Raw genomic sequence first — 42,683 nt, forward strand, 5'->3', positions numbered from 1 at the left:
TACTTGAAAGAAAGCTTACCAGAATATATGGTTCCATCTTACTTTGTAAAACTAGATAAAATGCCGACAACATCGAATGGAAAGCTTGATAGAAGATCACTTCCAGAACCAAATTTAGATGTAACCTTAACTGAATATGAAGCGCCAAGAAATAAAGTTGAAGAGACTTTAGCAAAAATATGGAGTGAAATATTAGGTATAGAACGAATAGGAATAAATGATAGCTTTTTTGAAATTGGTGGACATTCCTTAAAAGCGGTACAAGTTGTTAGTTTGATACAAAAAGAGTTTGGAATTAAGATATCTTTGAAGGATATATATAATTCATCCAATATTTCATCCTTGTCCAAAGCAATAAGGATTAGCAAAAATTATGTTGCTATATATAATGAGATAGTACCTTTACCTAAACAAGAAAGTTATGATCTTTCTTATGCTCAAAAGAGGTTATGGATTCTTAATCAGTTGCAACCTAATAGTCCAGCGTATAATATGTCAGAATGCTTTACATTATTTGAAGAAGTGAATGCTAATGTTATACAAAATATATTTAATATTCTTATACAAAGGCATGACGCATTTAGGACACGATTTAAAGATAAGGATGGAGTAGTAGTTCAGATCATTGATGAAAATGCTAACTTTAATATTGATAAGGAAGACTTATCAATATTAGGCCAAGAAGAAAAAAATAAGGAAAGAAAAAGAATATATGACGAAATTGCTACTAAAATATTTAATCTGGAAGAAGGGCCACTTATTCATATAAAATTAGTTAAATTAGCATATAGTGAATATGATTTGATTTATTGTATGCATCATATTATTTCTGATGGCTGGTCTTTAGAAGTATTGAAGAAGGAATTTCTCTTATTGTATGAAGCACATAAACAAGGAAGAGAGTATGAATTAGAACCTTTAAAAATACAATATAAAGACTTTGCATCATGGCAAAATAAATTAATTGAAAATAAAGAAATGGCACAACCTGCTAAGGCATTTTGGCAAAAACAGCTAAGAGGAGAAGTTCCAATTTTAAAATTACCAGTAGATTATATAGCTAGTAGCCTTAATAATAGAGAAAGTAGAGGATATAGAATTGTTCTAGCTAAAGATAAAAAAGATAAATTAAAAGAATTAGCTCAAGAAAATGGTGTAAGTTTTTTTGTAGTGATGATAACAACCTTTAAATTCTTTTTATCTGATTTAACAAAGCAAAGAGATATATTAATTGGAACTGCAACATTTGGGAGAGAACATGCAGACTTACAAAATGTGATTGGGTATTTTATAAATACCACAATTCTTAGAAATGAAATTAATGCGGAAGAAAGCTTTACTGATTTATTACAAAGAATAAATAAAAACACATTATTTGCATTAGAATATCAAAGCTATCCATTAGAGTTAATTGTAGATGAATTAAAAATTAAGTATCCAAAGATATCTGCGTTTTTTAATATGTTGAATATGGGAGAAAGCACCAGAGAATATATTAATGACTTTAACTGTTATCATATTGATAAGGTACAAGATATTAAGTTTGAGTTAGTATGGTATGTTACTGAATATGCTAATGGAATAGAAATTATGTGTGATTATCTTTTAGGATTATTTGAACCTTTAACAATTGAGTATATGATGAAAAGATATATGTTGCTTTTGGATAAGGTGTTAACAGATCATAATAAGTTACTTAAAGAATATGTTGTAGATAAGAAAAAAAGAAAACTTTAAAATAGTATTTAATTATCCCATAAAATATAAATATTAATTTTATGGGATAATTACTATTTATTACATTTTAAATTCAGAAGTATGGAAGGGATGTAAATATATGATAATTCAAAAATTTGAGCAGGAAGTGGAGAAAAATCCTAATCGTATAGCTATCAAAACTTTGGAAAATGGAATTACTTATAAAGTGCTAAACAATTATGCAAATGTATTGGCTAAGGAAATAATTGGTAATTATAATACGATTAATCCTAGGGAAAAGAAAAAGATTGCTGCCCTTTTGTTTGAGCATGACAAAGACATGATTATTGGCACCATAGGTGCATTAAAAGCACAGACTATATATGTGCCATTAGATCCAAGTTATCCAACAAGACGGTTAATTTATATGCTTGAAAATTCTGAAGCAGATTTTATTGTAACAAATGATAAAAATTTAGAACTGGCTATATGCCTAATCGAGGAATCAGAGGTAGATATACGAATTATTAATGTGGATCAAATTGATATAGAATGTTCTACAGAAAATATTAATCGAAAAGTTTCTATTGATGATATTGCATATATTTTATATACATCAGGTTCAACTGGAAATCCAAAAGGGATTTTTCAAACTCATAGAAATGTATTGCATTTTATACAATGTTATAAAAATACATTATCCATAACTAATGAAGATAGGATGACCTTGTTTTCTGCATTTAGTCATGATGCTTCAATTATGGACATATACGGAGCATTATTAAATGGAGCTACACTGTATCCATTAAATATAAAATCCCAAGTAGGAATTGATAAGATTGCGAATTGGTTAGAAGAGGAGAAAATTACAATTTGGCACTCAGTTCCGACGGTATATAGATATTTTATTAATGCACTAACAGGAACTGAAAAATTTAGTACGTTACGCTTCATTGTTTTAGGTGGAGAAAATGTAATATTACATGATGTGGAGATGTTCCAAAGAATATTTGCTAACGCTAAGTTAGTAAATTTATATGGGCAGACGGAGTCTTCTTTTAACTCAGCGCAAATATATTCTGTAGATTCAAAAGTTAAGAAAGTAATGTTAGGAGAAGCAGTACAGGAAACTGAAATTTTAGTGGTAAATGAGAATAGGGAAGAAGTATTTCCATTGGAAGTTGGAGAAATTGTTATTTTAAGTGATTATGTTGCTCTTGGTTATTGGAAAGATGAAGAAAAAAGTAGAGAAGTTTTTCAATATAGTTCAGAGGTAGGTCGAACTTATTGGACTGGAGATTTAGGCAAATTACTAGCGGATGGGAGTATTGAGTTTGTAGGACGTAAGGGTTCACAAGTAAAAATAAGGGGTTATAGAATAGAAGTTGAAGAGATAGAAAATAATTTATTGGAGAATGAATTTGTGAAGGAAACAGTAGTTTTAGGTAGAAAGGATACGGATGGATATGACTATCTGTGTGCATATATAGTTTCTGATAAAAAACTAACTACAAGCTACCTAGGCGAATACCTTTCTGAAAGAGTACCTGATTATATGATACCATCATTCTTTGTGCAATTAGATAAAATACCAGTGACACCAAATGGAAAGGTAGATAGAAAGGCATTATCAGAGCTAGATAGAAGCATAGCAACAGTGTCAGAATATGAAGCGCCAAGAAATGAAATAGAAGAAAAACTATCAACTATATGGAAGGAGGTGTTAAAGGTGGATAGGGTTGGAATAAATGATAATTTCTTTGAGTTAGGAGGGCATTCACTAAAAGCTATAAGCATTGCAGAAAAAACATATAAACAATTGGATATAAAAATACCAATAACACAAATACTTAATAAAGAAACAATAAAAGAAATAACAATGGATATATTAGACAACGAATTTATCGAGTATCTTGAGAAAATTACAAGGTTGAATGATGAGAAAGATAAGAAAGTGTTTGCTTTTCCACCTATTATTGGATATGGTGTTACTTTTAAAGGATTAGCAAATATAATAAATTCTCATTCAGTATATGCATTTAATTTTATAGAGAGTGAAAATCGGATTAAAGAATATGTAGATCTAATAATAGATGTTCAAAAAGAAGGACCATATATTTTAATGGGTTATTCAGCAGGTGGAAAATTAGCATTTGAAGTTGCAAAAGAATTAGAGAATCAAGGGTATGAAGTATCAGATATAATATTAATTGATTCTGGCGTGAAAGAAATGAGTACTATCGGTTCAAATGATAATTCCGAAATTATAGAAAATGTAGAAAGATTTATGTCGCTAGAAGCACCATTAATGTGGGAATATATTAATGAATCAGTTAAAAGAAAGACGTATAATTATTCACTATATTTTAATAAACTTATTAACGAAGGTAAAGTGAATGCTAATATTTATCAAGTCTCATGCTCGAATGAAGATGTAGATGATGAATTAATAAGATTGAAAAAAAAGTGGAAAGATTTAACCACAAAATATTTTGTAATGTATGAGGGTAATGGTAAACATGGAAATATGTTAGAAGGAGATTACTGTGAAAAAAATGCACAAATAATAAAAGAAATATTAATTTCTTTGGAATAGCTAAGCATTTCAGTAGTTTTTTACGAACCATTTCTATAACTCTGAAAATAAATTTAAGGGTACATTTAAATTAAGTCCTATTGTAAAAAATAGAGAATGAATCTCTTGAACTGTTTCTAAAGAGGTAAACCATGTTTTTAAAGAATCTGTAGTTATATTTACCTACAACATCAATAGCAATTATTTCGCTATCAGACAATATATAAATAAAGATATTAAATGAAAAAGAGAATATGAAAAAATTGTAATTGAATCAAGAGTGGAAGATATTACAGAAGAAAAATTGTTCAGGATAAGACAAGCAACTAATACAGAATTTGATATTGCAGTAGGATTCGAATCTGCTAATCCACTTATAAGAAATCTATGCATAAATAAAAGTTTTGAAAATAGTGTATTTGAAGCAAATTGCAATATATGGAAAAAATACAATATTAATATAATTCCATTGATGATGTTAAAGCCACCTTTCTTAACTGAATATGAAGCAATTGAGGATTATATAAAAAGTTTGGAATATTTAGAGCAGTTTAATTTTAAAAGAATTGATATGGAATTACCAACAGTTGAAAATGTACTATTATGCATGACTTATGGACATGCAACATGTACAATCCTGCAAAACTTTGGTCTGTCATTAAGATACTTGAAGAAAGATATAAGATAGGATTAAAAACTTCTATATACATAAGCCCACCAAATTATTCTGTTTCGGCAGAGGCGAAGGCAGAGAATTGCTCAAAATGTGATGACACTATTTACAAGGCGTTTGAAGAGTATAACATGCATGGAGATGTTTCTATATTCAAGATGATTGAGTGTTCATGCAAAAAAGAGTGGAAAGGTTTACTAGAAAATCAAAATAAAGAAGAAAAATTGGATGAACTAGTAAAAAGTATTTTAGAGCAATTGATAAATAGGACCCAAAAAATAATTAGTATATAAAGAGAAATGTTTGTCTGTGAACTCAAGTTCGTAGCAAGATAGATGAGAATCACTATAGTAGCAATTTAAATTATTTACAATAAGATTCAAAATATCATATTATTCATGATAAATCTACCATTAAAATGTATATAAATTATTCCATAAATATTATTTTATTCTAGCATACATTCAATTTAAGTAAAGAAAATTAATCCATGGTTAAGATTGAATGCTAAGGTTAATAATTACAGAACAAATAAAAAGCAGTCTAAGATAATCTTACTAATTAAAATAAAGGGGACATCTTAGACTACGATTAAAAATACTAATAAAGTTTTAGCACAAAACCTTCAAAATTTATAAGATACTCTTTAAATTATTTAATTTCTGACATTTTATGAATAATGTTAAAAAGCTAATTTCAATTGAGTATTGCTAAGAATTAAAAATTAACAGTTTAATCTTAGAAAGTTCGTGTTTAAATTTTGAAAGATTTTTTACTTGTGGTTATTTTTGGAATGGTGATACTTTTATCTTTACGATACCATTTTTAAAGTTTTTTATATTTAAAATAATAAAGTCATATCCAACTTTTAATGTAACTACAATTTATACTTACTTTTAATTGAAATTATTTACATTACAAATTAGTTTCTGATTAGTCTCTGAATTAATTTATAGCTATCATAGAAAAGGTTAATTCAAGTTGTCCAATATTTTAATTAAAATTGTGGTGTATTTTTAGATTAACATATACAATAAGAAAGTAACCTAAAAAGTTTAGACTTAAAATTTAGAAGGAGGATTTTAAATGAAAAAAGAAATTATTAACTTAAATAGTGTAGAAAATATGAAAAACTATAATTTAGATGGCAAAAGAAAAGTATGTATTGACATAAATGAAGAAGCATGGAATGATGAAAATTATTATGCTTGGGTATAGAGATTTGGAAAGCCTAGTGAAGCAATTAAAAAAAGCATTAAGGATCCAATATCAACTCTCTCCATACTTTATAGTAAAATGGGAGATGTAAAGGGGAAAAAATTATGAATTTAATGGGTTCTAATGGGCATAAGACTGTAGCATTAGCTTTATTAGGAGCAGATGTAACTGTAGTTGATTTTTCAGAATCAAATAGACATTATGCTATGGAATTGGCAGAAGCGGGCGGAGTGACAATAAAATACATTGTATCAGATGTGCTTAAACTGTCTAAAGAGCAGCTCATAAATGATTATGATATTATATTTGCAGAAATGGGTATATTGCACTATTTTATGGATTTAAAACCTTTTATACATATAATTTATAAACTTCTGGATGAGAAAGGATTATTTATAATTAAGGATTTTCATCCAATTTCGACTAAATTAATTACATCAAGAGGTTCAACTGCTAAAGTTCGTAAGCATAAGGTTACAGGAGACTATTTTGATACTACATTAGAAGAAAAAAATGTATCTTACTCAAAATATTTAGTGGGTTATGAAGAGTCTAAAAAAGTACTACTCCGCAAATGGAATCTTGGAGAAATAATTACTGCTGTTGCTAAAGAAAAGCTAGTTATTAAGAGCTTAGATGAAGAACCAAACTTGTCTTCTGATGTTTATGATAAAGGTATTCCCAAGACATTTACATTGGTAGCAGAAAAAAATGTTAATATATAAAAGGATAGATTTAAGAGTTAGTATAATCAGAGTGTGTGAAATTATTTCTGTAAATAGCTTTCTATGATAATTATTTTGAAGGCATGGAGGTCATGATATGACTACCATGCCTTAATTTTAATATAATAGTAAATAAATTACATGCCAAGCACACCCTCTTAATACGGGCGTACTTTTTCATATTAGCCGTAAACTTTAAGGAAGTCTTCCTTCATACATTATGGATAGTTCTCCATAAACTTTACCCCAATCTCTAAGTGGTAAATTCCACTTTTGTGGTTTCAAAAGTTGCTAAGTACAACGCTTTAAGCAAAGAAGTATCACTTGAAATACATTTCGCTGACGATTTAACCTACGATAAGTACTATTAAGGCTTTCTAATAGCATTAGTTGTATATATAACATTACGTACATCAGCAGAAAACCTAAATATAGGGCTTATAACATCCCAATTAGCTGACCAGCTTTTCATTGCATTAGGATAGTGTTCTTGCTCTTCAGCTGGTGCATGATATATAGTTTTTAGATCTGTAGCAAATTCTTTTTTATCTTTATTAGCAACATACTTTAGAGTATTACGGACTTGATGCACTACAAAGCGTCGATATTCAGTGTTAGGAAAAGCTACATTAATAGACTCCTTAATTCCAGAAAGTCCATCAGCACAAAGAATTAGGATATCTTTTACACTTCTGTTTTTCAACTCATTTAGTACACTAAGTCAGTATTTGCTCCTTTCATTTTGTCCTATTTGAATACTAATAACTTATTTTTTACATTCTTTATTTATTCCAACAATAACATAAGCAGCCAGTTTTTTAATAACATGATTATCCCTTATAGAAAAGTGTACAGCATCAATATAAACTATTGGATAAACTTGAGAAAGTGGTCGTTGCTTCCAATCTTCAATCTCTGGAAGTGCTTATCGGTAATATCAGAAATCATTCCTTCACTAGCTTCAAAACCGTATATGTATTCTATTTAATCTGAAATTTGACGAGTTATAAGACCTTTGGCGTACATTCCAATTATTTTATCTTCAATATTAGAGATATCTTTTTATCTCTTTTTAACAACATTTGGTTCAAAAGAACAATTACGATCTTGTAGTACATCAATTTCCATTTCACCATATTTGCTACGAATAAACTTTTGTTTCTTCCCATTTCTTGCATTTGAGCTATCTGTACAATCGTATGGTGCATAACCTAGATGATTGTACATTTCAGTTGCAAGTATACTCTCAATAGTACCTCCAAGTAGGTCCTTCAAGGCCTCTGAATATCTTCAGCAGATTGGATGTCATACTCTCTAATTAAATCTTCAATAATATTCTTTTTCCCTTCACTTAATCTTTCTTTTCTTTTATCCATAAAAAACAGCCTACCATGATATTTTAATTTTATCATAGAAAGTTGCTATTATTTGTAATTTACAGAGTTTTTTTCATAGGCTCATTTTTTATAAGTAATGCTATAAAAAGCGCAAAATGGATCTCAACTTTTTGCTTAGATTCATCGCTAAAAAAGCAAGAGAAATAACACTTTCTGAAATTTATTTAAGTTTAGCAGCTATTTTATTTAAATCATAAGCTATTTTGCCCTCGCCAAATTTACCATTAACAATGCTTCTATCACAAATATCAATGTATTCTTAATTTTTATCAACGGTTTCGTCCTTTTTAGGACGACCCAAAGCAGGGCCACTTATTTTTATGTTATTTTCCTTATGATAATCCAAATTACCACTAGTTATGCATATCTTGTTCACAAGAACTCTAAGTAAAATAGGGGTAATATTGACATACTATTTTCTTAAAAAACCTACCTTGGTAGTATCAAAAGATTTTATTTTAAAACCTTTATATTTTAATATCTCATTTTTAATATCTCATTTTTAATATCAACAATTTCAATAGGTACATTTAGTTGTGCGGCAATGAAACTATAGGTACATTCCCCCCAAACTAAACACATTACAATTTCATCAGAGATACTTTCATTAATAACTATAAATCTTGATTGATAGAAGTAGTGCTTTTGAAATTACCTAAATCATGATATACAATTTCAATATTCATCATTTCAGCAATTTCAAATGGATTCCTAGTGTGGTATGCTTTAATTAACCTATTACATTCCTCATAAGCGCATATCTTTCCTTTATGGAGTATTAGATATTTCAGTTTTAGGGTTTGAGTTCTTTTTACCATATTTCTTTCTAACTTTGTTTTTTTTGGAATTAAAATAAAATTATTACATTCGTTAGGAAAAACATCTTTATCTTCTTCAGAATTATTATTGAAGTTTTATGATAAGGTATTTTGTGGTGTTAATATAATATTGTAAGCACAGAAAGCTAAATATAAATAAAAGAAGGATATGTTTAAAAAGGATAAGAGGATAAAAATAATGTGCAGAAAAATTCCCAAATATAATAGTAGGGTTTTATAATGTAAGAAAGAGTCTAACAGAATGAAGTAGCGAATATGCTCTATCAAAATCAACAATATTAGCTTAGATAAAGAAAGATAAACTAATTAACTGTAGGCAAAAATATACCTGCAACATGCAATGTTACGGGTAAGGTGACAATTAATATTCTCTATGAACTATATAAAATAGCATTATTTAAAGATAAATATTCTACAAACTAAATATAGGGAATATTTTGTCTAATCATCTCTATACCATAGATGCTTAAAAAAATTATAGTTTCTATAAAAAACATTATAGAATTAAACTTAAATTATAAAAAACAAATGAAATATAATTAAATAAATACTATTTTTAGAAAAATATCAGTAGATAATTATAAAATAAGTAGAATTGATGCATAAAGTTACAAAATAATCCATCAAAAAGGTATATAATAATAAACATGAAGTTTAAAGTATATGTATTAAATTATATTTTCATTGAGGAATGAATAGAAATGAATATTAAAAAGATACAAGATGTGTTTATTGATAGAGGTGGAATTGAGGTAGGAGAATTTTATATGAAGAAATTTGTAATGGTTAGTGGGGTTGATCCAAACACAAATTTAGATTTTATTGATGAGGAAATAATCAGGATCACAAGTAAATCCAATCCTAAAATACTTTTTATACCGACGGCTAGTGGTGATGATATAAATTATTGCAATAGATATAAAAGTATATATGAAGAAAAATTTAAATGCAGTTTGGATGTTCTTTATTTATTTACACAATCTCCTAAAGAACAGGAAATAAGAAATAAGATTTTTACATCTGATATTGTTTATATTGGAGGTGGGTCTACTGTACGATTAATGGAATGTTTTAATAAATTTAATATGAAAGATATTTTAACAGAGGCAATTGGGAAAGGAGTTGTTTTAGCTGGTATAAGTGCTGGTTCTATATGCTTAGGTAAGTATTATTTTTATGAAGAAGAGTCTAAAAATTTTGAAGCAGATGGATTTGAAGGCTTTGTAAAAGTTGATTGTTTAGGTTTTTTAAAATTACTTATATTTCCTCATAATAATCTTGAAGACTATAGTGAGATGATTAATGCTATGGTAAGGAAACATAAGATATTAGGAATAGCATTAGATAATAACTGCGCCCTTGAAATTGTAGATGATACCTATAGGATAATTACAAGTAAAGAAGGGGCAAAAGCATATGCTTTTTATCTAAAAGAAGGTGAGTTAGTTAAGAAAATTATTGAAAAAAAGCATGAGTTCAATGATATAAAACAATTAATGAATCTTAACTAAAATATTAATGCAATTTGTAGTATTACTTATGAGGATATATCTGAAGATTTAAAGAAAAAATATTATATAAGCTAAAATAAAGATATTAATGTTAAAAAGTTGAGATAAAAGTATTTTGTTGATAAAAAAACTATAGGGATTGATTTTGAGGAAATACATAAGGTAGGTTATGCAATACAATCGAATAACTTTTACATTTAAAAAATAAATAATTTATATTACGTTAAATTGTTGGAATTTTTCGAAAGATATTAGAAAACTCATTGTAATTTATTTAATAAGTTATAGAATAAGGTATTAATGTAAAAATATGTTTAACCATTTATAAAGAAAAATTGCTTCAAGCCTTATGGAGCGAAATTACTGAAAAAGATATTCCTCACATTGAAAAATATTGCTGAAGAATTATTCAAATGGAGGGTTTAACAAAATGTTAATATCAAAAAAAATAGAAGAAGAACCTATACAGAATAAATATGAACGTATAATAGAACGTTATAGTTCAAGTATGAAAAGTGACATAATTTCATTCCATTACCAGAATCCAAGAGTTATTGATGGGTTAATTGAATGGCTTGAAGAAAGTCCTGAAAGTGCATTAATTCTAAGAGAAGACAATATAATAAAGGCAATTGCTATATACGAACAAGGGGATTGTGCAGAAAGAGATATGTGGATATTTGTCGGAGAACAATATAGAAATCATGGTATAGGTTCAGAACTATTGTTTGCAGTTCTTGAAGAAATGAAATTTGCAGGAACACAAACAGTACTATGCGATTTTGTGAGGAATGATATAATACACAATTTTTTATCCCAAAATGGGTTTAAACATTATTATGATTCTGTTTATATGGCTAGTGAAACAATTTTAAGTAAAGAAGAATTTACTGGTGTTCGTCATTATGAGGATAAGGACTATATTGAAACCTTTGAACTTGCTTCAAGAGCGTTTCATAATATGGGGTTATCAGTTGGTCTAAATTCAAAGCGTGATGAACCAACTGATAAATCACGAAAGCAGTATTTAGATAATAGCAGTGATTTATTCATATTAGAGAGTGATGGTAAAATTGTTGCTAGCTTGCTTTTAAATGAGAATTCCATTGAGCGTGTTGCAGTTAAGGTAGATTGTCAGAGGCGTGGCTATGGTCGGAAAATGATTAAATTTGCATTAAGTGAACTATATAGGCGAGGATATTCTAAATGCTTTCTTTGGTGCTTAGTAGGCAATCCTGCTGAGTATCTATATAAAATAGAAGGTTTTGTAGTAGAAGATTATTATGAGATTATGAATATGTCACTAAGTAATTGTAATTAGTATATATGCGATAGAGTTTATAAAATAATAATGATATATTGACTACATTAAAAAAGAGGGGTGAATATAAAGTGGTAATGATGGAAACAGAAAGACTTATTATTAGAAGGTTTAACATAGATGATTGGAAAGAGTTATATGAATACCTTTCTCAAGAATCAGTAGTCAAATATGAACCTTATAACAGTTATAATGAAGATGAATGTAAAGAAGAGGCAGAGCATCGTTCACAATCAGAAGCTTTTTGGGCTGTTTGCTTGAAAGAAAATAACAAATTGATAGGAAATATTTATTTTCAACAACAAGAACCTAAGGAATTTCTTACATGGGAAATTGGTTATGTTTTTAATCCTAAATATTATGGTAAGGGTTATGCTACAGAAAGTTGTAAGGCTATTTTTAAATATGGGTTTGAAGAAATGGGTGCCCACCGCATTATAGCTAAGTGTAATCCAGAAAACAGTGCTTCATGGAAGTTATTAGAGCGATTAGAAATGAGAAAAGAAGGCCATTATAAAAAGCCAGCATTTTTCAAAAAAAATATAGATGGAAATCCATTATGGCATGATGCGTATATATATGCTATGTTATCAGAGGAATGGAGTACATCAAACAAATGATTAAAAGTTATAGTCCGTGTGTTTTAAGATAAGATTCTTGTTTAGAAATTAAAATAATGTATCTTTGTGTAAAATAATATTACAGGCTATACTTTAGCTATGAGTATAAAAAGCTTATCATTATTATCTTTGATGAAGCAACTTCCTCATTAGATAGTGAGAGCGAGAATGGGATTGTGAGGGTTATTCAAGAAGTGTCGAAACATAAAACTATTATTTCAATTTCACATAGGTTTTCAACAATTGCTGGATTAGAGAACATGATAGTATTGCAAGATGGTCATATTGTTACACAAGGGGGTATGGAAGAGTTAATGAGGCAAAGTGATTTATTAGTTTCTATATTCCACAATCAAGAAGAAATTGGGCAGTTTAACTAGATAGCAGTATTTTAAGGTTTATTTCAAATACTGCAATCAATGCTATAATGCATCACAGAGAAATCTATAATTTAATATAAATTTATAAACAAATGCAAAAAACAAAGACTTAAAAAGTTAATTATAGGGGGGAACTATGGAATTTAATAAATCTAAAATATTGGGAATAGTAAGAAAACAATTGGCAATAGATATGAATTGCAACTCAGAGGATTTTGGTAAAGATGGCATAGTATTTTGTGAAACAAAATCAAATGAAGGAAGAAGAATGTTTGATAGACAATCTCCATTTCTTGAAATTGCAACTATGGGTAAAGGTATAGTTGTTTCAGCAGATAATGATATTTTAGCAAAAGTAAAACCATTATTAGAAAATAGAACAAGAGAAGATATATTTGCAATACCATTTATATTCGGACATTCTCTTTATTATATTCCTGATTGCAATAGAATAAAAAAATTACCTTTGCCAGATGGCTTTGATCTTTATATAAAAAAAGGAGAAGAGATACATCAATTATATAAAATTTCAGGTTTTGAAAATGCAATTCAATATGACATAAATCATCCTCGTCCAGATGTAATTGCAATATATGCAATGTACGGTAATAAGATTGCAGCAATGGCAGGAGCATCCGCTGATAGTAATTTAATGTGGCAAATAGGGATTGATGTATTACCTAAGTTCAGAAATAATGGACTTGCTACAAGGTTAGTAAGTAATCTTGCAATAATGATTATGGAACGAGGGATTGTGCCTTATTATGGAACTGCTTCATCAAATATAGCATCACAATCTGTTGCATATAGAAGTGGATTTATTCCAGCGTGGATGTGTTCATATAAAAATACCTTTGATGGAACGGCACCTTATGAGAAGGACATAAAAATCATTTTTTAATACTGTTATAGCTATTATTTTTTAGTGCTAAATATGCTCTTAACGTTATTATAAAAGATAAAAAATATTAGAGAATTAAAGAATAAAAATAAGTTAGTGTAAGAGCCAAAAGGCTATTATTAACATATAGGATGAGAGGGTGTTATTATGAGTAAAAATGTACCTAATTATATAAAGTTATATAAAGGTGGTGAACTTAAAAATAGAGTTGAGTTACTTAAAAAGAAACTAAGGAATTGTACGTTGTGCAATCATAGGTGCAATGTAAATAGGATCGCAAATAAAAGAGGATTCTGTGGGGCAGGCGAAAATATGATAATAACATGCTATGGACCTCATTTTGGTGAAGAAAAAGGGTTAGTAGGTACCGGCGGATCTGGTACTATTTTCTTTAGCTATTGTACAATGAGGTGTGTATTTTGTCAAAATTATGATTTAAGCCAGTATCCTCAAGGTAATGAAGAGAGTCCACAGAGACTTAGTGATATTATGATAGAATTGCAAGAAAAGGGATGTCATAATATAAATCTTGTATCTCCAACACATTTTGTTCCGCAAATTATTGAAGGAATATATTTAGCAATTGGGAAGGGACTTTCTATACCAATAGTTTATAACACAGGAAGTTATGACGATTACGAAACAATAAAACTATTAGATGGAGTTATAGATATATATGTGCCTGATATCAAATTTTTTGATAATGATAAAGGATTAAAATATACCAAATGTGAGGGATATTTCAATAACGCTAAAAAAGTAATAAAAGAGATGTATAGACAAGTTGGAGATTTAGAAGTTAATAGAGAAGGTATCGCTGTTAAAGGAATACTTTTAAGACATTTAATTATGCCAAATAATATAGAAGATTCAAAAGAGGTATTGAAGTTTATAGTAAATGAATTATCTCATAACACTGTTGTTGATATAATGGGATTATACAAACCGATGTATAAAGCTAATGAATATCATGAAATTTCAAAGGAATTGAACTCGTCAGAATTCGAAGATGTAGTTCAATATGCTAAGGATATAGGATTGACTAAGCTTATTCTTTCTAAGTAACTTTAGTTCTGCAAAATAAAAAGCTAAATTGGTAACATTGGCAAGAAATGATATGATATACTGATGGCTTCCGTGATATATAAGAGTTACTACACAATTAAACACACGTGAGGTTATCAGTATGCAAATGAAAATATTAATTATATTGTGTACATTAATAATGAAATTTACAATTACTTAGATGATGTAAGTTTTGGTATGAGTAGACATTAAATATATTAATAAATTATAGTAAAAATTGCGCACTTAGATATTATAATGCATTGCAGAGAAAGAAGGAATTTTAATGATTTATAAAGTTGATGGCAATTTAAGAGAGAAATTATATCCTATTTTTAAAAACATGAAAGATACTATGATTCTTTCATATCTTCAAGGACATATGGGGGCTGCTTGGGTTGATGATATTGAAAATCCTACAGTTGCACAAATATTAGTTGGAGTTTTTGTATTCTATGCTGGAGATCCAAATGCAAAAGCTGCTGAAGAATTACTATTGAATATTCCAGAAAATATTTTAGCTATTGTAAATACAGATGAATGGAAAAATCGCATAGAAATTGTTCATAAAGGACGTATAGAAAAATTTCAGAGATATGCATTTAAGAAGAATTACGAGTATCTGAAACGTGATATGATGGAGAGTTTTTTATCGAAATTACCAGAAGATTATGAACTAAAAAGAATAGATAAATCTATAGCTCTTGAAAACTCTTTTCAAAATCTTTCAGAAGATTTCACAAGTCAGTATGAATCCATAGAGGATTATATCAATAAAGGTGTAGGGTATTGTATTTTACATAATGGACAAGTTGTCTGTGGAGCATCATCATATAGTGTTTACAATGATGGAATTGAGATTGAGGTTGATACTCATCCAGATTATAGAAGAAAGGGATTAGCTACTATAGCGTCTGCAGCATTAATCTTAGATTGCATTGATAAAGGAAAGTATCCTAATTGGGATGCAGCTAATCTTGATTCTGTTAGTTTAGCAGAAAAGTTAGGTTATATTTTAGAAAAATCATATGATACATACTATATAAGTTATGAAAGATAGATTGAGAATTAAAAAAGAGCATGGAGTGGCTAAGAGATATTAAAGGTGAAAGAGAAAAATTTAATGTCAGCAAGAGTTATAGAAGTTCATAAAGAACGGTATAAGATTATAAGAAATTTTGAAGGAATTTTTACACACTAAACGGAATGGAATAGGGAACTATCATGGAATAATCAAAAAATATATAAACTTTTTGGCTCATTAGCATTCATTTTAAATAAGAGCATAATTTAGCCAATAAAATAATAAATTGAAGGAAGGTAAAGGCAAATATGACTAGAGTTATTATTTCGGATCTTGATGGGACATTGTTAAGAAGTGACAAAACAATTTCAGATTATTCTATTAATGTTTTAAAAAAGTGCAAAAATGAAGGCAATCAGCTTATATTTGCTACTGCAAGACCTCCAAGAGATATATATAAGTATATCCCACATGAGTTAAAGAATGATATCATTATTTGCTATAATGGTGCTCTTGTAATTAAAGGTAAGGATACTTTATATAAAATGGAAATGCCTAAAAAAACTATCTTAGAGATTATGGATGCGGCAAAAAAGTATAATCTCGATAATATTTGCATTGAAATAAATGATAAACTTTATTCGAATTTTGATGTCTCAGATTATTTTGGTAAAGCACCCTGTGAAATTTTAGATTTAAGAGAGCTAGATTTCACAGTAGCCTTTAAAGTTATTATTTGTACTAAGGAATCAATAGAACCAGAGTTACTTAAAAACTTACCTAAAGAGTGTAGAGGTGTAATTACAGATAAGGGGACATTGTGCCAGATAATGCATTCAGAGGTTTCAAAATGGAATAGTATTAAATATGTTATTAATCATCTAAACTGTAAAATGTCGGACGTAATTGCATTTGGAGATGATTATAATGATTTGGAAATGATAAAAAATTGTGGAACAGGTGTTGCAATGAAAAATGCGATTGATGAACTAAAGTCTGTTGCAAAATTTGTAACAAAAAGTAACGATGAAGATGGGGTTGTTGTGTTTTTAGAAAATAATAAATTTATTTATACAAATTAATTTTAAAAATTAAAATAAACTGATTATACACTTTAATCTTTATAAAATGTTTTTAAGAGGATAGAGCTAGTTATTCTCATACTGTTATTAAAAAAACGCAATAAAAATGAGTCGGATCAATACATTTAAAGTCATAGTTAATGATAAGAAAATAAGTTTGAATATTCCCTCTATTATAATGGTAGATAATATTGAAGTTAATGAATATTATTTTATGTTGCCATTATATAAAATAAGAATAGTATTTAAATTCAGAAAAAGATATATGATTTTAATGCAACAGCTAGCTACTATCCTAAGAAAACAGTATATGATCCATTTGAAGAGCAATGTTATCCCATAGATATAATAAAAAATATCTATTCAATTTACTTTATGATATAAATTGAAATTTTATAAAATAAGAGAATATTAAAGAAAATATTAATTTATTGATGTAGGAGGATCTATATGAATAATGTAATAAATGTTTTTGAGCAAGAGTTTAAGAATACAAGATGGGGAGGAACTTTAAATAATGTGGTTGAATCTTTACAAAACAATAGAACTGAAAATATAAAAATAAGTAAATTTGATAAAGCTTTTAGTAAAAATAGAGATATGAAGTTGGTTGAATATGATGATGAACTAGGAAGTTTTAAATTAAATATTAAATACTATTTTGATAAAGAATTTGATACATTTTACTACTCTAGAGAACATGATTTACAAAAATTGCATAAATCCTTAATTGATAAAATAAGAGATAATACAGAGCTGAGCGATGAAGAAATCACACAAAAATATGAAGAACTTATTAATAAAGATGATTTTAAATCTGAAGAGATTGAAATTAGTAAAGCAAAAGAAAATAGACAAATAATAAAATTTGGAGATTATAGATTAACTTTAGGATTATATTTTTTTTGTAAAGAAGATAGAAATAGTATAGAAACAATATTAAAATCATTTTATGGTGAGTCAGAAATCATTGATGGGCATAGCGTTTGGAAAAATTGTGGTATTAGAATGGAGTTGGCACCTAATATTTTAACTTATGTTCCGATAGTAGAAATGTTAAAAGAAAATATTGAAAAAGATAAACAATAATATTATATCTGCTATGATGTAAGCACCGAAGTGTGTTTCAAAGGAGCTGTTTCAAGCTGATATGAGAGCTGGACTTACAAGATTAAGTGAAAATAAAAACATATTGATATTTGATATACACCACATTATTTGTGATGGAGTATCAGTAAATATTTTAATTAAAGGGTTTAGCAAATTATATGAAGGCAAAATCTTAGAGGATATTCGAGTTCAATGTAAAGATTTTGCAATATGGCAGAGTAAGTTATATAAATCTGACTTAATGAAAAAGTAAGAAAGATATTGGTTGGATACTTTTTCTAAAAATATTACTTTACTTGAACCTTTCTTTGATTATGAGAGAGAGCCTACTTTGAATTTTGAAGAGCAGCTAATAATAGTTAAATATAATGTAAAAAATTTTCTTTGAAAAATGGGTATAACCAAAAAAATGGATTCTTTATATAGCGTTTAAGCGAAACGAAAGGAATGATTACAAAAATGAAAGTAGGAAGAGTAATAAGAGTTTTAGAAGATACAGAAAGAAAGGAAACATTAATACAATGTAATGAGAATAGAAAGGTAATTATAAGTTTTTATTATCCTATTGATGAAAATTGGAAAGAAGATAGACAAGCACTTTATATGGAATTATATAGACCTAGAGAAGATGAATTTATTAATAGATTTAAAGAAATAGTACCTTTAGAAAATGATAGAGAAAAGATAAAATTTCTTAAAAAAATAAAGACTAATATATATAATGATGCTCCTATAAGTAAAAAACAAGTTGCATATCCAATAATTATACAATCAACCGGACTTGGAGCTCCAAGAGATTATATGACTTTTAACATTGAAAAATTAGTAAGTGAGGGATATGTGGTATTTACAATAAGCCATACTTATGATAGCATGCTTACAACTTTGCCAAATGGCGAAATGTTTGAACCTCCAAAGAAAGAATTGACTCAAGACGAGAAGAAAGAACTTATCGATATTAGAAAAGATGACATTTTATTTGTATTAAATAAATTAGAGCAATTAAATAATGAAGATGATGTTATAAAAAACAAACTTGATTTGCAACGAATTGGAGTAGTAGGACATTCATTAGGAGGAGCAGCTGCTTTTAAAGCTTCACAATGTGATTCTAGAATTAAGACTATAGTGCTTTTTGACGCTTCTTTACAATTTTTCGATTTAAGCCGAAACATAGAAGAAAAACAAACATTAAACATACCTGTTTTAAATTTGAGAAGAGGTACTTTTGATTATGAAACATCTATGAAGAGAACTATTGACTATTTGAAGGATAAAGCTGATGGTGAAAAATTCAAAAAAGAAGTTATTATTTATGACAAGGTATTAAGAGACTCAAATGATGAACAAAAGAACCTGTTTAATTATATAAATGGTTATAAGTCTTTTATAAAACTTAATACTTCTAATCATATGATTTTTACTGATTATCCGATAATAATTGGACAGAAAATGGAAAGTGAAACTTTATCAGTAGAAAAGGCCCATGAGGTAATAAATGATGTAACAATAAGATTTCTTGATGAGTTTCTATGCGGCAATCAGGAAAAATATAGCTGTTTCATTAAAAATAATGACTGTATAACATTAATTGATGAATATGGTCATCTTAAGTTGTAATAGGTAACGAGGTCTAAAAAGAACAAGGAAGTCAGTATGAAAGTATGTATATGGCTCAAGCACAGTATTATATTTAGATTGTAACTAAATATAAATAATCAATCATAATTATATGAAATAAATATTAATAATCCGAGAAATATTTAGTAAAAATAATTAGGGGGATAATGCAAAAATGATAAAATTATATAAAGGGGATACTGTAGGATTAATTTCATGCTGCGATGGAATAAGTAATCAAAATAAAGAACATATAGAAAAAATCGAAGAAATATTAAATAATATGGGATTAAAAGTTAAATATGCAAAAACAATTTATAAGACAAAAGGACCTTTTGCAGGAACAGGAAAAGAAAGAGCAAATGAGTTAATGAAATTGTTTGAAGATCAAAATATTAAAGCTATTTTTGATGTTTCAGGTGGAGCTTCTGCTAATCAAATATTGGGGTACCTTGATTATGAAATTATTAAAAAGAATAATAAGCCTTATTTTGGAATGAGTGGTTTATCAGTCATATTAAACGCATTGTATAAATGTGCGGATATAAAAACCTATCACTATACAATAGCAAATTTAATTGAAGAATGTTCAAAGGAGCAAATAAGAATGTTTAAAGAAACATTTTTAAATGGAAAAGATGATATTTATAAAATCAATTTAGAATGGATTCAAGGAAGTAAAATGAGTGGTGCAGTTATAGGCGGAAATATGAAAGCACTTTCAAAAATAGTAGGAACAAAATATATGCCAGATTTTCAAGATAAAATATTGCTGCTAGAAAGTTTAGGTGGAGCACCTAATTTAATAGGATCAATATTATTTCAATTAGATCATGTAGGAGCATTTGATAAGATTAAGGGAATCATTTTGGGAGAGTTTACTGAAATGCAAGAAGAAAATCATGTGCCAGATATTATGGAGCTGATTCGAGAGGTTTTAGGGGATAGAAATATTCCAATTGTTAAAACAGATGATATTGGACATAGTCCAAGTTCTAAGTGCGTAGTTATAGGTGAGACTATTTATTTAAAACAGTGCTAAACGTATTTGCTTTATATCATTTATAAATATTACAATCAATGATAGTTTGGAGGAGCAAAAGTTTATAAGTCTTAAATATATTAGTTGTTTTGATTAGGCAATGGTAGCAGGTGAAAAAGAAATCTGTTTTTTAAATTTTAATATTAATGGAGGTAATTTGAATGAATAATATGGATATTAATGAACATAACATGCATTCATATTGTTTTTTATTTTACAAAGGCGAAATTATATTTAAAGAACATAAAGATTATCCTAAGTTTCTATTAATTAGTGAAGTTGAGAAATTCGGAATTGACAGCTCTGAAATGATATATATAGGTACAGTAGATGGTAATGATTACTATGTTGCAAATATATCTACTAAAGATGAGATTCAAGGTTACCTCTCAAAGGATATTGGGGAAATATACGGGGAAGTTGCTGAAAATATATTTTTACTTGTTATCCGTGGCTTAGAGCTAATAAATTGGTTAAATGAAAACAAATATTGTAGTTGTTGCGGTAAAAAAGTGCAGATAGAGCCTAAAAAAACTTATATGGAATGTTTAAATTGCGGATATATTATTTACCCACGTATAACTCCAGCTATAATAGTTGCTGTATTAAAAGATGATAAAATTCTTTTAGCACGTTCTCCTTATTTTACACCTAATATGTACAGCCTTATATCTGGACATGTTGAACCAGGAGAATTTGTCGAGACAACTGTTAAAAGAGAAGTTAAAGAAGAGGTTGGAATTGACATAAAGAACATTAAATATTTTGGTAGTCATCCATGGCCCTTTCCGTATAAACTTATGATTGGGTTCATAGCGGAGTATTCATCTGGAGAAATAAAAATAGATAATGATGAAATAGAAGCAGCTGATTGGTTTTCATTAGATGATTTACCAAATATACCAGAATATAAGTTGAGTTTTGCAAGAACTATAATTGATTACGTACTTGAACATCGAAAAAATCATAATAATAATTTAATTGAATAACACTAGAGTTTTGGCTTTTTATTTTCTATATAGTGTAGTCAACTTAGATTTAAGATTTAATCTTAAAGTTGTAATGACTTTGTCTAAAATAAGAACTCTAAAAGGATGTTTATTTAGAACAACTCCAAAGGCTTTGATGGTGGAGTTTTAACCATGATTCTTCATTATGCATTCTTAATTTTTAATTCATTGTAAAAATCTTATTATGGAATTTAAAATCATACATAAGTTAAATTTTCATTGTGAAACCCTATAATAGAACTCTCACTACTAAAACATCAAGTAGCCAACATAAGTGTAAGTGGCAAATAATTAATCACGTTGATAATTATTTGTCACTTATTTTTTATGAACAAAATTAATTCACCTAATCTACTATAGTATGAATATATAAGCAAAACAGATTGTGGGAGAAATAAAGACATTTAAAAATGCTATTTTAATTTTAAAGTTTTATTATGATTTTTACTTGTAAAATGTAACAAATATGTAATTATTAAATATCTTAATATTAGAGTAATCTAGGAGGTTTTAAGATGAGTTATGAGCCCTATACCTGTATAGATTGCGGAAGTGAATTTTGTCCTTGTCACTTAGCGGAATCAGGTAACTGCATTCTATGTTCACACCTAGATGGCAAAGATTTTTGTGATTGTTGCAATTGGAATGGTGTTTGTATATATCAAGAATTCGTTACTAATAACTTTAAAAGCAAACCAGGAAGAAAATATCAAAACTGCAAAGTTGTAGATAAACATAAAATTGAAGAGAAAATATTAATTTTAAAAATAAAAGCCAGTGATAAACTAGTTAGTGAGCTTGTAAATCCAGGAAGCTTTGTTTTTATTAGAACAACGAATTGCGATGAAAATTTTGATGCTCCTATTTGTGTAATGGACAGCAATACTTCAGAAAATATACTAACTTTAGCTATTGAACTTAAAGGAGTTAAAACTAAAGCATTAGATAAATTAAAAATTGATGAAGACGTATTAATTAAAGGACCTTTTTGGAATGGAATATTAGGATTAAAAGAAATACTTGAAGCGAAAAATAAAACCTGCTTATTAGTAGTGAGGGGAATTGGTCAAGCGCCTTTATTGCCAGTTTTAGAAAGATTGAAATATAACAATAATAAGCTCATTGTATTAATTGATAAAAACCCTTTTGAAGATATTTTTATCAAAGAAAAACTTTTTAAATATGCTGATGAGGTTATAGAATGTACCACTATAATTTTTGGTGGATTATTAAGTGGAACTTGTAAAAATAAGCTAGAATATATCTTAGAAACTAATGATATATCATTAGTACATTGTGATGGTGCAGATATATTGAATTATCAAGTTATGAAAATAATAGAAGGTCATGATAAAAATATTAAATTCTCTTGTTGCAATAACGAAAAGATGTGCTGTGGCGAAGGAGTTTGTGGAGCGTGTACAATTATGAATAATGATGAAAAATTAAGAAGGCTTTGCAAGATGCAGACTGAGCCAAAGTATATTTTAGAAGGGAGGAGGATATTTTGAAAATTGTAGTAATCGGTGGTGGATGGTCTGGTTGCGCCGCAGCTATATCAGCTAAAAAAGCTGGTGCAGATGTTACATTAATTGAAAAAACAGACTTATTATTAGGACTAGGAAATGTAGGCGGAATAATGAGAAATAATGGGAGATATACTGCTGCTGAAGAACTTATAGCATTAGGAGCAGGAGATTTAATTCATATTACTGATAGTAACTCAAGACATAAAAATATAGATTTTCCAGGTCACGAACATGCCTGGCTTTACGATGTTAATAAAATAGAACCAGAAGTTAGAAAGCATTTACTAAACTTAGGAATTGAAATTAAACTTGTAACTAGAGCAGTGGATGTAGAGAGGGAAGAAAATAAATTAAAAGGAATATATATTTCTGATGGAAGTTTTATTGAAGGCGACGCTTTTGTAGAAACTACAGGATCAACTGGCCCTATGGGAAATTGCTTAAGGTATGGTAATGGATGTTCAATGTGTATATTAAGATGTCCTGCCTTTGGACCAAGAATAAGCATTAGTTATAGAGCGGGAATAGAGGACATAAAAGGAGAAAGAGGCGAGGATGTTTATGGAGCTTTTAGTGGATCTTGCAAATTAGCTAAGGAAACTCTTTCTAAAGAAATAGTAGAGGAATTAGATAAAAACGGTGTGGTAGTATTAACTGTTCCTAAAGAGGATATAAATTTAGATAAATTAAGCCAAAAGGTATGCCAGCAATATGCACTTAAAGAATTTGCAGAGAATATTATTTTATTAGATACAGGCCATGCTAAACTTATGACCTCTTATTATCCATTGGAAAAACTTAGAAAAATTAAAGGATTAGAATCAGCGAAATTTTTAGATCCTTATGCTGGAGGAAAAGGAAATTCTATTAGATATCTTTCTGTAGCACCTAGAACAGATGATTTAAAGGTTATGGGATTAGATAATTTATTCTGTGGAGGAGAAAAAAGTGGATTGTTTGTAGGTCATACAGAAGCTATATCTACAGGATCTATTGCAGGACATAATGCAGTTCGAAATTGTTTAGGAATACCATTATTAATCCTACCAAGAAATTTAGCTATTGGAGATATTATAGCGTATGCTAATGAAAAGGTACAAAGTAAAGAAGGCAGGAGAAATAGATATACCTTTGCAGGAGCAGGATACTTTAATAGAATGAAAGAGAAAGGATTATATTCAACGGATAATGAGGAGATCCATAATAGAGTTAAGAAAGTAAACTTAGATAATATATTTAATGAAAAATTAATATAAAATATTGAAGGTTGGAGCAGATGTTCCAATCTTTTTTATTAAATATAAATAGTTATCTTTTAAAATAAAAGTATATAGAATTGAAAAAAATAACCCTTTTAGATAGAGCTTTAATTGGGTAGTTTAAAACATTCATTTCAGAAAGATAACATAAAGGCGATTACAAATTACATCGAACAGTGATTTTATGATTAGATTGAAGACAAAAGGCTTGTGAAAAGTTTAAATTTTTCATAAGCCTTTTGATATTTTTAATAGAATAAATTTCTTTATTACCTTTTGCAGATTAATATTTATTTTTGTAAGCTTGATTTAATATATATTTAAAGCCAAAATCTTTGTAGTCCTTCCAAAATTGACTACGATTTTCAGGGAGTGATGAAGGCTCGTTTAGTCGTTTTTGTTCATTGAGTGCTTCTTCCTTCGGACGTTCTTCTACTATTAAATCTTGTTTAAAATGTTCTAAAAGAGCTTCACCTTTAGATGAGTTAACTAAAATTAGCGAAACTCCAAGAGGGTCAAACCATTCAGAGCTATATTTTTCTATTCCCCAATAATCAGCTATAGTTAGGTCAGAGACTCGATGAATGTCTGTAAACCTACACTGATAGCAGGAAAGCCGCGTTATGGTGCCTGTTTTAAAGAACAAATGGTAAAAGCGGTCGTCCTCATGTACTTCTGAACTTCTATCTGTGGTGTAAAGGAACCCCTTATTACTGTTTTCACGTCTCCATGCATATTTCTTTGAGCGGAACTGTACACCGGTGATTCTTCCTCCACTTTCCTGTTCAAGTAAGCTCTTATAGTCTTTCCAGATTTTCGGACTTGGTATGCTGTGGCAGATTACATCACATAGATATAGCTTTTCTGACAGTGGTGAATTACCTATAAATCCGCGCAATCCTGCAACCTGGCATGGTGTTCCTGTGAAAAGAACTACTCGCCCATTTTTTAGGTCTTCTTTTACTTTAGCATAGGTATCTCTCATATTACTTTGCACATATTTAGAAATTCTCATTTGATTGCGCTGCTCAGGTGTTTCTGCTCTCTGATGAAGGACAGAAAAGTTCTGATCGTAATCAGCTCCGTAGACTACACCATCCATATGTAGAATAGCATCAGATATAGCGGTAAATGCACCGCCAGATGTGGATTGTCTTAAAATATCTGGCGACTTATGACGAGTTGCATAAAAGCGTGGAATGATGCTATGCTTATAATTCCCTTCATGCTTAAACGGGCAGATTGCAATACATATTCCACAATCTATACAACGTGATTGGTCAATTTCAGGATATAAAAAACCTTCTTCATCGGATTTCATGGTTATAGCATGTTTGGCACATATATTGTAGCAAGCACTGCATCCACAACAGTCCTCTTTCTTTAGATAAACAGATTTTATAATTATACACTCCCTTCATAATGTAGCAGATGATTAAAAAAATTATAATCAATTGCGATAAAATTTATAACAATATTTTATTTTAAGCTTTCTGTATATATTTTTAAGATATCCTCTTTGGAAACCTTGTCAGGATGATTTTTAAGTTTAGCAGCATTACTAACCATTGCATTGCTGTAATTTGATATTTCCTCATCAGAAATATTTATCATTGGCATTCCTAAAGCTTCAATTAAAAACTCACCTAATTCATTTAAATTATTAACTTTAAGTAAAGATATTATTTTATTAACCTTTGTCTTATCATTACAGAAATTTAAATAAGACTTTAATAACATTCCATTTGCTTTGCCATGGGGAACATTTTTAAAGTATGTTAATGCATATCCCATGCCATGAGGAAGAGAAGTACCTGATTGGGAAATTACCATTCCAGCAATACTTGAAGCAATCAATAATTTTTCTCGAATTTCAAAGGTAATTTCATTTTCTCTTAAGGGTTGAATACATTGTCCAAATAATTCTAATCCTTTCTCTGCTAATACATCACTAAAGATATTAGCGTTAGCAGATAGATAACCTTCAATTAAATGTGAAAGCGCATCTATTCCTGTATTCATAGTAACTTCTTTAGGAGTATTCATAAGATAAGTTGCATCTAAAAAAGCAACTGTTGGAAATACTCTTTGAGATATACCTTTTTTTGTTTGAAGTTCATGATCTGTAATGATAGCATAAGGTGTAGTTTCCGTACCAGTACCAGCAGTAGTAGGTACTGCTATAATTGGAATGGAATTTAATAATGGTGAGATAGATAAATCCTTTAAATTTGAGTCAATGTTTTTAATAAGTACTCCAGCCGCTTTTGCTGCGTCTATTGGAGAGCCACCGCCTACACCAATTATAAAATCTACTTTTTCATCTTTTCCTAAGGTTGCAATTTTTTCTACAGTTTCTAGAGAAGGGTTTTCTTCAACTTCATTAAATATAACATAAGGTATATTTAAATCCTTTAGTGATGTTTCCACATCCTCTAAAGAACCATTTTTTCTTGATGAATTTCTACCAGTAACAATTAATGCTTTTGTACCAATGCTTATTAATAAATTTTTATGATTGTTTATAGCATTTTTTCCTACAACAATCTTTGTCGGCATGTGAAATATTGGATTATTCATAATAATACCCCCTAAATAAAAGACTTTACATAAATATATCATTATTAGGAATTTTCTACAATAACGGTTAAATTACAAAAATATGTTTATAGTGTGTATCATCAATCTTAGGAAAATGGATATTTAGTATGTTCACAAGATTTGATTGGAATTTTGTGAAAAACTAATTGATAACAATACTATTAGTAAAAATTATAGCTGTGTTTAATAGAAAATATTTAATTTATTTTCCACCAGTTATTTTTAGATCTTTCACATAAATTTTTGCAAGATGATAATGCTAGTTTTAGGAGGTGAAGATATGGCTAAGAAAAATAGAAAAGAAGATAATAAATTAAAGTCCCAAATGACCTCTATGATTCAAGAAAGTGAAGATAGCAGAACTTCTAAAACAGGATTTAAGGAAATGATGCCTAACTCAAAACAAATACTAAAAAAATAAGATTTAAAGAGCTAGGTATCTAGCTCTTTAAATCTTATTAGCAAAAAAACTACATAAATACTGCTATGTTCAATGGTTTGATTTGATAAATCACCACGCACACTCGTGACTTCAGTAATGAGTGTGCGTGGTGCAATATACTTGGATAATTGCAAACAATTTGTTAGTATAAATATATAGAAAGTGAGGTGTTAATAATGGAGACAATAGAAAAAGGGTTTAAATATAGAATATATCCTAATAAAACTCAAATAAATCAAATAGAATTAAGTTTTAAAGCTAAAAGATATGTTTGGAACTATTTTTTAAATATTAATAAACATAGATTAAACCATCATAAAAGCATATTAAACTATACAAAAATGTCAAGATTGTTAACACTACTTAAAAAGAAAGAAATATGGCTTAAACAATGTGAAAAATCAGTGTTACAAAATACGCTAAAAGTACAATATGAAACCTTTTTAAAGTTCTTTAAAAAAGAATGTGGATTTCCAAAGTTTAAATCATATAAAAATAATTATCAATCTATTAAAATGAATTTTACGAATAATAACATTGGAATATTAGAAAAGGAAATTCAACATACATCTACAGGTAAATATAAGAAACAAAATTGTAAAATTAAATTGCCTAAATTAAAGCAAGTAAAAATAGCATATTCAAGACAATATCAAGGTAGAATATTGTCATCCATTTTATCAAGGGATACAGATGGAAAATATTATATTAGTTTATGTTGTATAGATATTCAACAAGAAAATATAGATAAAACAGGATTATCAATTGGGGTAGATTTAGGTGTAAAAGAATTTGCAATGACAAGTGATAGTGAGCCTATTTTAAATCCTAAATATTATAGGAAATATGAAGATGAAATGATTAAATCTCAAAGAAAACTCAGTAAACGTAAAAAAGGTGGCAGTAATAGAAATAAACAAAGATTGAAAGTAAATAAATATCATAAAAAGATATATAATTGCAGATTAGATTTTCTTCAAAAACTAACTACAAAACTAATAAATCAATATGATATTATTTGTTTAGAAGATTTAAATACAAGTGGAATGTTGAAAAATCATAAGTTAGCTAAGAGCATAGCAGATGCAAGTTTCTTTGAATTTAATAGAGAATTAGAATATAAAGCTAAATGGTATAGTAAAACAATATCTAAAATAGATAGATTTTATCCTAGTAGTCAATTATGCAGTAGATGTGGGAATCAAAGTAATCGAACTAAAGATTTAGGAGTTAGAACTTATATATGTGAAAAATGTGGCTTAGAAATAGATAGAGATTATAATGCTAGTATAAATATATTAAATGAAGGATTAAGATTATTAAATATAAATAGTATTTAAAATAAATAACCATAGGAACTATGGGGTTAGCTTGGTAAATTTACTTACAATAGTAGGTATTACCCAAGAATCACGTGACTTTAGTCATGTGAGGTTCAATTATGAAGTTATTAATTGATTTTTATAACTTTAAATATTATAATTCAAATGATGATTATTGAATTTGACTAATTAGAATATAATAGGAAGTGGTAATTTGCAAGAAAGATTACAAAAATATATGGCATCCTGCGGAGTGGCATCAAGAAGAAAATGCGAGGAAATAATATTAGCAGGAAAAGTAAAAGTTAATGGTATAGTAATTACAGAATTAGGATTTAAAATTAATCCTGAACTAGATATAGTACTATTTAATGATAAAACAATTAAACCAGAGGAGAGGAAGGTCTACATAGCACTTCATAAGCCAGAAGGATATGTATCTACTGTAAGTGATGAAAGAGGTAGAAAGACAATAATTGATTTAATAGATGTTAAAGAAAGAATATATCCTATTGGGAGATTAGATTATGATACCTCAGGGCTAATATTATTAACTAATGATGGAGATGTTTATAATAATGTAATACATCCTAGGGAAGTTATTAATAAGGTTTATATAGCAACTGTAAAAGGTATACCTACTAAGGAAGAGGTAGAAAAGCTATGCAGTGGTGTGGACATTGGAGGATATATAACTGCTCCATCAAAATGTACTATAATTAAAAAAAATACTGGTGATAAAAATAATATAACATCTGATTTAAAAATAATTATTCATGAAGGTAAAAACAGGCAAGTAAGAAAAATGTGTGATGCAATAAATCACAAAGTTATAAAGCTTAAGAGATTATCAGTAGGGAAAATTCAATTAGGGAATTTGCCAAAAGGTAAATATAGATTTTTAAATGAGGATGAAATAAAATACTTAAAAGGTGGGAAATAAGTTATTGTTTAAATATGTAAGTGACGTAAGCAGTCTATCTCAATATATTATAAAAAACTATTCAAGTGATAATAATGTAGCAATTGATGGCACATTAGGGAATGGACATGATACTGATTTTTTAAGTAGTTTTTTTAACAAGGTTTATAGCTTTGATGTACAAGATATAGCTATAGAAAAATATTCTGAAAAGAAAAAGGAAAATGTAATTTTAATTAAAGATTGTCATAGCAAACTAAAAGAATATGTAAAAGAAAATGTAGATGTAGTAATGTATAATTTAGGTTTTTTACCTGGCGGAGATAAGAGTATAACTACTGAAGTAAGTACAACTTTAACTAGTATAAAATCTTCTATAGAAATATTAAAGCCAGGAGGAATAATAACAATAGCAGTTTACATTGGACATGAAGAAGGAGAAAAAGAAAAGAATGAAATATTAAAATATGTTTCTAATTTACCAAAAGATAAATATGGAGTAATGCTTCATAAAGTTCTAAATAGAAGCGAAAAAGCTCCTCAATTAATTGTAATAGAAAAGAAATAATTAAATTTGTAAAAAGATTTTATTATAAATAATAATAAGTAACTTTACATAATATAATGATAGATAGTAAATTTAAATAATTATGAGATATAAAAGTTCAATTAATACAAAGAGTAACTATTTTAATACATATAACATTTTAGATATAATATTAATATATACATGCAAAGAAGTGGACATCTTAGTATAACAGCTTAAAAATAATGCATTAATTTAAAAGCGTATAAAAAATATTTTTTATATGAAATTAAAAAGAAATGAAGCTAATATTTCAAAATACAAAAAAATGAAATATTTATTGATAAATGGTTCACAAAATGTTAAAATGAAACAGTAAAAAAGTTAAAAGTGAAGTAAATAAAAAAGCATACAGTTAATAATTTCTTCATTTTATGAAGGGGTGGTTTAATAATGGATAATAATAACCAAGATCTTATGAGAATGATACAAACAAAATTTCCAAGACTAAGTAAAGGACAAAAGCTTATTGCAGAGTATATATTAAAACATTATGATAAAGCAGCCTTTATGACTGCTGCTAAACTTGGAACTAGTGTGGGTGTAAGTGAATCTACAGTAGTTAGATTTGCTAATCAATTAGGCTATAGTGGTTACCCAGAGCTTCAAAAGGCACTACAAGAACTTATTAAAAATAAACTTACAACAGTTCAAAGAATAGAACTTTCAAATGATTTTATAAGTCATAATAATGCATTAAAAGGTGTTTTAAAATCTGATATTGAAAATATACGAGTTACATTAGAAAAAATCAATCATTCAGCTTTTGATGAAGCCGTTAATAATATTTTTAAAGCTAAGAACATATATATTATTGGATTAAGAAGTTCTACTGCCCTTGCAGACTTTTTAGGATTTTATCTAAATTTAATATTAGATAACGTTAAAATTGTGTCTTATGGTATGAGTGACATTTTTGAACAAATGTTAAATTTATCTGAAGAAGATTGTGTAATTGGTATAGGTTTTCCTAGATACGCTATGCGTACTATAGAAGCGCTAACTTTTGCAAAATCTAGAAAGGCAGCAGTAATTGCAATAACAGATAGTGTATTATCTCCACTAGCAACTAGAGCGGATTATACTTTAGTAGCAGAAAGCAATATGGCTTCTTTTGTTGATTCATTAGTAGCACCTTTAAGTGTTATCAATGCACTTATAATAGCAGTTGGTTTAAGAGAAAAGGAAAAAATCTCTAAAACTTTTAATGATCTTGAGGATATTTGGGAAGAATATCAAGTTTATTCGTATAAAAAGGAAGAAAAATAAAAAAAAATTATTGATTTCTGAAACAACATGTCTTATGATGATAATTAGTAGGACATGTAATCGTTTTAGAAATTAATAATTTTTTGTCACTTAATTTTTAAAACATAGTTGCCTTCATAAATGTTAAAAGATTTTTAATAATTAAGAAGGAAAAATTGCATTTATAACGAATTATAACAATATAAATGAAGGATTTAATATTAATTTTTTAATATTAAAATATATAACTTTAATCTAATATAATTATTTCATTATTAGGGGGTAATAGCATGGATACTAAAGCTTATATTGAGCAAGTATTAGAAAATGTTAAAAAAAGAAATAGTAGTGAGCCAGAATTTATTCAAGCAGTTGAAGAGGTTTTACACTCTTTAGGACCGGTTTTAGAAAATCATCCAGAATATATAAAGGCTAACCTTTTAGAAAGATTCTGTGAACCGGAAAGACAAATCATGTTTAAAGTACCTTGGACAGATGATAATGGAGATGTACATGTTAATAGGGGATTCAGAGTACAGTTTAACGGAGTTATAGGACCATACAAAGGTGGTTTAAGATTCCATCCTTCAGTTTATTTAGGAATAATAAAATTCTTAGGATTTGAGCAAATATTAAAGAATTCATTAACTGGACTTCCAATAGGTGGAGGTAAAGGTGGTGCTGACTTTGATCCAAGAGGAAGATCAGATGCTGAAATCAGAAGATTCTGTGAAAGTTATATGACTGAGCTTTATAGACATATAGGACCAGATGTTGACGTTCCAGCCTGTGATATTGGTGTTGGTGCAAGAGAAGTTGGATATATGTATGGACATTATAGAAGAATAAGAGGAGCTTTTGAAAATGGAGTTTTCACTGGAAAAGGATTATCCTTTGGAGGAAGCTTATTTAGACCAGAAGCTACAGGTTTTGGTGTAGCATATTTCTGCCAAGAGATTCTTAAACATGAAGGAACAGATTTTAAAGGTAAAACAGTAGCTTTATCAGGATTTGGTCAAGTTTCATGGGGAGCATGTAAAAAAATTGCTGAATTAGGTGGAAAAGTAGTTACAATTTCAGGACCAGATGGATATATTTACGATCCTAATGGAATTACAACTGAAGAAAAAATTAGTTACTTATTAGAGATGAGAGGTTCAGGTAGAGACAAAGTTCAAGATTATGCAGATAAATTTGGCGTAGAGTTTTTCCCAGGACAAAAACCATGGGGAGTTAAAGTTGATATTATAATGCCATGTGCTACTCAAAATGATATACATTTAGAACATGCTAAACAAATAGTTGCTAATGGAATAAAATTTGTTTGTGAAGGCGCTAATATGCCATGTACAAACGAAGCAGTACAATACTTCTTAGATAATGGATTAATTGTAGGACCAGCTAAGGCTGCCAATGCAGGTGGAGTTGCTACTTCAGCTCTTGAAATGTCACAAAACAGTATGAGATTATCATGGACAGGAGAAGAAGTTGATGCTAAACTTCGTCAAATCATGACTAATATCCATAATAATGCAATGAAAGCTGCTGAAACTTATGGATTTGGTTATAACTTAGTTGCAGGAGCTAATATTGCAGGATTTATAAAAGTTGCTGAAGCAATGCATGCACAAGGAATTTACTAATTTTAAAATATATATGAAGAGAATTCTCTAGGGAATTCTCTTTCTTTACGATTAGAACTATTATTCTAATTTAAAAGATTCGTTGATTATTTTTGAACATGCTTAAATAAAAAGGCTACAATTGTGCATCATATATTGTAATTTGTAAATTAATAAATCGTGACTAGCTGTCACGATTTTCTTCTAGTTAATTGATATATACTAGATATTGAAGTATAATTTATAAGTCTAAGTAGGAATTTTGTAGAAATTTTAGGTGGTGAAGTGATGTCAAAAGTTGTAGTAATTGGCGGAGGTCCTGCTGGTATGATGGCGGCAATATCCGCAGCTGAAAATCATAGTGTAGTATTATTAGAAAAGAATGAAAAGCTAGGTAAAAAGCTATTTATAACTGGTAAAGGACGATGTAATGTGACCAATGCTAAGGAGATAGGGGAGTTTTTAAATTATATCCCTACTAATCCTTATTTTTTATATAGTTCGTTATATACTTTTACTAACGAAGATACAATGAACTTTTTTCAGTGTAGAGGAACAAAGCTAAAAGTTGAGAGAGGAGATAGAGTATTTCCGGGTTCTGATAAATCTTCTGATATAATAAAAACTTTAGAAGGTGAATTAAAAGAGAAGAATGTAAATATTATGAAGGATAGTGATGTAAAAGAATTTATTCTTCAAGATAACAACATAAAAGAAGTAGTACTTAAAAATGGTAAGAAGATTACCGGTGATTATTTTATAATGTGTACAGGTGGCGTTTCTTATCCTCAAACAGGCTCAGATGGAGAAGGATTAAAACTTTGCAAAGGAATTGGTCATAAAATTGTTGAATTGAAGCCATCCTTAGTACCTGTAGAAATAGAAGAGGAATTTGTTAAAGAGCTCCAAGGATTGTCATTAAAAAATGTGGAGTTAACTCTTAAGAATAGTAAAAATAAAATTCTTTTTAAAGAATTAGGAGAAATGCTATTTACTCATTTTGGAATATCTGGTCCATTGGTTTTAAGTGCTAGTAGTAGTATAAAGAATAATGAAAAATATAAAATAATAATAAATTTAAAGCCAGCTTTGAGCGAAGATGAGCTAGATAAGAGGGTACAAAGAGATTTTAGCCAATATTTAAATAAAGATTTTAAAAATGCTTTAGATGATTTATTTCCTAAAAAGCTTATACCTATAATAGTTAGATATAGTGGCATAGATGAAAATAAAAAGGTTAATGCTATAACCAAAGAGGAACGTAAGAGACTTGTTTATTTAATGCAAAATTTAGAACTAACAGTTAAAAGTTTAAGACCAGTGTCTGAAGCGATAGTAACTTCCGGAGGAATAGATACTAAAGAAATAGATCCTTCAACTATGAAATCAAAAATAATTTCAAATTTAAGTTTTGCTGGAGAAATTATTGATGTTGATGCCTATACTGGAGGATATAATGTGCAAATTGCATTATCTACTGGATATTTAGCAGGACAAAAGATAGGTGATTAATTATGTTATCAATAAGAGGTGCAACTACAATAGAAAAGAATGATGCCTTAGAAATAAAAGAAAAGGCTATTGAATTAATGAATAAGATTTTAGAAATAAATTCATTAAATACAAATAATATAAAAGCGCTACTTTTTTCTTGTACTAATGATATAACAAAAGCTTATCCAGGTGCATATATAAGAGAACATTTTAATTTAAATAAGGTTAGTATTATGCATTTTAACGAGATGGAAGTGGAAAATTCATTAAAGCTTTGTATAAGATTAACTATTTTATGTGATGAAGAAGAGAGAGATGTTAACTTTGTTTATCTTCATAAGGCAGCATCACTTCGAAGTGACATCAGCATTAAATAATTAGCGTTTTTAGATTAGAAAGGAAGATTGAGAATGAGAATGTCTGTTGCTATAGATGGTCCTGCAGGAGCAGGAAAAAGTACCATAGCAAAAATAGTGGGTAAAAACTTTAACTTAATGTACATAAATACTGGAGCAATGTATAGAGCTGTTACCTACGTAGCGATGAAAGAAAAAATCTCTTATGAAGACACAGATAGGTTAATAAGTCTTTTAGACAACTTAGAAATGCATTTTGAGGGAGACAACTTGATATTAAATGGAATAGATATTACATCAGAACTAACAATGCCTATTATTAGTAATAATGTATCAAATTATGCAGCATTATCTTTAGTAAGGCAAAAGCTAGTAAAAATGCAACAAGCGATAGCTAAAAAATATGATGTTATTATGGATGGTAGAGATATTGGTACAGTAGTACTTAAAGATTCAAAATTTAAATTTTATTTAACTGCTAGTGCTGAAACAAGAGCTATGCGTAGATATAATGAGCTAATAGAAAAGGATATAGAAGTAAACTATGATAATATACTTGAAGATATAATAAAAAGAGACTATATTGATTCTAATAGAGAAGTTGACCCTTTAACTAAAGCTAAGGATGCAATTGAAGTAGATTCTTCAAATTTGTCAATAGAAGAAGTGGTTGAAGTGATATGTAATCATATAAAAAATAAAATTTCTAATTGTGTTAGTTAAATTTTCTTTAATATGATAAAATAATACTAAAGTTAATAAATAGGTGGTGAAGCAAATGAAGGAAATATTGTTAGCAGATAAAGCTGGATTTTGTTTTGGTGTGAAAAGAGCAGTAGACACGGCTTTTAATAAGAAAAAAGAATATACTGATAACATATATACACTAGGGCCATTAATTCACAATAATGATGTAGTAGAGCTATTGAAAGAAAATAACATATACTCTATAAGTAATGATGATATAAATAAATTAGATGAAGATAATGTGGTAATAATAAGATCACATGGGATTTCAAAAGATATCCTAAATACTTTAAAAAACAAAAAATTAAATATTGTAGATGCTACTTGTCCTTATGTTAATAATATTCAAATGAAGGTAAATAACTATTATAAATTAGGATATAGTATTTTAATTGTCGGAGATGAAAATCATCCTGAAGTAATCGGAATAAATGGATGGTGTAATAATAGTGCTATAATATCTAAAGATGGCGAAAATTTAGAAAATCTCCCAAGAAAAATTTGTGTGGTTTCACAGACTACTGAAAAACAAAGTAATTGGCATAAGGTTCTTAATAAAGTAACAGAGCAGAGTAAAGAAATAGTAGCTTTTAATACTATTTGTAGTGCTACTGAGGTAAGACAAAAATCTGCAGAGGATATTTCTAAAAAAGTAGATGCTATGGTAGTTATAGGTGGGTATAATAGTTCTAATACTACTAAACTTTATGAAATATGTAAGAAAAATTGTAATAGAACTATTCATGTGGAAAATGCTAATCAAATACCAACGGATTTTATTGAAGATGCAGAAATAAAAAAAATAGGTGTGACAGCTGGAGCATCAACACCAGATTGGATAATTAAGGAGGCTATATTAAAAATGAAAGGTGAGAGCACAATGATTAATAGTGAAATGCAAGAATACGAAAAGTATATGGATGATGGTATTGAATTAAGAGTGGGAAAGGTTATTAAAGGAGAAATATTTAAAATTTCCGATAAAGAAGCTTATTTAACTATAGGGGCAAAAAATGAAGCATATTTACCAATCAATGAAGTTACTAAAGATGAAAATGCCAAACTAACTGACATTTTAAAAGTTGGTGATATGGTTGAAGGTAAAATAATAAGTGTTAGAAATCAAGATGGATATATAGTTATTTCTAGAGTTGAAATTGAGAGAGAAGAGTTATATAAAGAGTTAAGAAGAGTTTTTGAAAATAAAGAAACTATTGAAGTTAAGGTCATAGAAGAAGTAAAAGGAGGCATTATTTCTACATATAAAGGAATAAAGGTATTTATACCTGCATCCCATATATCTTTAGAAAGAATTAAGGATTTAAAAACTTTAATTGGAGAAACTTTAGAGGTTAAAATCATTGAATTTGAAAAACAAAAAATTGGAATGAAGATTGTTGCTTCAAGAAGAGAAATTCTTCAAGTAGAAAAAGAGAAAAAGGAAAAAGAAACTTGGGAGAAACTTGAAAAAGATCAAATAGTAGAAGGTATTGTAAGAAGAATATCAAGCTTTGGTGCCTTTGTTGAAATTGATGGGGTAGATGGATTACTTCATATATCAGAGATGTGTTGGAATAAGCTCGTAAGTCCTAAGGAAATAGTGAAAATAGGACAAACAATTAAAGTGTATATTATAGATATAGATAAAGAGAATAAAAAACTTTCTTTAAGTCTAAAGAAATTAACAGAGGACCCATGGATAAATGTGAAAAATAAATATCCTGTAGGAAATATTGTCCTTGGAAAAGTAGTTAGATTTGCTAAGTTTGGTGCTTTTATAGAGCTAGAGCCTGGAGTTGATGGTCTAGTTCATATTTCACAAATTAGTACTAATAAAATAGATACGCCAAAAGACGTATTAAAAATTGGAGAAAATATAAAAGCAGAAATAATGGAAGTAGATGAAGAAAATAAAAGAATATCATTAAGTATAAAAGCAGTAGAACAAATTTAATAATTGCTACTTATAATTAATAAGTTGATTTATAGAAAGCCATCACATGATGGCTTTTTTGATGTATAATAGATTTATAAATAATTTACTTATTAAATTTTAATTATTTAAAATTTGGAATAATAGAAAAGATTATAAAGTAAAATATAGTAATCTAGTAGTTAGTGTTAAGAGAGGGTATATGTATAAATGTAAAAACCTAAGTTGTTTTAATATTAATAAATTTAAAAAATTAAGCAGAGGAAACCTGTGTTTTGAATTTACAAAAGAAGATTTTTTTAAAGGTTATAATAGTTTAAATCCTATTAATAAACTTCTATATAATAAAAATGTTAAATTATTAAAGTATAATAGAGAATATATAGGATATATGTGGTTTACAAGAATATGTAAAAATTTTTATAAGATTAATAGTATGACAATAAATTGTAGTAATGATGAAATAATATTATATAGAAAGTTTTTTGAATCTTTTAAGAAGGGGAGTTTATTTGAAGCAGATGGAGGCTTTAATAAATTATTAATTGATATAGGGTTTAAAGAGATAAATAAATTATTTGAAATGAAAGCTATATTAGAAGAAAAATATAATTTTAAATTACCTCCAGAAATAAATTTTAAAACCTTTGAAATAGGAGAAGATGAAAAGATTAGATGTAGTCTTCAAAATAAAATTTTTAAAACTAGCAGCAGAGTGGAAATGGATGTAGAAGATATAGTATTTGAAGAAGATCAAAAGTATTATTTAAATGANNTATGGTGAAAAATTTATAGGATATGGTCAATTAATTAAGGAGAATAACAAGATTTCAATAGTGAATTTTGGAATATTAGATGAATTTAGAAATAGAGGCTATAGTAAGATTTTGCTAAAATATCTATTAAATATAGCTATAGATAATAATTTTAAAGAAATATATTTAAAATGTAATAGTGATAATATTAAAGCTTTAAAGTTATATAAGGAACATAATTTTAAAGTTGAAGAAGAATTTTGTACTTGGGGTTACACAGTATAAAAAGATAGATTGATTTATCAATCTATCTTTTTATTTTATTTATCTAAAGCTCTGTATTTTTCTAATCCCAAAGCGAAAATATCCATAGCATCTTTCAAAGCCTCTGTATTTAAGCAATAAGAAATTCTTATTTCATCCTTACCTAAGCCTTCTGTAGCATAGAAGCCTTCAGCAGGTGCAAACATAACAGTTTTATTATTATGGTTGAACTCTGTCAACATCCATTTAGCAAAATCTTCTGAATCATTTACAGGAAGCTTGACCATAACATAGAACGCTCCTGTTGGCTTTTCACAAGTTACTCCTGAAATTTGTGAAAGTTTCTCAAATAATATATTTCGTCTTGTTTCATATTCAGCTTTAACTTTAACAAAATAATCTTTTGGAGTATTAACTAAATTTGCTGTAGCTAACTGCTCTATAGTTGGAACACATAATCTTGCTTGACAAATTTTTAAAATTTGTGCAATAAGTTCTTTATTTTTAGATGCTACTAAGCCTATTCTAGCACCGCAAGCGCTATAACGCTTAGAAATACTATCAATAAGTATTATTCTATCTAGTGCATCTTCCATATATAGTGCTGAGGTATATTTTAAATCATCATATACAAACTCTCTATATACTTCATCGGAAATTAAGAATATATCATGTTCTTTAGCTATATCAGCAAGCATTCTTATTTCTTCTTCAGTATAAACTACTCCTGTTGGATTTCCAGGATTGGATATCATTATAGCTCTTGTCTTATGATTTATGGATTTTATTATCTCCTCTTTTGGAGGAAGATGAAAACCATTTTCAGCTTTTGTAAGAAAAGGAACTACATTAACTCCAACAACTTGAGCAAAACCAGAATAATTAGTATAAAATGGTTCAGGTACTATTATCTCATCTCCATCATCAGCTATAGCTGTAAGTGCTAAAGAAATAGCTTCAGAACCTCCGTTTGTTATTAATAGCTCATTGTAATCAAAGTCTATACTCCATTCTTTATAGTATTTTCTAAAGCTATTAATTGCTTCATCGATACCTTGAGATTGAGCATACTTTAAAACGCTGTCATGATAATTATTTACTCCTTCCATGAAAGTAGAGGGAGTTTCGATATCAGGCTGTCCAATATTTAAATGATAAACCTGAATACCTTTTTTCTTGGCAGCTTCAGCAAAAGGCGCTAATTTACGAATTGGTGAATAATGCATTTTTTGAATACGATTTGAAAACTTCATTTTTAATCCTCCATTTGACTCTAATATAGATTATTTTTATTAGAATTATTTATTTCAGCTATATCAGTGAAAGAAGCATAAGAAGATTTAATATCAAAAACAGTGCAATTTTTAAATTTTCCGCTAAAATAACTTCTTTCCTCAAATCCATTGTAACTTACAGAAATTTTCCTTTGCTTATCAATATCTTTAGCATTATACATATTACAATCCTCCTTTTAGGTATAGTTTTTCCTAACAGGAGAATTTTTATTATATTTTGCCGTTACTGCTTTGAAATTACTGATTGCCATAATGTTTATAAAGGACTTTTCCTAATATTTTAATACCTTCAATAATTTTTTCATTAGTCATATTAGAGTAATTTAATCTAAAGAAGTTTTTCTTTACGCCATTTGGAAAGAAAAAAGCTCCTGGAACATAGGCAACTTTTTCTTTAAGTGCATCTCACATAATTTTATCAGAGTCTAGGTCTTCTATTAATTCCACCCAAGTAAATAATCATCCCTCAGGGAATGTAAATTTCACATCTTTTGGGAAATACTTTTTCATGCTGTCTATCATTAAGTCTCTACGAACTTTATAAACTTTAATTATTTTCTCAATATAATCATCTAGTTTATATTATTCCGTAGATCTCTAATTTCTGATGCTTTAATATTTGATATTCTATCTGCATATTGTAGACTTATATTGCACCACCCCATAACAAAAAATAACAATTTAATGAAAATTTAATAAACTTCATATAGTTCAATTATAACTTAAATATCATAGGGTTTTCAAGGGTACAGGAAAATTTTGTTTAATTACAAAAATTGTGATTTTTGAATAATTTTAAGACAGATATAAAGAAGATAATTAGAAAATATTCTATGTCATAGAAAGAGAAGATTCTACACAATAATAGTTTTATTCTTTAATTCTTATAATCTAATATAACTAACAATTTGTAGTACTGTATTGTAGCACTGTAGCCATTTTAAAAATCTGTGGAGTTACAATTTCAGTTTTTTAATATTTTAAAGTATAATATAATAAAAGACTTATTACAATAAATACTTTAGAAAAAACTTTTATTATTCAAAGAAATTATATATAATTAAATAATGGTTATAATCTTACAAAGGAGAATGAATAATGATAAAAGAATTGAAATATTTTATTGAAACTTGGGGATGTCAAATGAATGAAGAAGACTCCGAAAAGTTATCAGGCGGATTGAAGCCACTAGGTTATAAAAGAACAGCGTCTAAGGAAGAGGCTGATATAATAATATTTAATACTTGCTGTGTTAGAGAAAATGCAGAACAAAAGGTTGAAGGAAATCTAGGTGCACTTAAGAAACTTAAAAAAGAAAAGCCAGAGCTTATAATTGCAGTAACTGGATGTATGATGCAACAGGAAGGAATGGCAGAAAATATAATAAAGAAATTTCCTTATGTAGACATAATAATAGGTACTCATAATGCTTATAAATTTAAGGAATATTTAAGTAGAGCATTAGGGGGTGAAAGACCTATAGTAGAAGTGTGGAATAAGGAAGAGGACATAGTAGAAGGGACACCTATTGATAGAGCAAGTAGCATCAAAGGATTTGTTACCATTATGTATGGATGTAATAATTTCTGTACATACTGTATAGTTCCACATGTAAGAGGAAGAGAAAGAAGCAGAAGACCAGAGGAAATTGAAAAGGAAATTATAGAAATGGTTAAAGCAGGCTATAAAGAGATAACACTATTAGGTCAAAATGTTAACTCTTATGGTAAGGGTTTAGAACCAGAGATTAATTTTGCAGCATTGCTTAGAAGAATAAATCAAATTGAAGGCTTAGAAAGAGTAAGATTCATGACTTCACATCCAAAGGATTTAAGTGAAGAAGTTATTGAAGCTATTGCAGAGTGTGATAAATTATGTGAATCTATACATCTTCCAGTACAATCTGGTTCTTCAAGAATATTAAAAAAGATGAATAGACATTATACTAAGGAACAATATTTGGAATCAATTAAGAAAATAAAGGAAAGAATCCCAAATGTAGCCTTAACTACTGACATAATCGTAGGATTTCCAGGAGAAACAGAAGAAGATTTTCTTGGAACTTTAGAGTTAGTTAAAGAAGTAGAATATGACTCAGCATTTACTTTTTTATATTCAAAACGTAAAGGTACTCCAGCAGATATGATGTTAGATCAGGTTGATGAAGAAGCTAAAAAAGATAGATTTAATAGATTAGTTGAAGCAGTAAATGAAATTTCTGCAAAGAAAAATAAGGAGTATGCTGATAAAGTTGTTGAAGTCCTTGTTGAAGGTTATAGTAAAAATGATGAAAGTAAATTAACAGGTAGAACTAGAACAGGAAAGTTAGTTAATTTTGCTGGAAGTGATGATAGTATAGGAAAACTTGTTAATGTTAAAATAACAAAAGCACAATCCTTCTCTTTGATAGGGGAGCAAATTTAGTTAAGAGAATTGTTTTAAATTAAGGCATATTCAAAGTAGTAACAAGATATAGGTTCCACAATGAAAATTTAAC

At 28.3% G+C, this 42,683-nt stretch carries 37 protein-coding genes and 2 pseudogenes; 33 read left to right on the forward strand and 6 right to left on the reverse strand.

What is annotated here, in order from left to right; all coding sequences use genetic code 11:
* The 6 genes from B2W91_RS09105 to B2W91_RS09130 form a co-directional block, all read left to right on the forward strand.
* The coding region (locus B2W91_RS09105; protein ID WP_291580198.1) for a condensation domain-containing protein at positions 1–1,737 on the forward strand (1,737 nt) is incomplete at its 5' end.
* A gap of 100 nt (positions 1,738–1,837) precedes the next feature.
* On the forward strand, positions 1,838–4,294 hold the full coding sequence (locus tag B2W91_RS09110; RefSeq protein WP_291580200.1) for an amino acid adenylation domain-containing protein: 2,457 nt from the start codon (positions 1,838–1,840) through the stop codon (positions 4,292–4,294).
* Positions 4,295–4,553: 259 nt separating this feature from the next.
* Positions 4,554–4,961 (forward strand): hypothetical protein, encoded by a 408-nt coding sequence (locus B2W91_RS09115; protein WP_291580201.1) that lies wholly within the window; start codon positions 4,554–4,556, stop codon positions 4,959–4,961.
* Entirely contained in the window at positions 4,901–5,239 is a 339-nt protein-coding gene (locus B2W91_RS09120) for a hypothetical protein (RefSeq protein ID WP_291580202.1), read from the forward strand. Before B2W91_RS09115 ends, B2W91_RS09120 begins: the two co-directional genes overlap by 61 nt.
* Positions 5,240–6,032: 793 nt before the next feature.
* On the forward strand, positions 6,033–6,164 hold the full coding sequence (locus B2W91_RS09125; RefSeq protein WP_291580203.1) for a hypothetical protein: 132 nt from the start codon (positions 6,033–6,035) through the stop codon (positions 6,162–6,164).
* Positions 6,165–6,268: 104 nt separating this feature from the next.
* A complete protein-coding gene (locus tag B2W91_RS09130; protein ID WP_291580204.1) occupies positions 6,269–6,889 on the forward strand; it encodes a class I SAM-dependent methyltransferase in 621 nt (206 codons plus the stop codon).
* Between the two features lie 195 nt (positions 6,890–7,084).
* Here B2W91_RS09130 and B2W91_RS09135 read toward each other — a convergent pair.
* Positions 7,085–8,265: pseudogene (locus B2W91_RS09135) on the reverse strand (IS256 family transposase).
* Positions 8,266–9,826: 1,561 nt separating this feature from the next.
* Between B2W91_RS09135 and B2W91_RS09140 the strand changes: the two are divergent.
* From B2W91_RS09140 to B2W91_RS09210, 15 genes are all read left to right on the forward strand, one after another.
* Complete coding sequence (locus B2W91_RS09140; RefSeq protein WP_291580205.1) at positions 9,827–10,636, forward strand: Type 1 glutamine amidotransferase-like domain-containing protein; 810 nt, start codon at positions 9,827–9,829, stop codon at positions 10,634–10,636.
* A 430-nt stretch (positions 10,637–11,066) separates the two neighbouring features.
* Positions 11,067–11,957, forward strand: a complete 891-nt coding sequence (locus tag B2W91_RS09145) for a GNAT family N-acetyltransferase (protein WP_291580206.1) — start codon at positions 11,067–11,069, stop codon at positions 11,955–11,957.
* Between the two features lie 77 nt (positions 11,958–12,034).
* Complete coding sequence (locus tag B2W91_RS09150; RefSeq protein WP_414633114.1) at positions 12,035–12,577, forward strand: GNAT family N-acetyltransferase; 543 nt, start codon at positions 12,035–12,037, stop codon at positions 12,575–12,577.
* Between the two features lie 176 nt (positions 12,578–12,753).
* A complete protein-coding gene (locus B2W91_RS09155) occupies positions 12,754–12,957 on the forward strand; it encodes a hypothetical protein (protein ID WP_291580209.1) in 204 nt (67 codons plus the stop codon).
* Between the two features lie 136 nt (positions 12,958–13,093).
* The gene (locus B2W91_RS09160) at positions 13,094–13,858 is read left to right on the forward strand and encodes a GNAT family N-acetyltransferase (RefSeq protein WP_291580211.1); all 765 of its coding nucleotides are present in this window, start codon (positions 13,094–13,096) and stop codon (positions 13,856–13,858) included.
* Between the two features lie 147 nt (positions 13,859–14,005).
* Positions 14,006–14,923 (forward strand): radical SAM protein, encoded by a 918-nt coding sequence (locus B2W91_RS09165; RefSeq protein ID WP_291580212.1) that lies wholly within the window; start codon positions 14,006–14,008, stop codon positions 14,921–14,923.
* A gap of 286 nt (positions 14,924–15,209) precedes the next feature.
* A complete protein-coding gene (locus B2W91_RS09170) occupies positions 15,210–15,983 on the forward strand; it encodes a GNAT family N-acetyltransferase (protein WP_291580213.1) in 774 nt (257 codons plus the stop codon).
* 272 nt (positions 15,984–16,255) lie between these two features.
* On the forward strand, positions 16,256–17,029 hold the full coding sequence (locus tag B2W91_RS09175; RefSeq protein WP_291580214.1) for an HAD family hydrolase: 774 nt from the start codon (positions 16,256–16,258) through the stop codon (positions 17,027–17,029).
* A gap of 450 nt (positions 17,030–17,479) precedes the next feature.
* Entirely contained in the window at positions 17,480–18,118 is a 639-nt protein-coding gene (locus B2W91_RS09180) for a hypothetical protein (RefSeq protein ID WP_291580216.1), read from the forward strand.
* Between the two features lie 61 nt (positions 18,119–18,179).
* The gene (locus B2W91_RS09185) at positions 18,180–18,392 is read left to right on the forward strand and encodes a condensation domain-containing protein (RefSeq protein WP_291580217.1); all 213 of its coding nucleotides are present in this window, start codon (positions 18,180–18,182) and stop codon (positions 18,390–18,392) included.
* Positions 18,393–18,598: 206 nt separating this feature from the next.
* Positions 18,599–19,759, forward strand: a complete 1,161-nt coding sequence (locus B2W91_RS09190) for an alpha/beta hydrolase family protein (RefSeq protein WP_291580218.1) — start codon at positions 18,599–18,601, stop codon at positions 19,757–19,759.
* 175 nt (positions 19,760–19,934) lie between these two features.
* Entirely contained in the window at positions 19,935–20,801 is an 867-nt protein-coding gene (locus B2W91_RS09195; protein ID WP_291580219.1) for a S66 peptidase family protein, read from the forward strand.
* 161 nt (positions 20,802–20,962) lie between these two features.
* The gene (gene nudC / locus B2W91_RS09200; protein ID WP_291580221.1) at positions 20,963–21,790 is read left to right on the forward strand and encodes an NAD(+) diphosphatase; all 828 of its coding nucleotides are present in this window, start codon (positions 20,963–20,965) and stop codon (positions 21,788–21,790) included.
* 536 nt (positions 21,791–22,326) lie between these two features.
* Positions 22,327–23,322 (forward strand): sulfide/dihydroorotate dehydrogenase-like FAD/NAD-binding protein, encoded by a 996-nt coding sequence (locus tag B2W91_RS09205; protein WP_291580222.1) that lies wholly within the window; start codon positions 22,327–22,329, stop codon positions 23,320–23,322.
* Positions 23,319–24,596 (forward strand): FAD-dependent oxidoreductase, encoded by a 1,278-nt coding sequence (locus B2W91_RS09210; RefSeq protein ID WP_291580223.1) that lies wholly within the window; start codon positions 23,319–23,321, stop codon positions 24,594–24,596. The genes B2W91_RS09205 and B2W91_RS09210 overlap by 4 nt, the downstream gene beginning before the upstream one ends.
* A 286-nt stretch (positions 24,597–24,882) precedes the next feature.
* Here the strand turns inward: B2W91_RS09210 and B2W91_RS09215 are convergent, their stop codons facing one another.
* Both B2W91_RS09215 and B2W91_RS09220 read right to left on the reverse strand, forming a co-directional pair.
* Positions 24,883–26,007, reverse strand: a complete 1,125-nt coding sequence (locus B2W91_RS09215) for a Coenzyme F420 hydrogenase/dehydrogenase, beta subunit C-terminal domain (RefSeq protein ID WP_349680801.1) — start codon at positions 26,005–26,007, stop codon at positions 24,883–24,885.
* A gap of 71 nt (positions 26,008–26,078) precedes the next feature.
* Positions 26,079–27,179: an iron-containing alcohol dehydrogenase family protein gene (locus tag B2W91_RS09220; protein WP_291580224.1), complete on the reverse strand. Its 1,101-nt coding sequence runs from the start codon at positions 27,177–27,179 to the stop codon at positions 26,079–26,081.
* A gap of 301 nt (positions 27,180–27,480) precedes the next feature.
* On the opposite strand from B2W91_RS09220, the gene B2W91_RS09225 reads away from it, so the two are divergent.
* The 11 genes from B2W91_RS09225 (at position 27,481) to B2W91_RS09275 (ending at position 38,912) form a co-directional block, all read left to right on the forward strand.
* The gene (locus B2W91_RS09225; RefSeq protein ID WP_291580226.1) at positions 27,481–27,621 is read left to right on the forward strand and encodes a hypothetical protein; all 141 of its coding nucleotides are present in this window, start codon (positions 27,481–27,483) and stop codon (positions 27,619–27,621) included.
* A gap of 197 nt (positions 27,622–27,818) precedes the next feature.
* Positions 27,819–28,982: an RNA-guided endonuclease TnpB family protein gene (locus tag B2W91_RS09230; RefSeq protein WP_291580228.1), complete on the forward strand. Its 1,164-nt coding sequence runs from the start codon at positions 27,819–27,821 to the stop codon at positions 28,980–28,982.
* Positions 28,983–29,178: 196 nt separating this feature from the next.
* On the forward strand, positions 29,179–29,907 hold the full coding sequence (locus tag B2W91_RS09235) for a pseudouridine synthase (RefSeq protein ID WP_291580230.1): 729 nt from the start codon (positions 29,179–29,181) through the stop codon (positions 29,905–29,907).
* 4 nt (positions 29,908–29,911) lie between these two features.
* A complete protein-coding gene (locus B2W91_RS09240) occupies positions 29,912–30,454 on the forward strand; it encodes a tRNA (mnm(5)s(2)U34)-methyltransferase (RefSeq protein ID WP_291580231.1) in 543 nt (180 codons plus the stop codon).
* Positions 30,455–30,865: 411 nt separating this feature from the next.
* A complete protein-coding gene (locus B2W91_RS09245) occupies positions 30,866–31,741 on the forward strand; it encodes a MurR/RpiR family transcriptional regulator (RefSeq protein WP_291580233.1) in 876 nt (291 codons plus the stop codon).
* A gap of 269 nt (positions 31,742–32,010) precedes the next feature.
* Positions 32,011–33,363: an NADP-specific glutamate dehydrogenase gene (gdhA, locus tag B2W91_RS09250; protein ID WP_291580235.1), complete on the forward strand. Its 1,353-nt coding sequence runs from the start codon at positions 32,011–32,013 to the stop codon at positions 33,361–33,363.
* A gap of 267 nt (positions 33,364–33,630) precedes the next feature.
* Positions 33,631–34,854, forward strand: a complete 1,224-nt coding sequence (locus tag B2W91_RS09255; protein WP_291580237.1) for an NAD(P)/FAD-dependent oxidoreductase — start codon at positions 33,631–33,633, stop codon at positions 34,852–34,854.
* Between the two features lie 2 nt (positions 34,855–34,856).
* A complete protein-coding gene (gene aroH, locus B2W91_RS09260) occupies positions 34,857–35,213 on the forward strand; it encodes a chorismate mutase (protein WP_291580239.1) in 357 nt (118 codons plus the stop codon).
* 33 nt (positions 35,214–35,246) lie between these two features.
* Positions 35,247–35,915: a (d)CMP kinase gene (gene cmk, locus B2W91_RS09265; RefSeq protein WP_291580240.1), complete on the forward strand. Its 669-nt coding sequence runs from the start codon at positions 35,247–35,249 to the stop codon at positions 35,913–35,915.
* A gap of 55 nt (positions 35,916–35,970) precedes the next feature.
* On the forward strand, positions 35,971–37,893 hold the full coding sequence (locus B2W91_RS09270) for a bifunctional 4-hydroxy-3-methylbut-2-enyl diphosphate reductase/30S ribosomal protein S1 (RefSeq protein WP_291580241.1): 1,923 nt from the start codon (positions 35,971–35,973) through the stop codon (positions 37,891–37,893).
* Between the two features lie 749 nt (positions 37,894–38,642).
* A complete protein-coding gene (locus tag B2W91_RS09275) occupies positions 38,643–38,912 on the forward strand; it encodes a GNAT family N-acetyltransferase (protein ID WP_291580242.1) in 270 nt (89 codons plus the stop codon).
* 35 nt (positions 38,913–38,947) lie between these two features.
* Here B2W91_RS09275 and B2W91_RS09280 read toward each other — a convergent pair whose 3' ends face one another.
* The 3 genes and pseudogenes from B2W91_RS09280 to B2W91_RS21020 form a co-directional block, all read right to left on the reverse strand.
* On the reverse strand, positions 38,948–40,144 hold the full coding sequence (locus B2W91_RS09280; protein WP_291580244.1) for a pyridoxal phosphate-dependent aminotransferase: 1,197 nt from the start codon (positions 40,142–40,144) through the stop codon (positions 38,948–38,950).
* Positions 40,145–40,164: 20 nt separating this feature from the next.
* Positions 40,165–40,347: a hypothetical protein gene (locus B2W91_RS09285; RefSeq protein ID WP_291580246.1), complete on the reverse strand. Its 183-nt coding sequence runs from the start codon at positions 40,345–40,347 to the stop codon at positions 40,165–40,167.
* 76 nt (positions 40,348–40,423) lie between these two features.
* Positions 40,424–40,768: pseudogene (locus B2W91_RS21020) on the reverse strand (aminotransferase); the annotation flags it as partial.
* Between the two features lie 516 nt (positions 40,769–41,284).
* Between B2W91_RS21020 and miaB the strand changes: the two are divergent.
* Positions 41,285–42,610: a tRNA (N6-isopentenyl adenosine(37)-C2)-methylthiotransferase MiaB gene (gene miaB / locus B2W91_RS09290; protein ID WP_291580248.1), complete on the forward strand. Its 1,326-nt coding sequence runs from the start codon at positions 41,285–41,287 to the stop codon at positions 42,608–42,610.
* The last annotated feature ends 73 nt before the right edge of the window (positions 42,611–42,683 follow it).

The sequence above is a fragment of the Clostridium sp. UBA6640 genome, assembly GCF_002455975.1.
In the GTDB taxonomy this organism is placed as follows: domain Bacteria; phylum Bacillota; class Clostridia; order Clostridiales; family Clostridiaceae; genus Clostridium_J.

What these genes read in the sequence shown, in the direction of transcription:
- B2W91_RS09110 (WP_291580200.1), top strand. Translation starts at nt 1,838, where the DNA reads ATGATAATTCAAAAATTTGAGCAGGAAGTGGAGAAAAATCCTAATCGT.
- B2W91_RS09120 (WP_291580202.1), top strand. Translation starts at nt 4,901, where the DNA reads ATGTACAATCCTGCAAAACTTTGGTCTGTCATTAAGATACTTGAAGAA.
- B2W91_RS09125 (WP_291580203.1), top strand. Translation starts at nt 6,033, where the DNA reads ATGAAAAAAGAAATTATTAACTTAAATAGTGTAGAAAATATGAAAAAC.
- B2W91_RS09130 (WP_291580204.1), top strand. Translation starts at nt 6,269, where the DNA reads ATGAATTTAATGGGTTCTAATGGGCATAAGACTGTAGCATTAGCTTTA.
- B2W91_RS09140 (WP_291580205.1), top strand. Translation starts at nt 9,827, where the DNA reads ATGAATATTAAAAAGATACAAGATGTGTTTATTGATAGAGGTGGAATT.
- B2W91_RS09145 (WP_291580206.1), top strand. Translation starts at nt 11,067, where the DNA reads ATGTTAATATCAAAAAAAATAGAAGAAGAACCTATACAGAATAAATAT.
- B2W91_RS09150 (WP_414633114.1), top strand. Translation starts at nt 12,035, where the DNA reads ATGATGGAAACAGAAAGACTTATTATTAGAAGGTTTAACATAGATGAT.
- B2W91_RS09160 (WP_291580211.1), top strand. Translation starts at nt 13,094, where the DNA reads ATGGAATTTAATAAATCTAAAATATTGGGAATAGTAAGAAAACAATTG.
- B2W91_RS09165 (WP_291580212.1), top strand. Translation starts at nt 14,006, where the DNA reads ATGAGTAAAAATGTACCTAATTATATAAAGTTATATAAAGGTGGTGAA.
- B2W91_RS09170 (WP_291580213.1), top strand. Translation starts at nt 15,210, where the DNA reads ATGATTTATAAAGTTGATGGCAATTTAAGAGAGAAATTATATCCTATT.
- B2W91_RS09175 (WP_291580214.1), top strand. Translation starts at nt 16,256, where the DNA reads ATGACTAGAGTTATTATTTCGGATCTTGATGGGACATTGTTAAGAAGT.
- B2W91_RS09180 (WP_291580216.1), top strand. Translation starts at nt 17,480, where the DNA reads ATGAATAATGTAATAAATGTTTTTGAGCAAGAGTTTAAGAATACAAGA.
- B2W91_RS09185 (WP_291580217.1), top strand. Translation starts at nt 18,180, where the DNA reads ATGAGAGCTGGACTTACAAGATTAAGTGAAAATAAAAACATATTGATA.
- B2W91_RS09190 (WP_291580218.1), top strand. Translation starts at nt 18,599, where the DNA reads ATGAAAGTAGGAAGAGTAATAAGAGTTTTAGAAGATACAGAAAGAAAG.
- B2W91_RS09195 (WP_291580219.1), top strand. Translation starts at nt 19,935, where the DNA reads ATGATAAAATTATATAAAGGGGATACTGTAGGATTAATTTCATGCTGC.
- nudC (WP_291580221.1), top strand. Translation starts at nt 20,963, where the DNA reads ATGAATAATATGGATATTAATGAACATAACATGCATTCATATTGTTTT.
- B2W91_RS09205 (WP_291580222.1), top strand. Translation starts at nt 22,327, where the DNA reads ATGAGTTATGAGCCCTATACCTGTATAGATTGCGGAAGTGAATTTTGT.
- B2W91_RS09220 (WP_291580224.1), bottom strand. Translation starts at nt 27,179, where the DNA reads ATGAATAATCCAATATTTCACATGCCGACAAAGATTGTTGTAGGAAAA.
- B2W91_RS09225 (WP_291580226.1), top strand. Translation starts at nt 27,481, where the DNA reads ATGGCTAAGAAAAATAGAAAAGAAGATAATAAATTAAAGTCCCAAATG.
- B2W91_RS09230 (WP_291580228.1), top strand. Translation starts at nt 27,819, where the DNA reads ATGGAGACAATAGAAAAAGGGTTTAAATATAGAATATATCCTAATAAA.
- B2W91_RS09245 (WP_291580233.1), top strand. Translation starts at nt 30,866, where the DNA reads ATGGATAATAATAACCAAGATCTTATGAGAATGATACAAACAAAATTT.
- gdhA (WP_291580235.1), top strand. Translation starts at nt 32,011, where the DNA reads ATGGATACTAAAGCTTATATTGAGCAAGTATTAGAAAATGTTAAAAAA.
- B2W91_RS09255 (WP_291580237.1), top strand. Translation starts at nt 33,631, where the DNA reads ATGTCAAAAGTTGTAGTAATTGGCGGAGGTCCTGCTGGTATGATGGCG.
- aroH (WP_291580239.1), top strand. Translation starts at nt 34,857, where the DNA reads ATGTTATCAATAAGAGGTGCAACTACAATAGAAAAGAATGATGCCTTA.
- cmk (WP_291580240.1), top strand. Translation starts at nt 35,247, where the DNA reads ATGAGAATGTCTGTTGCTATAGATGGTCCTGCAGGAGCAGGAAAAAGT.
- B2W91_RS09270 (WP_291580241.1), top strand. Translation starts at nt 35,971, where the DNA reads ATGAAGGAAATATTGTTAGCAGATAAAGCTGGATTTTGTTTTGGTGTG.
- B2W91_RS09280 (WP_291580244.1), bottom strand. Translation starts at nt 40,144, where the DNA reads ATGAAGTTTTCAAATCGTATTCAAAAAATGCATTATTCACCAATTCGT.
- B2W91_RS09285 (WP_291580246.1), bottom strand. Translation starts at nt 40,347, where the DNA reads ATGTATAATGCTAAAGATATTGATAAGCAAAGGAAAATTTCTGTAAGT.
- miaB (WP_291580248.1), top strand. Translation starts at nt 41,285, where the DNA reads ATGATAAAAGAATTGAAATATTTTATTGAAACTTGGGGATGTCAAATG.